At 63.2% G+C, this 45,397-nt stretch carries 46 protein-coding genes, 1 pseudogene and 1 riboswitch; of the genes and pseudogenes, 26 read left to right on the top strand and 21 right to left on the bottom strand.

What is annotated here, in order from left to right:
• The coding region (locus tag YH3_RS18590; RefSeq protein ID WP_238592647.1) for a helicase-associated domain-containing protein at positions 1 to 1,966 on the bottom strand (1,966 nt) is incomplete at its 3' end.
• A gap of 60 nt (positions 1,967 to 2,026) precedes the next feature.
• Between YH3_RS18590 and YH3_RS18595 the strand changes: the two genes are divergently transcribed.
• Complete coding sequence (locus YH3_RS18595; RefSeq protein ID WP_019744939.1) at positions 2,027 to 2,215, top strand: hypothetical protein; 189 nt, start codon at positions 2,027 to 2,029, stop codon at positions 2,213 to 2,215.
• An 83-nt stretch (positions 2,216 to 2,298) separates the two neighbouring features.
• Here YH3_RS18595 and YH3_RS18600 read toward each other — a convergent pair whose 3' ends face one another.
• Positions 2,299 to 2,862: a transglycosylase family protein gene (locus YH3_RS18600; RefSeq protein WP_003939675.1), complete on the bottom strand. Its 564-nt coding sequence runs from the start codon at positions 2,860 to 2,862 to the stop codon at positions 2,299 to 2,301.
• A gap of 8 nt (positions 2,863 to 2,870) precedes the next feature.
• A riboswitch (cyclic di-AMP (ydaO/yuaA leader) is annotated at positions 2,871 to 3,091 on the bottom strand.
• 383 nt (positions 3,092 to 3,474) lie between these two features.
• On the opposite strand from YH3_RS18600, the gene YH3_RS18605 reads away from it, so the two are divergent.
• Positions 3,475 to 4,872 carry a YncE family protein gene (locus YH3_RS18605; RefSeq protein WP_064443843.1) on the top strand — a complete coding sequence of 466 codons (1,398 nt, stop codon included), beginning with the start codon at positions 3,475 to 3,477 and terminating at the stop codon, positions 4,870 to 4,872.
• Between the two features lie 94 nt (positions 4,873 to 4,966).
• Here YH3_RS18605 and YH3_RS18610 read toward each other — a convergent pair whose 3' ends face one another.
• Together YH3_RS18610 and YH3_RS18615 are read right to left on the bottom strand one after the other, a co-directional pair.
• Complete coding sequence (locus YH3_RS18610; protein ID WP_003939919.1) at positions 4,967 to 5,356, bottom strand: YccF domain-containing protein; 390 nt, start codon at positions 5,354 to 5,356, stop codon at positions 4,967 to 4,969.
• Positions 5,357 to 5,389: 33 nt separating this feature from the next.
• The gene (locus YH3_RS18615; RefSeq protein ID WP_003940194.1) at positions 5,390 to 5,617 is read right to left on the bottom strand and encodes a hypothetical protein; all 228 of its coding nucleotides are present in this window, start codon (positions 5,615 to 5,617) and stop codon (positions 5,390 to 5,392) included.
• Between the two features lie 215 nt (positions 5,618 to 5,832).
• On the opposite strand from YH3_RS18615, the gene YH3_RS18620 reads away from it, so the two are divergent.
• Positions 5,833 to 6,246 carry a cold-shock protein gene (locus tag YH3_RS18620; protein ID WP_007733502.1) on the top strand — a complete coding sequence of 138 codons (414 nt, stop codon included), beginning with the start codon at positions 5,833 to 5,835 and terminating at the stop codon, positions 6,244 to 6,246.
• 88 nt (positions 6,247 to 6,334) lie between these two features.
• On the opposite strand, the gene YH3_RS18625 is transcribed toward YH3_RS18620, so the two are convergent.
• The 3 genes from YH3_RS18625 to YH3_RS18635 form a co-directional block, all read right to left on the bottom strand.
• Positions 6,335 to 6,829: a DUF2771 domain-containing protein gene (locus tag YH3_RS18625; RefSeq protein ID WP_207624414.1), complete on the bottom strand. Its 495-nt coding sequence runs from the start codon at positions 6,827 to 6,829 to the stop codon at positions 6,335 to 6,337.
• On the bottom strand, positions 6,829 to 8,523 hold the full coding sequence (locus tag YH3_RS18630; protein ID WP_223304424.1) for an MFS transporter: 1,695 nt from the start codon (positions 8,521 to 8,523) through the stop codon (positions 6,829 to 6,831). Before YH3_RS18630 ends, YH3_RS18625 begins: the two co-directional genes overlap by 1 nt.
• A 69-nt stretch (positions 8,524 to 8,592) precedes the next feature.
• The gene (locus YH3_RS18635; protein WP_073512664.1) at positions 8,593 to 9,423 is read right to left on the bottom strand and encodes a glutaminyl-peptide cyclotransferase; all 831 of its coding nucleotides are present in this window, start codon (positions 9,421 to 9,423) and stop codon (positions 8,593 to 8,595) included.
• Positions 9,424 to 9,461: 38 nt separating this feature from the next.
• Here YH3_RS18635 and YH3_RS18640 point away from each other — a divergent pair, with 38 nt between their 5' ends.
• The 3 genes from YH3_RS18640 (at position 9,462) to YH3_RS18650 (ending at position 13,582) form a co-directional block, all read left to right on the top strand.
• The gene (locus tag YH3_RS18640; RefSeq protein WP_030535360.1) at positions 9,462 to 10,283 is read left to right on the top strand and encodes a DUF3027 domain-containing protein; all 822 of its coding nucleotides are present in this window, start codon (positions 9,462 to 9,464) and stop codon (positions 10,281 to 10,283) included.
• Positions 10,284 to 10,351: 68 nt separating this feature from the next.
• Positions 10,352 to 13,024, top strand: a complete 2,673-nt coding sequence (locus YH3_RS18645) for a sacsin N-terminal ATP-binding-like domain-containing protein (RefSeq protein WP_064443844.1) — start codon at positions 10,352 to 10,354, stop codon at positions 13,022 to 13,024.
• 6 nt (positions 13,025 to 13,030) lie between these two features.
• Positions 13,031 to 13,582: a phosphatase PAP2 family protein gene (locus YH3_RS18650; RefSeq protein ID WP_064443845.1), complete on the top strand. Its 552-nt coding sequence runs from the start codon at positions 13,031 to 13,033 to the stop codon at positions 13,580 to 13,582.
• Here the strand turns inward: YH3_RS18650 and YH3_RS18655 are convergent.
• Both YH3_RS18655 and YH3_RS18660 read right to left on the bottom strand, forming a co-directional pair.
• The gene (locus tag YH3_RS18655) at positions 13,572 to 14,612 is read right to left on the bottom strand and encodes an iron-siderophore ABC transporter substrate-binding protein (RefSeq protein ID WP_082920608.1); all 1,041 of its coding nucleotides are present in this window, start codon (positions 14,610 to 14,612) and stop codon (positions 13,572 to 13,574) included. The two genes, YH3_RS18650 and YH3_RS18655, sit on opposite strands and share 11 nt — an antisense overlap.
• 90 nt (positions 14,613 to 14,702) lie before the next feature.
• Entirely contained in the window at positions 14,703 to 14,960 is a 258-nt protein-coding gene (locus tag YH3_RS18660; protein WP_007733492.1) for a DUF2530 domain-containing protein, read from the bottom strand.
• Positions 14,961 to 15,062: 102 nt separating this feature from the next.
• Between YH3_RS18660 and YH3_RS18665 the strand changes: the two genes are divergently transcribed.
• The 3 genes from YH3_RS18665 to YH3_RS18675 all read left to right on the top strand — a co-directional run bounded on the left by YH3_RS18665 (position 15,063) and on the right by YH3_RS18675 (position 18,426).
• On the top strand, positions 15,063 to 16,517 hold the full coding sequence (locus tag YH3_RS18665; protein WP_003940242.1) for an NCS2 family permease: 1,455 nt from the start codon (positions 15,063 to 15,065) through the stop codon (positions 16,515 to 16,517).
• 65 nt (positions 16,518 to 16,582) lie between these two features.
• Positions 16,583 to 17,014: a MarR family winged helix-turn-helix transcriptional regulator gene (locus tag YH3_RS18670; protein WP_003939901.1), complete on the top strand. Its 432-nt coding sequence runs from the start codon at positions 16,583 to 16,585 to the stop codon at positions 17,012 to 17,014.
• Positions 17,015 to 17,118: 104 nt separating this feature from the next.
• Entirely contained in the window at positions 17,119 to 18,426 is a 1,308-nt protein-coding gene (locus tag YH3_RS18675; RefSeq protein WP_007733487.1) for an MFS transporter, read from the top strand.
• Here the strand turns inward: YH3_RS18675 and YH3_RS18680 are convergent.
• Entirely contained in the window at positions 18,410 to 18,958 is a 549-nt protein-coding gene (locus tag YH3_RS18680; protein ID WP_003940103.1) for a hypothetical protein, read from the bottom strand. The genes YH3_RS18675 and YH3_RS18680 overlap by 17 nt on opposite strands.
• A 70-nt stretch (positions 18,959 to 19,028) precedes the next feature.
• On the opposite strand from YH3_RS18680, the gene YH3_RS18685 reads away from it, so the two are divergent.
• The 3 genes from YH3_RS18685 to YH3_RS18695 are packed head-to-tail and all read left to right on the top strand — an operon-like array spanning position 19,029 to position 20,731.
• Positions 19,029 to 19,619 (top strand): TetR/AcrR family transcriptional regulator, encoded by a 591-nt coding sequence (locus YH3_RS18685; RefSeq protein ID WP_037128521.1) that lies wholly within the window; start codon positions 19,029 to 19,031, stop codon positions 19,617 to 19,619.
• A gap of 48 nt (positions 19,620 to 19,667) precedes the next feature.
• Entirely contained in the window at positions 19,668 to 20,474 is an 807-nt protein-coding gene (locus tag YH3_RS18690) for an RNA methyltransferase (RefSeq protein WP_003939731.1), read from the top strand.
• Entirely contained in the window at positions 20,471 to 20,731 is a 261-nt protein-coding gene (locus YH3_RS18695; protein ID WP_030535366.1) for a DUF2537 domain-containing protein, read from the top strand. Before YH3_RS18690 ends, YH3_RS18695 begins: the two co-directional genes overlap by 4 nt.
• 20 nt (positions 20,732 to 20,751) lie before the next feature.
• On the opposite strand, the gene YH3_RS18700 is transcribed toward YH3_RS18695, so the two are convergent.
• The 4 genes and pseudogenes from YH3_RS18700 to YH3_RS18715 form a co-directional block, all read right to left on the bottom strand.
• On the bottom strand, positions 20,752 to 21,537 hold the full coding sequence (locus YH3_RS18700; RefSeq protein ID WP_042921685.1) for a hypothetical protein: 786 nt from the start codon (positions 21,535 to 21,537) through the stop codon (positions 20,752 to 20,754).
• Between the two features lie 52 nt (positions 21,538 to 21,589).
• Complete coding sequence (gene sepH, locus YH3_RS18705) at positions 21,590 to 22,531, bottom strand: septation protein SepH (RefSeq protein ID WP_030535368.1); 942 nt, start codon at positions 22,529 to 22,531, stop codon at positions 21,590 to 21,592.
• 200 nt (positions 22,532 to 22,731) lie between these two features.
• On the bottom strand, positions 22,732 to 23,853 hold the full coding sequence (gene serC / locus YH3_RS18710; RefSeq protein WP_007733484.1) for a phosphoserine transaminase: 1,122 nt from the start codon (positions 23,851 to 23,853) through the stop codon (positions 22,732 to 22,734).
• 63 nt (positions 23,854 to 23,916) lie between these two features.
• Positions 23,917 to 24,884, bottom strand: a pseudogene (locus tag YH3_RS18715) (citrate synthase 2).
• A gap of 244 nt (positions 24,885 to 25,128) precedes the next feature.
• Here YH3_RS18715 and pdxH point away from each other — a divergent pair.
• The 5 genes from pdxH to YH3_RS18740 all read left to right on the top strand — a co-directional run bounded on the left by pdxH (position 25,129) and on the right by YH3_RS18740 (position 30,183).
• Positions 25,129 to 25,842 (top strand): pyridoxamine 5'-phosphate oxidase, encoded by a 714-nt coding sequence (gene pdxH, locus YH3_RS18720; RefSeq protein ID WP_007733483.1) that lies wholly within the window; start codon positions 25,129 to 25,131, stop codon positions 25,840 to 25,842.
• Positions 25,839 to 27,104: an MFS transporter gene (locus tag YH3_RS18725; RefSeq protein WP_021332219.1), complete on the top strand. Its 1,266-nt coding sequence runs from the start codon at positions 25,839 to 25,841 to the stop codon at positions 27,102 to 27,104. The genes pdxH and YH3_RS18725 overlap by 4 nt, the downstream gene beginning before the upstream one ends.
• Before the next feature lie 41 nt (positions 27,105 to 27,145).
• Positions 27,146 to 28,093 carry an aldose 1-epimerase family protein gene (locus YH3_RS18730; RefSeq protein ID WP_042921680.1) on the top strand — a complete coding sequence of 316 codons (948 nt, stop codon included), beginning with the start codon at positions 27,146 to 27,148 and terminating at the stop codon, positions 28,091 to 28,093.
• 358 nt (positions 28,094 to 28,451) lie between these two features.
• Entirely contained in the window at positions 28,452 to 29,750 is a 1,299-nt protein-coding gene (locus YH3_RS18735) for a citrate synthase (protein ID WP_003940509.1), read from the top strand.
• A 70-nt stretch (positions 29,751 to 29,820) separates the two neighbouring features.
• Positions 29,821 to 30,183 (top strand): FKBP-type peptidyl-prolyl cis-trans isomerase, encoded by a 363-nt coding sequence (locus tag YH3_RS18740; RefSeq protein ID WP_003940440.1) that lies wholly within the window; start codon positions 29,821 to 29,823, stop codon positions 30,181 to 30,183.
• Positions 30,184 to 30,275: 92 nt separating this feature from the next.
• Here the strand turns inward: YH3_RS18740 and YH3_RS18745 are convergent, their stop codons facing one another.
• Positions 30,276 to 31,037, bottom strand: a complete 762-nt coding sequence (locus YH3_RS18745) for an ABC transporter permease (protein ID WP_047270941.1) — start codon at positions 31,035 to 31,037, stop codon at positions 30,276 to 30,278.
• On the bottom strand, positions 31,034 to 31,987 hold the full coding sequence (locus YH3_RS18750; protein WP_047270939.1) for an ATP-binding cassette domain-containing protein: 954 nt from the start codon (positions 31,985 to 31,987) through the stop codon (positions 31,034 to 31,036). The genes YH3_RS18745 and YH3_RS18750 overlap by 4 nt, the downstream gene beginning before the upstream one ends.
• Positions 31,988 to 32,080: 93 nt before the next feature.
• Here YH3_RS18750 and YH3_RS18755 point away from each other — a divergent pair, with 93 nt between their 5' ends.
• Positions 32,081 to 32,884 carry a TetR/AcrR family transcriptional regulator gene (locus YH3_RS18755; protein WP_007733476.1) on the top strand — a complete coding sequence of 268 codons (804 nt, stop codon included), beginning with the start codon at positions 32,081 to 32,083 and terminating at the stop codon, positions 32,882 to 32,884.
• Here the strand turns inward: YH3_RS18755 and YH3_RS18760 are convergent.
• Positions 32,819 to 33,802: a sugar-binding transcriptional regulator gene (locus YH3_RS18760; RefSeq protein ID WP_007733475.1), complete on the bottom strand. Its 984-nt coding sequence runs from the start codon at positions 33,800 to 33,802 to the stop codon at positions 32,819 to 32,821. The two genes, YH3_RS18755 and YH3_RS18760, sit on opposite strands and share 66 nt — an antisense overlap.
• A gap of 239 nt (positions 33,803 to 34,041) precedes the next feature.
• Here YH3_RS18760 and YH3_RS18765 point away from each other — a divergent pair, with 239 nt between their 5' ends.
• From YH3_RS18765 to YH3_RS18775, 3 genes are all read left to right on the top strand, one after another.
• Positions 34,042 to 34,869, top strand: coding sequence for an MIP/aquaporin family protein (locus tag YH3_RS18765; RefSeq protein WP_003940085.1), 828 nt, complete (start codon positions 34,042 to 34,044; stop codon positions 34,867 to 34,869).
• A 64-nt stretch (positions 34,870 to 34,933) separates the two neighbouring features.
• A complete protein-coding gene (gene glpK / locus YH3_RS18770) occupies positions 34,934 to 36,442 on the top strand; it encodes a glycerol kinase GlpK (protein ID WP_047270937.1) in 1,509 nt (502 codons plus the stop codon).
• A 48-nt stretch (positions 36,443 to 36,490) separates the two neighbouring features.
• Positions 36,491 to 38,206 (top strand): glycerol-3-phosphate dehydrogenase/oxidase, encoded by a 1,716-nt coding sequence (locus YH3_RS18775; protein WP_047270936.1) that lies wholly within the window; start codon positions 36,491 to 36,493, stop codon positions 38,204 to 38,206.
• Between the two features lie 67 nt (positions 38,207 to 38,273).
• Here the strand turns inward: YH3_RS18775 and YH3_RS18780 are convergent, their stop codons facing one another.
• Genes YH3_RS18780 through YH3_RS18795 form a run of 4 tightly spaced genes read right to left on the bottom strand, consistent with a single transcriptional unit; the run spans position 38,274 to position 41,450 of the window.
• The gene (locus YH3_RS18780; RefSeq protein WP_047270934.1) at positions 38,274 to 39,551 is read right to left on the bottom strand and encodes a HAMP domain-containing sensor histidine kinase; all 1,278 of its coding nucleotides are present in this window, start codon (positions 39,549 to 39,551) and stop codon (positions 38,274 to 38,276) included.
• A complete protein-coding gene (locus YH3_RS18785; protein ID WP_047270932.1) occupies positions 39,548 to 40,225 on the bottom strand; it encodes a response regulator transcription factor in 678 nt (225 codons plus the stop codon). The genes YH3_RS18780 and YH3_RS18785 overlap by 4 nt, the downstream gene beginning before the upstream one ends.
• A 12-nt stretch (positions 40,226 to 40,237) precedes the next feature.
• Complete coding sequence (locus YH3_RS18790; protein ID WP_064443846.1) at positions 40,238 to 40,801, bottom strand: hypothetical protein; 564 nt, start codon at positions 40,799 to 40,801, stop codon at positions 40,238 to 40,240.
• Positions 40,794 to 41,450, bottom strand: coding sequence for a hypothetical protein (locus tag YH3_RS18795; protein WP_003939689.1), 657 nt, complete (start codon positions 41,448 to 41,450; stop codon positions 40,794 to 40,796). Before YH3_RS18795 ends, YH3_RS18790 begins: the two co-directional genes overlap by 8 nt.
• Before the next feature lie 253 nt (positions 41,451 to 41,703).
• Between YH3_RS18795 and YH3_RS18800 the strand changes: the two genes are divergently transcribed.
• From YH3_RS18800 to YH3_RS36740, 5 genes are all read left to right on the top strand, one after another.
• Positions 41,704 to 42,270 carry a hypothetical protein gene (locus tag YH3_RS18800; protein ID WP_007733469.1) on the top strand — a complete coding sequence of 189 codons (567 nt, stop codon included), beginning with the start codon at positions 41,704 to 41,706 and terminating at the stop codon, positions 42,268 to 42,270.
• A 63-nt stretch (positions 42,271 to 42,333) separates the two neighbouring features.
• Positions 42,334 to 42,795, top strand: a complete 462-nt coding sequence (locus YH3_RS18805) for an RNA polymerase sigma factor SigD (RefSeq protein WP_047270930.1) — start codon at positions 42,334 to 42,336, stop codon at positions 42,793 to 42,795.
• Positions 42,796 to 43,031: 236 nt separating this feature from the next.
• Positions 43,032 to 43,955 (top strand): thiamine pyrophosphate-dependent dehydrogenase E1 component subunit alpha, encoded by a 924-nt coding sequence (locus tag YH3_RS18810; RefSeq protein ID WP_051649553.1) that lies wholly within the window; start codon positions 43,032 to 43,034, stop codon positions 43,953 to 43,955.
• A 10-nt stretch (positions 43,956 to 43,965) separates the two neighbouring features.
• Positions 43,966 to 45,015, top strand: a complete 1,050-nt coding sequence (locus tag YH3_RS18815) for an alpha-ketoacid dehydrogenase subunit beta (protein ID WP_007733466.1) — start codon at positions 43,966 to 43,968, stop codon at positions 45,013 to 45,015.
• Between the two features lie 2 nt (positions 45,016 to 45,017).
• Positions 45,018 to 45,397, top strand: a 380-nt coding sequence (locus YH3_RS36740) for a biotin/lipoyl-containing protein (RefSeq protein ID WP_305793867.1), incomplete at its 3' end; no start/stop codon positions are given.

Below are 45,397 nucleotides of genomic sequence, written 5' to 3' on the forward strand. Positions count from 1 at the left end.
GACGGTTGGGTACACGTGCCCCGCGTGGGCGGAGATCGACCAACGTGCCCGAGGAGTCCTCACCTGCCGGCGCGAATCCGGCGGCTCGCAGCTCGGTCAGGACTTCGCGGAGAGGGGCCTGCGAAATCGCGACGGTGGGAGCCAAGGCGCGCAGTGCCAACGGCTCGGCCACTGCGGATGCGAGGACCTCCGCCAGCAGTGACGCGTCCTCACATCGAATGAACGACGCCGCCACTCCGGCACGCAGTCGTCCGTGTCGACGGGCGACATCGTCGATCAGATACGAAAGTGATTGGGGGACAAGAGTCTTCGATTTCGAAGCGAACATCGCATGCAGTTCGGTGGCCGTCAGACCGGCGTCGAGCGCACGACGCACGCTGTCCTCGCTGATGCGGTACATGGACGCCGATCCGGCCGACTCGATGTCTGCGACCAGGCTCACCTGCTCGAGCAGGTCCGGTACCAGCGGGCCGGGCGCAACCAGAGTCAGATCCGCCTGGACCAGGATGTAGTCGATGGGCTCGGGTAGCGCGGACTGCATTTCGGCTTCGGCGTCCCCGCCGTGCAGCAAGGCTCGTCCAGGTGACGACAACGCGCCGCGGGCCACCAGCCCGAGAGCAGCGGCCTCGTCCAGAGTCCGCTCGATCGCGAACGTCCGCAGGCGCCCGCTCCATCGCGGGCGTCGCCACGCCAGCAGCCGACTTACCTCGACGGCCGACGCGGTCTGGCCGCTGTCGAGTTCGGAGAGCAGCCCCAGAATGGCCTGACGATCTCGCGGAGCCGCCGGAGCGCGGCCCTCCTCGGACAACGCCGCGATCGGCTTGTCGGTGGAATCGCGCAGCCCGATCATCCACGGAACTCGAGGTACGTCGACCCAGGCGGACGCCAGGACCTCCCACCGTCGCGCTGTGGACGCGTTCAGCCAGCCGTCGACCGCGAGCGTGGGCGTCCAGTATTCGTCCGCGTTGTCCGAGACCGGCGCCGGATCTGGTGTTCCACTGGCGATGAGTCCGGCTGCCGAGAGCAACTCGACAAGTAGGCTCACGCGCGCTTCGTCGAGATCGGCCGTCTTGGCCACGCGTCGTAGTTCTCGAACACCGAGCCCACCGGCTCGCAGTGCGGGGGCCGGCGCTGCGCCCAGAACAGCGATCACGTTCTCGCATTGGCGTACCAACTCGAGCGCCTCGCCGGCTGCTGCGGCGTTCACGTCCGCCGGCTTGAGTTTGTCGCCCCCGATGACAGGTGCGGTCAGCGTCGTCGGATCGAAAACCGGCTCGCCGCGGATGACCTGACGAACCGTCGCCGGAAGCTCGACGGTCTGCTCGTCGAGCCACCGCAGCAGGCCGGCCGCCAGCAGTCGTTGAACCGGGCGCTCAGGCGGCGTTCCGGGGGCAGCGTCGCGGGTGCGACCGATCGGGCTGGAGTTGGCGAGTGTCTCGAGGAGATCCCGCTCGCGGGTGTCCAGAGCGTTGAGCGCAGCCGAGATCTCGGTCTCGGTCATCGCCTCGGCAGGTTCGAGGGCGCGCCCCACACGCCACGGAATCATCCCGATGACTGCCGGGACGACGCTGATGGGATCGACACCCCAGATGAGGGCGGACGCGCGCATCTTCGACAGAGACTTGTCGACGGCCTTCTTGGTGACCTTGCCCTTGCCGGTCAGCGCTCGTTCGGCGATCGCACTGTTGAGCTCCGCCCGCGTCATCGGAGTTTCCTCGGCGCCGCCCAGCGCCAACAATTCGAGAAGACCGAAATCGAGGGTGTCGAGTTCGTCTGCGGCTCGGCTGACCGACGCGCGTTGCTGTGCCCGACCGCTGAGAACCACCATCGTGCTCGGCGGCGGTACGGCCAGATCGGGGCGCAGACGCAGCAACTCCGTCAACTCGGCGTCACTGCGCGCCGAGAGCCAATCGGTCAGACTTTCGGCTGCGGAACTGCCCGCCGGGGTGCCACGTGTTTCGGTCATCAGGTATCAGATTAGAGACCTGGTCTGTACGGCGTAACGGCGTCCTGTCAAAATGACTTCGTGGCCAACAATTCGAAGCAACACTATGTAGATCCAGGATGGCCGGAAACTGCAGACGGAGATCACGCAGTGACCGAATTGTCATCGACCCGCGCAGGTGGACTTTCACCCTTCGGCGAGGACACCACCTTTCCGGTTCCGGTGGAGTCACTTCCTTACGTACACCCGCACACCGTCATCAACCGATAACAACTCGACACGAAGAAGGCCCGCACCGAATCGGTGCGGGCCTTCTTGATGTTCGAGCGTCCGAGCGGACAGTCTTGCCGGTGTTACTTGAGGAACGACTTCGCGGTGTCGGCGACTGCGAGGATCTGCGGGTCGACCGGGATGCCGTTGGCCTCGGCGAATGCGATTGCCTGATCGATGGCGTCGGCGACCGGGTGTGCAACGGTCTGTGCGACCTGCTGCGCCGGAGCCGGAGCTGCCTGAGGAGCCGTCGTGGCCGGAGCGGAACGCTCGGTGGCGCCGCTGCTCAGCCCGAGGCTGGAGGAGCAGGACGGCCATGCGCCCCAACCCTGGTTTGCGAGAACACGCTCGGCAACAACGATCTGCTGCTCGCGAGTGGCCTGGTTTGCGGTGGCTGCGTACTGTCCGCCGCCGTGTGCGTTCCACGTGCTGGGGGAGAACTGCAGTCCGCCCTGGTAACCGTTGCCTGTGTTGATGGCCCAGTTTCCGCCGGCCTCACACTGGGCGAGACGATCCCAGTCGGAGTCGGGGGCAGCGTTTGCGGTTCCGGTGGCTGCAATTCCTGCTACGCCCATGATGGCGCCGGTGACGGCGACCTTGGCGACAGTGCGGCCGGTGGTGGTGGGCTTGCGATGGCGTCCGCTCATGATGGTCGAAATCCTCTCCACACGCGCCTGCGAGGTCAGCTGTCGGGTTCGGGCTGAGAGGTCGCCCGGCCTCGCCTTTCCTGGCTGGAAAGGGTCTGGCTTCACCCCAAGATTCGGTCTTGCGATCGAACCGGTGTCCACTGGAGAACTTTTCTGTTCTCACAGAGGACTTTGGGTCCCCCGTCCTCGTCCCTGGAATGCTCTGTCGGAAGTCCGGTACCCGCGGGACAAGGCTTGGCGCGGCGGGCCGGAGGTGGCCGAGTTTCCCGGCCGAAAACGACGGTAACGGCTCGAGTCGCTCGTGTCACCATTTGATAACGCGGCGTGGCGAAAGCCGTACAACGCGTCACACAAAGCGCAGGAGACTCTTCCCAGGTAGGTGGGGGTGCCCCAGTGAATGTCCGGTTGTGTCCGTTCCGTTATCCATCCGTAATGTGAGCAAGGTCACACGTTATGCGGAAATACAATTTCGGGCGATTGAGAGGTGTGTCGATCCGGGCCCAAGGTGTGGCCCGTGTCTCAACATCGAGATCGAAACTTAGGTTAGGTTTGCCTGACTTGCCTCGATTGGGCAGGTTTCGCAGAGTCTTCCAAAGAAGTAGGGCACCCCTCATGAAACTGCAATACCGTCGGCGTGCGGTCACCGCATCACTCGCCGTCGCCGCTGCTGCTGTCGGCCTGGCCGTCACTGCTCCCGCTGCACACGCCTCACCCGAGGATCCGACACACGGTGTTGTCGGAAGCTATTCCGCTACCCAGCCCGGCGACATCGTCGTCGACTCGGCAACCCACCGCGGATACATCACGCAGTACGGCGGACCGACCAGCTCGTTGTCCGTCGTCGACACGAACACCGGCAAGTCCGTCGGCACCATCGACGGCGTCGTCGGTTACCCGTCGGCACTTGCCGTCGACTCAGGCCTCGGACGCGCATACGTGTCCTCCTCCTACGGCGGCGCGATCTCGATTGTCGACACGAAGACCGGGAAGGTCGAAAAGACGGTCACGCTGAGCGAGAAGAACCCCGACGGCTCGCGTCCGCAGATCAACGATGTCGTCGTCGATCCCACAACACACCGCGCGTACTTCTCGGACTACAAGTCCGGCAACATCCGAGTCGTCGACCCCAACGCCGCCGACGCCGTGTCGAGCATTCTGGTCCACAAGTCGGCAACGCCGACCAAGCTCGCCTTCGACAGTGTCCGCGGCTTCCTCTACATCGCGGACACCAACTTCTTCGACGAGAATTACGGCCGCACGCTGTGGCAGGCGGACGTACGCAAGGGCGGAGCACTCAAGTCGATCGTGCGTGCCGACAACCTCTACCCGGTCGACGTCGATGTCGACACGAACACCGGCAACATCTACATGACCGACACCCGGGCAACCAACCTGTGGGCAATCACCCCGGCCGGCGCGGTTCTGTCGAAGACCACGCTGTCTCCGACTGCGATTCCCAACGGCGTGGTCGTCGACGCTGCGGCAGGCATTGCATATGTCGCGGACGTCATGAACGGACACCTGTGGTCGGTCGATCTGACGACCCGCGCCACCACCGCTCTGACCGATACCAAGGTTCCGGCACTGGAGAAGGTCAAAAACCTCGCGCTCGACACCTCGACCGGCGCCATCGCGTCGACGACCAACGGGGGCAAGGTGACAGTCGTTGCTGCGTACCCGCTACCCGCCACCGTCGAATTGCCTGCCGCTCAGGTAGGTAAGGCGTATTCGCAGAAGCTCACTGCCGCCGATGCGCGCGCAACGTTTGCACTCACCAGTGGCACTCTGCCCGGCGGACTGTCCCTCGCACAGGACGGCACCATCTCGGGTACCCCCACCGCTGTCGGCAGCGTCACCGTCGAGATCACTGCGAAGAGCGTGCTTTCGCGTGCTTCGAGCGTGACCATCGTGGTCTCCGAGGGGCCGGTCGGCCCCGTCGATCCGGGCAACCCGGGAACGGGAACCGGTTCGCTCGGTAACCTCCCCGGACTCGGTAGCCTCGGCCGCTGATACGACCTGATACCAGAGAACCCGACCACAGCAACTGCTGTGGTCGGGTTCTTCGGTCCGCGGGCCCGCTATGCGTAATCGACGCGGTCCACGACTATGCGTAATTCACCCGGTCCACGTCGACGATCTCCTTGCCGAGCGGCATCAGCGAGATCGGAATCATCTTCAGGTTCGCGACCGCGAGCGGAATTCCGATGATCGTGATCGCCATCGCGACGGCGGTGACGATGTGTCCGATCGCCAACCAGATACCGGCGATGATCACCCAGATGACATTGCCGATCATCGAACCGACACCAGCGGTCGGCTTGTCGACGACGGTCTTACCGAACGGCCACAGTGCGTAGATGCCGATGCGGAATGCCGCGATTCCGAAGGGAATCGTGATGATGAGGATGCAGCAGATGATGCCTGCGGCGAAGTAACCCAACGCCAGCCAGAAGCCGCCGAAGACCAGCCAGATCACGTTCAGGAGGATTCTCATGGTCAGTGACCTTTCGGTTGGAGGCGGGAGTGATCAGCGCACGCGTCGACCGGATCTGAGCGTGTAGACGATGGCCAGGAGGAAGCCGATCGGGCACGCGAGTGCTACCAGGTACAACGCCAGGCCGGGTGGGGTGTCGCTGAAGATATGGACTGCGAAGATGGCCACGATCGCCAGGAATCCGACGATGAACAGTGCCATCGCCGTACGGAACAGACCGTTTCCGGTGCCGGAAGTGCGCGGGTTCGGTTGAGGGTCCACACCTACGAGGATAGTGCCTGTAAACCTGGGTGCCGACCCGGGTTCGTCACAGGTAGACTGTTAACAGACTGCGCGCCCCGCTGAAGCAAGTGTGGGGCGCGTTCTTTTGCATTCTTCCACCGGAAGCGATGCGAGCAAGGCCATGAGGCTCTTCCGAGAGCCTCCCGAGCACATTGGGGCAGACGCCCCAGTCGAGTGATGAGCAGGTGAACGCGGTGCCGACCGGCAAGGTGAAGTGGTACGACGTCGAAAAGGGTTTCGGCTTTCTGTCGCAGGAAGAGGGCGAGGACGTCTACGTCCGTGCTTCCGCTCTCCCCGAGGGCGTCGAAGGCTTGAAGGCCGGCCAGCGCGTCGAGTTCGGAATGGCTGCGGGCCGCCGCGGTCCGCAGGCACTGAGCCTGAAGGTACTCGAGCCGGCGCCGTCGTTGCGCGGCGCGACGGCGACGCGTCGTGAGCCCGTCGAGCGTAAGCACACCCCTGATCAGTTGCACGGCATGGTCGAGGACATGATCACGTTGCTCGAGGCGAAGGTCCAGCCGGATCTGCGCAACGGCAAGTACCCGGACCGCAAGACCGCTCAGCGGATCTCCGAGGTCGTCCGGGCCGTCGCTCGCGAGCTCGACACCTGATCGCTCGATACGAGCTGCCGTACACGGCTTCGAAACAAAATGCCCTGCACACCAATCGGTGTGCAGGGCATTTTCGACGTTCCGGGGATCAAGCGGTCTTGATCGACCAGATCAGCAGTCCCTGTTCGCTTCCCTCACCGACGGCGAGGTGGATTTCGACGCCGACCAGTTGCTTGACGGGATCGCTCGAAGACTCGACCGTCACTGCCAGGGCCTCGCCGGGCTCGAAGACTCGGGGCTCACCGGTCTGGTTGCCGTCGGCATCCTCGTAGACGGCGAGCAGTGCCCACTGCGCATCCGAGACGTCCGTCGACAACGACAGCTGCAGCGGGTAGCCCGCTGGAACGTCGAGTGCGTAGATGTCGCCCACCTGGGCGCACTGGGACAGGTCGATGGTGCAGAAACCGGCAGGGTTCGTTTCGATCGTCTTGCCGTGTGCGTATGCAGTGATGACCGGCAGCTTGTCGGGGTCGTCGTTGATGTTCTTGATGATCACGAAAAGAACGGAGACGTAAGCAACCAGTGCCACCACCATCAGGACACTGATCGCTGCCACGATCTTCTTTGTTCTCGAGCGCATCATCACTGCGGAGTACTTCCTTGTCCTCGGTTGGATTTACCGGTGTAAATCACTTCGGTCACTTCTTGTTCGGCCAGATCGGGTCGCTTCCCGCCGAGGCCGGGCAGGAGGCTGCTTCCTCGGTAGCTCAGGAAGGTCTGCAGAAGCCCGATCGTCAGGAACACCGATACAACAGTGAACCCGATCCAGTATTCGGTCGGAAGCAGAACCCCCAATGCGCCGCCGAGTACCCAGCTCAGCTGCAGAACCGTCTCGGATCTACCGAATCCGGACGCGATCGATTCCTCGGGCAGGTCGTGCTGGAGTGACGCGTCGAGTGAGACCTTGGCGAGCGCGCTGGCGGCCGATGCGATGAGCGTGGCAAGCGCGGCCGTCATGAGGTTGTCCGTCAGAGCTGCGATCACCGCGATGATCCACACCGACGCAGTACACCGGAGCACGATCAAGGCAGGCCGGCCGAGCTTGAGGCGCGCACCCGTGGCATTTCCGGCGAAGTTACCCAGACCGGCTGCTGCGCCGACCAGGCCGAGCATCATGGCCTGCTGGAGCGGCTCGTGATCGGTGCGTGATTTGGCGACGAACGCGATGTAGAGCGTCAGGAAGCCGGTGAGCACGCGAATGGTGCCGTTGCCCCAGAGTCCGATGATCACGGCGCGTCCGAGAGGCTGACGGACCTTGGCAGGTTTGGCGTCCGGCTGCGGTGGGGCGCTGCCGGCGTGATGCGCTTCGTCCGGGTGGTAGGTGATGGTCGCGGGAACCTCACCCTCGGTGACCTCGACCCACGACGGGATTCGCATGCTCAGATATGCGCCGAACACGGTGACGGCGACCGCGAACCACAAGGCGCCGGTGGAACCGAAAGCGAGCGCGAGCGCACCTGCGACAGCTCCGGCCCCGATCGTTCCACCGATCAGCCCGAAGACCGTCAGACGCGAATTCACGCGCACCAGGTCTATTTCCGGTGGTAGGACGCGTGGTGTCACTGCGCTCTTGAGCACCGAGAACGATTTACTGAGCACCATCATGCCGAGCGCGGCCGGATAGAGGATCCAACTGTCGAAGTTGAAGACCAGGATCACCGCGAGGAGCGTCCGGATTCCGAACGACGACGCGAGTGCGATGCGGCGTCCGCGCTGCAACCGGTCGAGCATGGGGCCGATGAGCGGTGCGATGACCGCGAACGGTGCGATCGTGATCAGGAGATAGAGCGCGACCTTGGTCTTGTCCTCGCCCGTCGCCGCCGAGAAGAACAGCGTGTTGGCCAGAGCGACGGAGATCGCCGCGTCGGTCGCGTTGTTCGTCATCACCGCGTAGGTGAGAGCGGTCAGACCGGACTTGTCCGCGCCGTCGGCCTTCGCCGCGCGCTGGAAGGTCGCGATGCCCTTGTTCGTCAGTTCGCGGCTGCGCATCGCTGCGACGCGAGTGACGGTGAGCTTGCGAGGCATCGGTGGAGCCTTGGGAGCGTCCGCCCCCGGCGTCTTCGAACCGGCCGCGGATTCGGAGTCTCCCCGCGATTCGGGAATCGGATGCAGCGGTGGCAAAGGCGTGCGACGGGCAGCGGGACGGGCCGAAGGTGGGTAATTGTCCGGGCGGGCCGCGGGTGGGTAATTGTCGTAACCGGGGTGCACCTGTTGCCCCTCCGGCTCGTCGTGGATTCGCCGAGTTTCGGGGTCGTAGGGTTCGCGCGGTCCGGTCACCACTCAATTCTGTCCTAGTGTCGGCGCGGCTACCACGCACACCCCTGCGAGTCCTGTGTCATGTCGGACTCAGTTAACAAAACGGACTTCGAACATCTGCGGCCAATACTTGCCGGTGAGCAGGAATCGATCGGTACCGGGAATCTGCGCGATGCCGTTGAGAACGTCGACGGTGCTGGTCGATCCGTCCGCGACGAGTTCTTCGCGTAGCGGCGAAGCGTCGTACACGTTCGTGACGCTGCCGTCCGATGGGTCGATTCGGACGACGGTGTCCGTGGTCCAGACATTGGCGTAGACGGAGCCGTCTTCGGCGCATTCCAATTCGTTCAGCTTGCCGACGGACTCCGAAGATCTGGTGACGTCGACGGTCGAGATCGGCGCAAAGGTTTCGGGATCGCGAAAGGTCAACGTGGCCGAACCGTCGCTCGAGACAATCCGATCCCCGAGCGAACAGATTCCCCATCCCTCGGTGTCGAGTGGGAACCGCCCCCGTTCGGTCAAGGTGTCCTTGTCACGGGCGATGGCAACGCCGTCTTTCCAGGTGAGTTGCCACAGTGTGTCTCCGGCGACCGTGATGCCCTCACCGAACAACGGCGGGTCGAGATCGGCACGCGCAACTTCCGGTCCCGAAGCGGGGGACTGCTCGTCGGAGATCTCGCTCGAGCGCACCCAGGACTGCCCGACGCGTCCGGTGCTTTCGTACAACCGGTTTCCGTCGATCTCGAGGCCCTGCGTGAACGCGTCGGGATCGTGCGCGGACACTCGAACGATCTCGACGGAGCCGGTTTCGGACGTGAGGTTGTCGGGAGCGCCGGGGGAATCGGAGCACCCCGCCAAGGCCGAGGCGATCACGGCGACCACTGCAAAAGTGCGCACGGAATTGGCGTGTGACCTACTCATCTGCCCAGCATGGCAGCCCAGTGCGTTGCGGACTTGCGGTGGTGCGGCAAACTGGAGGAGTGAGTGTTGCTACTTCTCCAGAGCGTGCAGTGCCGCGCCCAGTACTGGCCGATGCGGTCGAGCTTGCCCGAAAGGCAGTCGTCGACCTGCATGAAGGCGGTGTGGGGGCATACCTCGGCGTGACGTCGGAGGACGAATTTGCCGCCACCCATCGATTTGCAGCAGACATTCCGGGATACCGCGGTTGGCAGTGGGCGGTTGTCGTCGCTGCCGGACCGGAGGACACCCACGCCACGATCAGTGAGTTGGCGCTGTTGCCGGGTCCCGACGCGTTGGTTGCGCCGGAATGGCTGCCATGGGATCAGCGGATTCGTCCCGGCGATCTGTCCGTCGGTGACCTACTCGCCCCGCCGGCCGAGGATCCTCGCCTCGTTCCCGGCTACGTCGCCACCGGTGACCCGGAAGTCGACGAGGTAGCTCTCGAAATCGGGCTCGGCCGCAAACAGGTCATGAGCCGCGAGGGCCGACTCGATGCCGCGCAGCGTTGGTTCGACGGTGACTTCGGCCCGGAGTCGGAGATGGCGAAGGCCGCGCCGTCGACGTGTGGACTGTGTGGATTCTTCCTTCCACTCGCCGGTTCGCTGCACGCAGCGTTCGGTGTGTGCGGAAACGAACTCTCCGCAGACGGCCGTGTGGTCAGCGTGTCTTACGGTTGTGGCGCGCACTCGGACACCAGCTTGCCGCTCGGTGCGGGCTCGCCGCAGTTCGACGCATTCGACGACGGGGCCGTCGAGCTGATTGCGGTGCCCGCTCGCCCGTCGAGCGCTGTTGCAGTTGAGGATTCGGTATCCACCGAGTAGAAGATCCGTTCGGTACGGACGCACTCCGCGAGGCGACGCTGCGCGCGTGGTCGGAATCTCCGACGCGATTGCGTGAAGACGCGGCTGCGGAATCCGACCTCGCGAAGGCCGGGTACCGCGACCGTCTGCTCACCGAACTGGCGCAGAACGCTGCCGATGCAGCTGCACGCGAGGGCGTCGAGGGCTCTTTGTGGGTGGACGTGGACGGTCGGACGATGACGGTGGCGAACACGGGCCGTCCACTGGACGAATCCGGTGTACATGCGCTCACCGCGCTGCGCGCGTCGAACAAGGTCGACGCCGACGAAGGTGTGACGGGACGGTTCGGCGTCGGATTCTCGGCAGTTCTCTCGGTCAGTGACGAGGTGGAACTGCGCTCGTCGACGGGATCGATTCGATTCTCTGCCTCGCACACTCTGCGCGAGATCGAGTCTCGCGAACTCCCGGTGCCGGAAACCGGTGTCCCCGTACTTCGTTTGGTGTGGCCGTCTGGCGAATTGCCGAGCGATGGTGCTGATTCGGAAGTGGTGCTGACGCTTCGGCCGGACGTCGATGCCGCGGCGCTGCTTTCGCAGATGACACGTGAGGCAGTCGACCTGCTGCTCGAACTCCCGGCTCTCGGATCAATTCGTCTGGGTGAGAAGACTTTTCGGCGATCGGAACGGGTGCTGGATTCCGGCCTCGTCGAGATCGCGATCGGTGATCGCACGTGGTGGCAGTACACCGCGCCGAACGCGCGATGGTTGGTGCCGGTCCGCGACGGGGTCGTCGAGCCGGTCGCAGACGACGTCCTGCGGGCGCCGACGCGATCCGACGAGGAACTGTCGATCCCCGCGATCATCATTGCCGACATTGCAATGCAACCCGATCGGCGACGCCTCATGCCCGCTGCACCGATCGCTCCGCTTGCCGAGGGGTACGCGAAGTTCCTTGCTGCACTACCTCCTCGGCAGCGAACGGCACTCGTTCCGATCCCTGCCTTTGCCCGCAGTGAAACGGATTCGCTTCTGCGTGAAGCGCTTCTGAAGGAGCTGCAGGAAAACGAGTGGCTTCCGGTGGTCGGTGAGCCCGACCGCGCGCCGCAGCGAGCGTCCGTGGTGCCCGGGCTCAGTGATGACCTTGCCGAGTTGCTCACCGACATCATCGGTGGCCTGGTTGTCCCCGAGCTCTCCGGCCCCAAGCACGAGCGAGCGCTCGCGGCGGTGTCGACACACCGCATCGGGCTCGCGCGCATCGCCGAACTGCTCAGCGGTTCGGAACGTGAACCCAAGTGGTGGAATCGCCTCTATTCGGCTCTCGAGCCTCTGGTGATCGACACTCTTGCGGTGGAAGAGCTTGGAACACTGCCGGTTCCGCTCTCCGATGGACGGACGGTGACCGGGCCGCGGACCGTCGTCGTCGGCGTCGAACTGGGCGAAGACGCGCCGTCGGTGGAGTGGACGAGGTTGGTTCATCCCGTCGCGGTTCACCCGTTGCTGTCTCGATTGGGAGCGCAGACCGCGAGTGCCACCGACCTGCTGTCCGATCCGGCGCTGCGCGCATTGATCGAAGATGCTGCGGACCAAGATGATTCGGTAGCGACGGAGTTGGCGCAAGTGGTGCTCGGATTGGCGGCCCACGTGGCGCCAGGGGCGCTGCCGTCGTGGATCGGTGAAGTGCTGCTTCCTGATTCGGAAGGCGAATTGCGGTCCGCCGACCAACTTCTGCTTCCGGGAGCTCCCCTTGCAAGCGTCCTGTTCGAGGATTCTCCCTTCGGCATCGTCGACGCTGATTTTGTTCAGCGGGTGGGGGAGCAGGCGCTACGGGTAGTCGGTGTCGGGTGGGGTTTCACGGTGGTCCGTGAGGAATTGCCGTCCGGCCCCGATCACGATCTCGACGCCGAAGACGCATGGTGGGACACCCTCGACGAGGACCCCGAATACATCGAAGCCGTGCGCGATCTCGATCTCGTGGACGAAGACCGCTGGCCGCAGGCGCTGTCGCTGCTGGTCGAGTCGCCGGCGACGCGGGCGCTGCTCACCGACCGTCGTGGATACACGGCGTGGTGGTTGCGTTCGAATGCCGAACTCGGCGGTGAGGTGCTGGGCTTGCTGCGCGCTCCGGGCGATCGCACCTTCGAGGGATTGCTCGATGCTGCCGAACACCCCGACGCCGGATTCTTCTCCGGATTGCTGGCATCGGATACCGTCGACGATCCGGAACTGGCTCAGCTGCTGCTCGATCGGCTTGCCGACCCACTACGGATGCCGGCCTCCGCCGTCGTCGCGCGGACGCACCGACTACTGGGGGAGGCAGCGCAGCGACGGGTTCTCGACCTGGAGGAACTGCACCTGCCGCCGTTCGTGCGAGGCCTTTCCGGCGATCTGGTCGATCCCGGCGACGCCCTTGTTCTCGACCGACCGTGGCTGGGAGCGGCACTGCCTGCACAACGAGTGGTGCTCGGCAGCTTCGAGACGGCCGACGCACTGGCAGATCTGCTCGACGTCGCGACGGCGTCTGCATCCGTTCACGGACGAGTGAGCAGCACCGGCGTCGTGACGACGTGGGCGAACGAACCGCAGGCAGTTCTCGGCTTCGCAGCCCTCGGCCGTGAGGTTCCCGGCGGCGAGGTAGTGATCCATCACGAACTGTCGGTGGAACTGACGGGGGCGGTCGAGACGACGGTGATCGTGCCGTGGTGGGTGGACTCGGACGGCGTTCATCACGTGATGCGTACGTGGACTCTGCCGCAAGGAATGTGAGGGCAGATGTCTTTTGATCAGTGGGTACTCGACAGCGCAGTGAGTCAGCGGACGGCGTGGCTCGTGGACGTCGTCGACGTCATCACCGACAGCGGCGGAACCCTCGCGTCGTGGCTGATCGCGACGCTGCTCACGATCGTGCTTCTGGTTCGGGGACTACGCACCGAAGCTCTGCTGATCGCCGGATCGATGTTGACCGGTCTGCTCGTGATGAGCGGATTGAAGCGCATCTTCACGCGAACCCGTCCACCCGTGCCGGAGCGGTTGATCGAAATCGATTCGTATTCGTTCCCGTCGGGCCACGCGATGATGAGCGCGATCCTCGCGACTTCGGTTGCCGCCGTGATCCTTCTTCTTGCCTTGCCGAGGCTCGCGAAGATGGCAATGCTCGCGAGCCTCGGCCTGTACACGATCGCCGTCGGATTCTCCCGCGTCTACCTGGCTGCCCATTGGATGACCGATGTACTGGCAGGTTGGGCGTTCGGGATGATGTGGGCCGGGGTGTGGATCTGGGGAACCGCGCAGATCAGAAAGCGCCGGGCGCTGGTTACTTCGTGAGCTCGGCGAGTAGTTGGCTCGTGGCCCACGGCAAGCTCAGTGCCGAGCTTGCGGTCAAGGCCGCACCGACCTGCGGAGCCTGATCGTCGTTGACGTAGATGACGCGATTGTCCTTGACCACGTCGAGTTGCTGGAAGCCAGGGTTGTTTCGGACCGCCTGTGCGGCATCGGGATTGCCGATGACAACGAGACGGTCCACGTCGAGAAGATCCAGTCGTTCGGTGGAGATCGGCGCGTAGAACTCACCGTTCATCAAGGCCTCGACCGCGGGAGCAGGTTTGAATCCGAGACTGCCGAGAACCCGTCCGCGGGCGTCCTCGGAGGAGAAGGCGTAGAACTCCGGGGTCGCGTCGACGCTGATGATCACCGCGGTCTGGTCTGCAAATTCCGGGTGAGCGCTTCTGGCGTCGGCGAACTGCTTGTCGATATCGGCGACCAACTTCTCGCCGTCGGCTTCGCGACCCACTGCCTTCGCTGCGGTCTTCGTCGTGATCTGCCACGGAGTTGCGTAGTCGCCGTAGGCCGGATCCTTCGCGACGGTCGGGGCGATCGCGGAAAGTGTGCTGTACAGGTCTTTGTCGATGCTCGAGTAGAGCGCGAGGATCAGGTCGGGCTCGAGCGCAGCGATCTTTTCGACGCTGATCGTGGTTTCGGGATTGCTGCCGACGACGGTCGGTTCGGTTCCGCCCCAAGGGCCGGTGACCCATGGCCACGTGCGGTTGACGTCCGGTTCGCCCGGGTACTGGTTGACCATTCCGACGGGCTTGATGCCCAGAGCCAACAGAGCCTGCTCGTCGTTGTAACCGACGGTGACGATCCGTTGTGGTTCGGAATCGATCGTGGTGCTGCCGAAAGCGTGATCGATCGTGACGGGGAAGGCGCCACCACCGGAACTCGACGGACTACTTGCTGCGTCGTCGTTCGAACTGCAGGAGACGAGTGCTGTGCCGACCAGGGCGACCACAGCAACGGATGTCAGTCTCGTCCAACGTCCTCGGCTTTTCCAACGATTTCGGTGGGAGATCTTCACGGCTACGTGGTTCCTTTCAGCATTGACAAGCTAAGACCGACACTGGAGTGCAGGGTAGGCTTACCATACTGAAAGGGTGAATCGACCTGCTCAGTCGACCAGACCGGCGCCCTGTTGTGCGCCCTTGTCACCGCGCACAGCTGCGCGTCGTTGAATGGAGAACAGAGCGAAGCCGAGGAAGCCGACTCCGATACCCGCGTAACAGATCGGGAGTGCATCCGACCAACGGTCGCCGCTCACCGCGACCACGATCGTGGCGATCACCCACAACGCGGTGCCGATGATCAGTGCCGGCGCGGGTGCGGACAATTTGCCGATCAGGCCTGTTGTGTTGCGAGTCTCCGTCACAAAATTAACGCTACCCGTACCCCGGTGGCCTACTCTCCCTAGTGCGACCGGCTTCATGTGCGCCGGCACACGGCGACCTACAGCGATGGGGAAAGAACAAACATGGCGGCACCCGGCAAGATCCTCGACACCTATTTCAAGATCAGCGAACGAGGGTCGACGATCTCGACCGAGATTCGCGGCGGTGTCGTCACCTTCGTGGCGATGGCCTACATCGTGGTCCTCAACCCCCTGATCCTCGGCAGTTTCTCGGCTGACGACGCTGCAGCGAAGACCGACGTTCTCGGCAACATCCTTCCGGTCAACCAGGTGGCTGCGGTCACCGCTCTGGTTGCGGGCCTGATGAGCATAGTCTTCGGTGTCGTTGCCAACTATCCGTTTGCCATCGCCGCGGGTCTCGGCATCAACAGCCTGCTCGCCGTCACAATCGCACCTCAGGTCACCTGGCCCGAGGCGATGGGCCTGGTGGTCATCGACGGTGTGATCATCGTTCTGTTGGCACTCACCGGTTTCCGAACTGCGGTGTTCAATGCGATTCCCTCGGCATTGAAGTCCGCGATCGCGGCCGGTATCGGCATGTTCATCGCCTTCATCGGACTGGTCGACGCCGGATTCGTCCGCCGTATCCCCGATGCCGCCGGTACGACGGTTCCCGTCGGACTCGGAATCAACGGCTCGATCGCTTCGTGGCCGACCGTGGTGTTCATCTTCGGTGTGCTGCTCATGGGTGTTCTGGTAGTGCGCAAGGTTCGTGGTGGACTGCTGATCGGCATAGTCGTCACGACGATCCTCGCCGCGATCATCGAGGCAGTTGCCGACGTCGGACCCTCGCTCGGAACCAACCCCAAGGGCTGGAACCTCAGCATCCCCGCGATCCCGGAGATGCTCGGTGGTATGCCTGATCTGAGCCTGGTCGGCGACGTCAGCATCTTCGGCGCATTCACCCGCATCGGTGTTCTGGCCGCCAGCCTGCTTGTCTTCACCCTCGTGCTCGCGAATTTCTTCGACGCCATGGGCACGATGACGGGTCTCGGTAAGGAAGCCGGCCTGACCGACAAGGACGGAAACCTCCCCAACGTCGGTCGCGCGCTTGTCGTCGAAGGCGCGGGCGCGATCGTGGGCGGTGGCGCTTCGGCGTCGTCGAACACCGTGTTCGTGGAATCGGCGTCGGGTATTGCCGAAGGCGCCCGCACGGGCCTGGCAAACGTCGTGACCGGACTGCTCTTCCTCGTCGCGATGTTCCTGACGCCGCTCTACTCCGTCGTGCCGATCGAGGCAGCTGCGCCTGCCCTCGTCGTCGTCGGTGCGCTGATGATCGGGCAGGTCCGAGACATCGATTTCACCAAGTTCTCGGTTGCTCTCCCGGCGTTCCTGACCATGATCGTCATGCCGTTCACCTACTCGATCGCCAACGGCATCGGCGTCGGCTTCATTTCATGGGTGGTCCTGCACGCTGCCAGCGGTGGTATCAAGAAGATCCACCCGTTGCTCTGGATCGTGGCGGCACTTTTTGTGGCCTACTTCACTGTCGGACCCATTACCGACGCCCTTACGTGAAATCAGGGTTGACCGGTATTCGATTACGTGAGCTACCGGCCAGCTCTTGACGTATTGTCTGACGCGTGACCACCGAAACTCGTGCGCTGGCCAGCGATCTTTCCCTGGCTGTAGTGCGTCTCACCAGGCATCTGCGCGGCCGCAGAGTCGACGCTCAGGTATCGCTGACGCAACTGTCCGCCTTGGCGAGCCTGGATCAGTACGGCCCGATGACTCCTGGCGTACTCGCAGCACGTGAGAAAGTGCAGCCGCCGTCGATGACGCGCGTTGTTGCTTCTCTCGCCGAGCTCGGTCTGGTCGAGCGCTCGCCGCATCCCACGGACGGTCGTCAGATCATCGTGAATCTGTCCGACGCCGGGCAGGCGTTGCTCGCGGACGAAACCCATGCGCGTGAGGCGTGGATGAACGAGCAGCTGGCCGGGCTGGGTGGCGAAGAACTCGCGACGCTGCGCGGTGCCGTCGAGATCATCACCGAGATGGTCAACAAGACGGAGTAGCTCCGTGAGTTAGAGGTCGCGTAGCTCCGCTACCTAGAGGTCGTTGCCCAAACGAATTACTCGAGGGGCAAGATAGTGGGGTGCCCCGAGACCCCGATTCCGGCATGTTTGCCGCGCTCCACAACCGCAACTACCGCCTTTGGGCTTCCGGACAGATCGTTTCTCTGGTCGGCACGTGGATGCAACGCATCGCCCAGGACTGGCTGGTACTGACGCTCTCGGACGGCAATGCGCTGGCGGTGGGCATCGTCATGGCCTTGCAGTTCGGCCCGACGCTGTTCTTGTCGGTGTGGGGTGGGGTGCTTGCCGATCGGTACGACAAGCGTCGGATCCTGATCTTCACGCAGTGGGCGAGTGCGGTATGCGCGCTGGTGTTGGGTCTGCTGGACGTCGGTGGGCTCGTCGCGTTGTGGCATGTCTTCCTGATTGCCTTTGCCCTCGGCTGTGTCTCGGCGCTCGACGCACCCGTGCGTCAATCGTTCACCATCGAAATGGTGGGCAAGGAACACCTGTCCAACGCCATCGCGCTCAACTCCATGACGTTCAACACGGCCCGCATCGTCGGTCCGGCCATCTCGGGTGTGCTGATCAACCTGATCGGAACAGGGTGGGTGTTCCTGCTCAACGTCGCGACATTCGGTGGGGTGCTCATCGCGCTCTACCTGATGAACAAGAAGGAGTTGATCCCGTCGGAACCGGCCCCGCGCACCAAGGGGCAGGTGCGCGACGGGTTCCGATATGTATGGGGCCGCAAGGACCTTCGCGTGATAATGGTGTCGGTCTTCATGGTCTCGACCTTCGGCCTGAACTTCGCGATCAGCCTGGCGGTGATGGCGCGCAACACGTTCGGCCTCGAGGCCGACGGTTACGGATTGCTGTCCACGACGCTCGCCGTGGGCACCCTTGCCGGCGCTGCGTACGCCGCAAGACGGAAGGAAGCGCCGCGGTTGCGGACGTTCCTCGGTGCCGCCGTGGCTTTCGGTGTGTTCGAGGTCGCGGTGGGATTGATGCCCACCTACGCGTTGGTGGCGCTGATGTTGATCCCCACGGGCGCACTGACGTTGACGTTCACGACGTCCGCGATGAACATCCTGCAGATGTCGGTGCCTTCCGAGATGCGCGGGCGGGTGATGGGTATCTACATGCTCAGTTTCCTCGGTGGCACACCGCTGGGAAGCCCGTTGCTGGGTTGGCTCGCCGACTCCGTGGACCCACGTGCGCCCTTGATCGTGGGCGGAGTGATCTCGCTCGTCTCGGGCACTGTGGCCGGGGTGTACCTGCTACGCAGCGAAGGGCTGAAACTTCGTCTTGCGCGACCCGAAGACGGTGGCAGGCTGCCGGTTTTCGTCCTGCGTCCGGTGATCGTATGCGACGCGACCGAACAGGCAGTCGAGGCTAGCCGCGCGCCGTGACCTTCTCACGCTTGGGAAACACCGTGTAGCTCAGGGCGATTGCTCCCCAGATTGCGAGTACCACTGTCAGCTTGCTGATCCATCCGTCGAGGGCTCCAGTGCGGGTGGGGTCGTCGACGAGGAAGATGGCCGCGCCGAGAAGTCCGCACGCGACGGCCCAGGCGATCGCGGCTTTGCCGAACTCGCGCCATTCGCGCAGTGCTCGCGCACTCCCGTACTTGGGTGGTGCGACGGGAGCCGGGCCGCCGGCGAATCGGTAGGCGAACCTGGCGTCGGCCCAGGAGATGAGGCTGTGTCCGAACGCGACGGAGAATCCGATGTAGGCCGCGGCAAGCCCATGGGTGAAGTTCGCCTCGCCACCGCCACGAAGATCGAGGGCTGTGGCGACGAGCAGTACGACATCCACCAGGGGCGCGCAGATGAGCAGTGCGGCGCCCAGCGTTTTGCGGCGCAGTAGATAGCGGGCCGCGAGACCTGCGGCGATGAACACCCAGAACATGATTTCGCACGCGATGATCAAGTGGACGATCATGACATCAGCTCATTTCTAGTACGACTGTGTTAGTGATTGAAAACTAGCACAGCTGTGTTAGTTTTGTGAAGTGGTGAAACGTAGCAGTCCGGATGAGCGGCGTGAAGAGATCGCCGAGGCCGTGTGGCGTGTGATCCGTCGAGACGGTGTGGCGAGCGCCAGCGTCCGGGCGGTCGCGGACGAGGCGAAGATGTCGACGGGGTCGCTACGGCACTTCTTCGCGACGCAGTCCGAACTCTTGCTGTTCGCGATGACGCTCGTGACCGTCCGGGTGGAGGAAAGGATTGCCGGCATCGACTTCGATCCCGACATCCGCCGCGCGATCCGTCAGTTCACCGATCAGTTCGTTCCCCTCGACCAAGATCGGCGTGAAGAAATGCAGGTTTGGGAGGCCTTTGCTGCTGCCGCCCAGACCGATTCGGCGTTGACGGCGGTGCGTGACGAGACAGACCGGACCTTGTTCGAGCACTTTCGTTCGTTCGTGGAAGCGGCGCATCGAGCGGGTTTTCTACGGCCGGGTGCCTCGGTCGACATCGAGGCGATGAGATTGCATGCGCTCGCCGACGGGCTCGCGTCGCACGGCGTCGACAATCCCGAGCGAACCAATCCAGAGGTGATCAGCCAGGTGCTCGACGCGCATTTTGTCACGCTGTTGCGTTAGGTCGGGAGTAGTGGTGGGGGCTCGCGGTGCGTACGGCACGATAGACCCGTGGTTCACGTCATCGACATCTCAGATCCCGCCGACCCCCGGCTGGATGACTTTCGCGATCTCAACTCTTCGGATCGGCGCCCCGACCTCCCGGAGGGCAAGGGACTGGTCATCGCCGAGGGAGTGTTCGTCACTCAGCGACTGCTGACTTCGCGGTTCGAGCCGATCAGTCTCCTCGGCGTCGAACGACGGCTCCTGGAGCTCGCTGACGATCTCGACGGTGTGGACGTGCCGTTCTACCGTACGAGCGCCGAAGTGATGGCCGAGGTCGTCGGATTTCACCTCAACCGCGGCGTCCTCGCTGCAGCAGCACGCCCGGCACCGCTCGCGGTCTCGGACGTGTTGAAGGACGCGAAGACCGTCGTGGTCCTCGAAGGCGTCAACGATCACGAGAATCTCGGCTCGATGTTCCGCAACGCGGCGGGGCTCGGTGTCGATGCAGTTCTGTTCGGGAAGGGTTGTGCCGACCCGCTGTACCGGCGGTCGGTCCGTGTGTCGATGGGGCACGTGCTGCGAGTGCCCTTCGCGCATGTGGCAAAGTGGCCACACGACTTGGATGAGCTGCGTGGCAACGGTTTTCAGCTCATTTCCTTGACTCCGAATCCGGAAGCGGTCACTTTGGCCGAAGCGATGACCGGGGAGAAGGTAGCGCTACTGCTGGGCGCCGAGGGGCCAGGTTTGACCGAACATGCGATGCGGGCCACCGATATTCGTGCCAAGATACCCATGGCGCCCGGCACCGACTCGCTCAACGTCGCGACCGCAGCGGCGATGGCCTTCTACGAACGTGTCAGGACCGGCCGGTGACTCAGGACCGCACGCCCTGGTTCACCGGAATCGCGGTGTCGGTGTTCGCAGCCATGCTCTCGACCAGTGCCGTCGCGGCGTTCTGTGTCGCGCTGGGCAACGTGAACGTGCTCCTGGCGGTTGTCGTCAATGTCATTGCGGTAGGCGGACTTGCGCCGACCGTCTGGCGCTGGCGAGCCGTCCCCGTCTGGCGATGGGTGGTCTACGGCGCGGTAGCCGGCGTACCGCTCGGGTGGATCGCAGCGATAGCCGCGTGAACCTGTGAGGCTGCTCGGCGCTACTTGAAGCCGAAGTACCGAGCGAGGCGGCCGCGCGGCTTGGCCACCGGTGCGTCGTGGATCGGCGGCATGTTTTCGGGCATGGGTACCTCTGTCGGCGCCTGCTCGGGCATCGGCGCGGGGGCTGGGGGTGCAGGTTTGGGTGCCTCGCCGGGTCGGTGAATCTTGAAGCCCCACAGGAGAATCTGCGTTGTGTCGAGTTCGTGTTCTCGCGGCGCGCCGGTGTATCGAAATCCCAGCCACTCGAGGTTGGCGGACTCCGCGAACTGTTGCGGGTGGAACGGAAGTGACTGCGGATCAGGCAGGATCCCGGGCGGGTAACGCAGGGGATGGTTGCCGGCCCAGAATTCCAGTTCCCAGGTCTGTGGGATCCCCAGATTTTCGACGATGTCGATCGGGATGGCACTGAACGAGCGTCGTAGCTCGCCGTCCTCCCACAGTGCAAACGAACCCTGCGCGGTTTCGGGGACGGAGCTGATCAACAGCGTCGAGCCACCCTCTGCCGAAAGGTTCCAGGAATCAGGCAGTTTCGAGGGGACGAAGGTGCTGAGTTCGGAGCTGCAGACGACACTCACTCGACCGTACGCGCCGACGAAGACGTAGCCGGGGCTCACCGTCGCGGCCATCGACAGCGGCTGAGGCCCGAGCGACTCGAACTCCTTGTCCGGGTACAGCGACATGGCGATTTTCAGGGCCTCGGTCTGATCCGGCTGTGGGTACCTGCTCAATTCGGTGCGAGCGTCTGCGCCGCCCAGAAACCAGATCGTCGATACCCGTGCAGCCACCGGCAGCCCTCTCTCCTCAGCCTCGCTCGAAAGAAGAATACTTTCCTTCGGGTCAGCGACCGCTGCTGCGGACCCCGAGGAGTACGTCGTCCCACGAGGGAAGAGCAGGCCGTCCGCGCTTGTCCTTGGTCTGCGTCTGCTGCGGAGCGGTTTTCGGGGTCACATCCGGTGCGGGTTCGGGAACCTCTTCGGTGACGACGGTTTCCGGCTCGACAGCAATCGGTTCGGGCGCCACGATCCGTTCCGCCACCACCGTCCGCTCGGGGACTACTGTGCGCTCGGAAACTGCTGTCCGCTCGGAAACTGCTGCGGGCTCGGGCTCGATCTCCGCCACCGGTTCGACGTCGAATCGGGACAGTTCGAGCTGCTGCGGCTCGTTCGAGACCACCGGTACCAGGCCGCGGAGCGGGCGACCGAAGTCGGGATCGATCAAGTCGAATGCCGCGTCGTCGAGTGCGACGATCGTTCCGCCGTGCGCGTCGGGCTGGTAGCGCCAGTGCGCGGCGTTGGTGGTGCGGCCGGCCTGCCACTGCAACTGCGCGACCCACTGATTGTCCTCGTCGCGCCAGGCATCCCAGGTGGCCTCGTCGATACTGTGGCCGCGGGCGCGGAATGCGTGGGTCACGATTTCGGAGAGGGTGGGAACTGTCGGACCGTTGTCGCGCACCGGGTGTCCGCCCTGCGCCATTTCCGCGGCGCGGGAGCGCTCGAGCAGAACGGGGTACGCAAAGCGCTCGACCTTGCTGATGGGGATCTTCGCTTCTTCGGCGACCTGCTCTACGGAAGCACCGGAACGAATGCGCGCCTGAATTTCGCGGGGACGGAGTTGGCTTTCCATTTCGATCTCAATCTGGCCGAGTCGAGCCACGTCTCCGCGGGAAGCTGCACGAAGTTTGTCATCGGCGGGAAGCCGGAATTTCTGGCCGGTTTCAGCATCTGCGCACACCACATGCGATCCATCGGGTTCAAGTCCGATCACTCGAAGCTCTCGCACATTGACCTCCTTATCGCGCCGGCTCGCGACTTTGCGCCGCGCTCAACTGTAATTCATTCGTGACCATGGACTCGGCAGGACACGCAGGGCGAGATGACCTCGGATCCGCCCACCGGTGTGGTAGCTCACAAGGCCTGGCGCAAACGACGCTCGGCCCCCGACGTCATGCCGGGGGCCGAGCGGTGAAGCAAATGTGAAAATCAGCCGAGCTGAGAAACGACCCAGTCGATGCTCTTGGTGAGAGCGGTGACGTCATCGGGGTCGATGGCCGGGAACATGCCGACGCGCAGCTGGTTGCGGCCGAGCTTGCGGTACGGCTCGGTATCGACGATTCCGTTGGCGCGCAGGATCTTTGCCACCTCGGCAGCGTCGACGTCGTCGTTGAAGTCGATGGTGCCGACAACCTGCGAGCGGTGTGCCGGATCAGCGACGAACGGCGTTGCGAACTCACTGGCCTCGGCCCAGTTGTACAGGCGCGAGGACGAATCCGCGGTGCGAGCGGTAGTCCAGTCGAGGCCGCCGTTGCTGTTCATCCACTCGATCTGGTTGGCGAAGAGCAAGAGGGTGGCCAGGGCCGGGGTGTTGTACGTCTGATCCTTGGAGCTGTTGTCCACGGCGATGGGCAGCGAGAGGAAGTCAGGCGTCCAGCGTCCCGAATCCTTGATCTCCGCGACGCGTTCGAGGGCGGCCGGGCTCATCAGCGCGATCCACAGTCCGCCGTCTGCAGCGAAGCACTTCTGCGGAGCGAAGTAGTAGACGTCGGAATCGGCGACATTGACCGGAAGTCCGCCGGCGCCCGAGGTGGCGTCGATGGCGATCAGTGCGTTCTCCGAACCCGCGGGACGCGAGACGGGGATCGACACACCGGTGGAGGTCTCGTTGTGCGCCCAGCCGATGAGATCGACGGACGGGTCGGAGACCGGCACCGGTGCGCTGCCCGGATCGGCGGAAACGACGATCGGGTCACCGATGAACGGGTTGGCCTTGGCGACCGAAGCGAACTTGGAGCTGAATTCGCCGTTGGTCAGGTGCAGCGACTTCTCGCGGATGAGGCCGAATGCGGCCGCATCCCAGAACGCAGTGGTTCCGCCGTTGCCGAGGACGACCTCGTAGCCCTCGGGCAGTGAGAACAGATCGGCGAGGCCGGAACGAATGCTGGCCACAACGTTCTTGACCGGCTTCTGGCGATGGCTGGTGCCGAACACCGAAGCGCCCACCTCGACCAGGGACTGCAGCTGCTCGGGGCGAACCTTGGAAGGACCGCAGCCGAAGCGTCCGTCGGCGGGCTTGAGGTCGGCGGGGATGATCGGTGTGGAGGTCATCGCTTCTTTCTGTTCCTTCACTTGTGTTCTGTACTACCGTGATTGGCGAATTCGAGCGGGGTACTACGCGTGGCTGATCTGGTCCCAGCCCTCGACCGACTCCGGAGTACGGGGCGCCGGGCCGGTGTAGATGGCGGCCGGGCGTACCAGTTTACCGAGACGCTTCTGCTCGAGGATGTGTGCACACCAGCCGGCGGTGCGGCCACAGGTGAACATGGCAGGCATCATGTGCGCGGGAACCTCGGCGAAGTCGAGGATGACGGCGGCCCAGAACTCGACGTTGGTCTCGATCGCGCGATCGGGACGACGCTCACGCAGTTCTGCCAGTGCAGCCTGCTCGAGAGCTGCGGCAGCCTCGTAGCGGGGAGCGTTGAGGCGCTTGGCCGTGGCGCGGAGCACGCGTGCACGGGGATCTTCGGCGCGGTAGACGCGGTGTCCGAAGCCCATGAGCTTTTCCTTGCGGTCGAGGATTCCCTTGACCAGTGCGCGGGCGTCGCCGGTCTTCTCGGTCTCTTCGATCATCGGAAGAACTCGGGCCGGTGCGCCGCCGTGCAGCGGGCCGGACATCGCGCCGATGGCGCCGGAAAGCGAAGCCGCGACGTCATGCGGCTCTGCGGGACTGCCGGCTGGTAGATGCCGCGAGCGGACTGCGCGACGTACGACAGCGCCATGACGGATGCGCGGGCGAGCTGGTCGCGGGCGGTCTCGTCATCGATGTCGAGGAGCGGCTGGTAGCCCCAGATGGGAGCCAGCATCGCCAGTCCGGCCTGAACGTCGACACGGACGTCGCCGGTGTGAATGGGGAGGGGGAACGGCTCGGCCGGCGGGGGGCCGGGGCCGAAGCGGCCGTCGACGAGAAGGGCCCATACGTTGCCGAAGGTGACCCTCTGGCCGACCAGGTCTTCGATGTCGACTCCGCGGTAGCGCAGTGCGCCGCCGTCCTTGTCGGGTTCTGCGATATCGCTGGTGAAGGCGACGACGCCTTCGAGTCCGCTCACAAAATCGTCCGGTATTGCTGCGCTCGCTGCCATTCTCGTGGACTCTCCTCGTTCGAGTGCGCCAGGTCTACAGTCGCACTGCCTCAGCTTCAGTGACTGCGCCTCGGTGCTCGCAGGGATGAGCACGCACCGTGTTTTGTACTGCGCAATCGTCTCGTCCCGATTCGGCGCTGTCGCTGGTGCGGCTCGCGGTCCGGGTCGGGTCTAGCCACGGCAAACTTTAGCGCGTGCCGCGTAGCCGTTGGCCAGTGAGTACCCGGGAGTAGCGTTCTCGGCTGTGTCGAATGAACGTCAGGACCCGCAGGCGGTGGACAACGAACTCGCGGCCATGCGTGTGGGCTATCCGCAAGCAGGCAGCGAATCGGAGTCCGTCGAGGACCGCATGAGTGCGGAATTGGATACTTCGGTTGTCGAAACCGGTTGGCTGCCCCTCATGCGCCAATGGCTCGTGGACGCCGTCGAAGCTGACGCGCCGGAGCCCAACGCCATGACTCTGTCGACGGTGGACGACGGTGGCCGTCCGGCGTCGCGCACCGTGCTCTGCAAAGGGCTCAGCGAGGACGGCGTCCTCTTCTTCACCAACTACGGATCCGACAAGGCTCGTCACCTCGACGCCCACCCGTACGCGTCGGCGAACTTCACGTGGCTGACTCTTGCCAGGCAGGTGATCGTCCGCGGCACCACCGAGCGGGTGAGTGCTCAACTGACGCAGGAGTATTGGCGAACCAGGCCTCGAGGTTCACAGCTCGGCGCGTGGGCGTCGTCGCAGTCTCGTCCGATCGACTCGCGTGCCGATCTCGACGAGCAACTGCGTGAGGTCGCTGCTCGATTCGGCGTGGACGGTGAGATTCCGGTGCCACCGAACTGGGGCGGGATTCTGATTCGGCCCGAGTCTGTCGAGTTCTGGCAAGGACGCGCGAACCGCATGCACAATCGAGTTCGCACGAGCCTCGTCGACGGACAGTGGTCCGCCGTCCGTCTCCAGCCGTGAGCCGGCTACTCGCGGACACGACTCCGCTCGAGAATCGCGACTATCGACGGCTGTGGACGGCCGGCATCGTCACCGTCATCGGCGCTCAGCTCAGCGTGGTCGCCGTACCGCAACAGGTGTACGAGATCACCCGAAGCTCGGCCTACGTCGGTCTGACGGGAATCTTCGGTCTGGTCCCGCTGGTCGTTTTCGGTCTGTGGGGCGGCGCACTGGCCGACGTCATGGATAGACGACGGCTGTTGATGATCACCTCGATCGGACTCGGCGTCACGTCGGTGCTGTTCTGGATCCAGGCTGCCCTGAACGTGAACAACGTGTGGTTGGTGCTCGGATTGTTCTCGGTTCAACAGGCGTTCTTCGCGGTGAACCAGCCGACGCGAGCGGCGATCATCCCTCGGTTGATTCCGGGCAGGCAGTTACCGGCCGCGAACTCGCTGAACATGACTGTCGTGCAGTTCGGTGCGATAGCCGGCCCGCTACTGGCGGGTGTCCTCATACCGTCGGCCGGTCTGCAACTGCTGTACCTGCTCGACTCGATCTTTCTTCTCGCCACTCTGTGGGCGGTATGGAAGCTCCCGGCGATTCCGCCGACCGGAACGTCTCGGCGAGCCGGATTGAGCGAGGTCCTCGGCGGTTTCACGTATCTCGCGACGCAGAAGGTTCTGCTCGCGTCGTTCGTGGTGGACATCATCGCGATGGTGTTCGGGATGTCGCGAGCACTGTTCCCGGAGATCGCTCACGAATCCTTCGGTGACCCCGCCAGCGGCGGTTTTGCGCTGGGACTGCTGTTCGCGGCGATGTCGGTGGGAGCCGTTCTGGGCGGAGTCTTCTCGGGTTGGTTGCCACGGGTTCAGTACCAGGGGCGAGCCGTTCTGGTCTGCATCGCGCTGTGGGGGCTGTCCATGGTCGGCTTCGGCGTTGCCGTGTACTTCGCGAGTCCCGGTTCCAGTGTGATTCTGCTCTGGGTGGCGGTCGCATTCCTGGCATTCGGCGGAGCCGTCGACATGGTCTCGGCGGCTTTCCGCAGCACGATGCTCCAGCAAGTGGCAACCGACGACATGCGCGGACGACTGCAGGGCGTGTTCATCGTGGTCGTGGCGGGTGGTCCGCGTATCGGTGACGTGCTGCACGGCGGTGCAGCCTTCCTGTTCGGGACCGGTGTCGCGGCAGCGGGCGGCGGCTTCCTGGTGATTGTCGGTGTTGTCCTTTCTGCCCTCGCATTTCCGGCATTCGTTCGCTACAAGGTGGGACGCGCCGTCTGACGTCCTGGTTAACCGGTCGCTCGTGGTGGAAACTGGTACGTATGACTGCGCCGCACAGCACGGGTAGGGGAGGGTTCGAGATCCGTGGTGGAGGCTATCGAGCCGAGATCGCCGCGGCCGGTGCCGGGTTGCGGCTACTCGATCACGAAGGACCGAACGGTCAGCGCGCGCTGACCGAGACCTGGGCACTCGGATCGAAGCCACCGCTGTCGGCCGGATTGGTTCTCGCGCCGTGGCCCAACCGAATTCGCGACGGGCACTTCATGTTCGACGGGATCGAGCATCAACTCGAGATCACCGAACCTGCGCTGGGGAACGCGAGCCACGGGTTCGTCCGGCGTCGCAATTGGAGCCTCGTGGACCACACGTACGAGCGCGTCGAACTGTCGGTCGACGTGGGACTTCACAAGGGTTGGCCCTATCCGTTGCAGCTGACGGTTGCCTACGAGGTCGGTGCCGACGGACTGACCGTCACGCACACGGCCACGAACAAGGGTGCGACCTCGTCGCCGTTCGGGCTCGGAATGCACACCTTCATTCGCGCCGGCGACTTTCCGCTCGACGAATGTGCTCTGCATCTGGCAGCAGGCACGCGGTTGCCGATCGATCCGGCAAGGATGCTGCCGAACGCGTATTCGCAGGCAGTCGCCGGTACGGACTACGACTTCCGGACACCGAGACTGCTTGCCGGGGTGCAGTTGGACACTCCGTACAGCGCATTGGACGTCGTCGACGGCAGTGGTCGCACGCAACACGAGCTGCTGGCTCCGGATGGAACGGGCACTGCCCTGTGGACCAACCGCGAGTTCCCGTGGATTCAGGCATTCGTCGCAGATCCCGCCAACGACAAGGGGTATCCCGATCGCGGCCGCGCATTGGCTTTGGAGCCGATGACCTGCCCGCCTGACGCCTTCAACTCGGGCATCGATCTCCTGGTGCTTCATCCGGGTCAGACGTGGACGGGTAGCTGGGGCATCAAGGCGCTGTGATCCGGCTCTCATACCGTGGGATCGTGTAACACCAAGTAGGCATCAGCCGATAACAATCGGTTTTCGGTACCCCGTGTCAGTGGTCCGGAAGGTCCGACGTTGCTCCCATTTGCGAATTGCAGCCGAGATTTGCAGATCAGTGTGGGTAAATGCGCGATTCCGTAGACTGGAGTACCGGTCACGCGAGTGGGAAAGCCCAGACTGGAACATGTTTCAGTTTCGGTGGGTATGTCGGGTTCGTGAGTACCCGAAAAATAGCCGTGGAGCGACCCTCCTTCGGCACGATCTCTCCCGTGCGACTAGTTTCTAGTTGATCGCATGTAGTTACTCGTTGGTTCGAGCTTGAGAGGGATCCTTCGTGCCCGCTGACAATGACACAAAGCCCACGCTTACTTACCCCGGTGGTGAGTACACGATGTCCATTGCCAGGGCAACAGAGGGCAATGACGGCATCGAGCTGGGAAAGCTGCTGGCCACAACGGGGTACACCACCCTTGACCCCGGTTTTGTGAACACTGCATCCACCAGTTCTGCAATCACCTACATCGACGGTGAGAAGGGAATCCTGCGTTACCGCGGATATCCCATCGAGCAGTTGGCAGGTAAGTCGACGTTCATCGAGGTCAGCTACCTGCTGATCTACGGCGAACTGCCGACCGACGCCCAGCTCGAGTCCTTCACGGACCGCATCCGTCGACACACCCTGCTTCACGAGGACCTCAAGCGGTTCTTCGACGGATTCCCGCGCAACGCTCACCCGATGCCGGTTCTCTCGTCCGCAGTGAACGCATTGTCGGCGTACTACCAGGATTCGCTCGATCCCGAGGATCCGGAGCAGGTGGAACTGTCCACCATCCGTCTTCTCGCGAAGCTGCCGACCATCGCTGCGTACGCATACAAGAAGTCCGTCGGACAGCCGTTCCTGTACCCGGACAACTCGTTGAACCTGGTCGAGAACTTCATGCGTATGACGTTCGGCTTCCCCGCCGAGCCGTACCAGGGTGATCCCGAGGTCGCCAAGGCACTCGACATGCTGCTGATCCTGCACGCCGACCACGAGCAGAACTGCTCCACGTCGACCGTGCGTATGGTCGGCTCGTCGGACGCCAACCTGTTCACCTCCGTCTCGGCCGGCATCAACGCACTGTGGGGCCCGCTGCACGGCGGCGCCAACCAGGCAGTGCTCGAGATGCTCGACGAGATCAAGGCCAGCGGCAGCACCGCAGCCGAGTTCGTCCGCAAGGTCAAGAACAAGGAAGACGGCGTGAAGCTCATGGGCTTCGGGCACCGCGTCTACCGCAACTACGATCCGCGCGCTGCGCTGGTCCGCGAAACCGCGCACACCATCCTCGCCAAGCTCGGCGGCGACGACGAACTGCTCAACATCGCAATGCAACTCGAAGAGGCCGCCCTCACGGACGACTACTTCATCGAGCGCAAGCTCTACCCGAACGTCGACTTCTACACCGGCCTCATCTACCGCGCGATGGGCTTCCCGCCGCGCATGTTCACGGTGCTGTTCGCCATGGGCCGTCTGCCCGGCTGGATTGCGCACTGGCGTGAAATGCACGAGGATCCGGCTACGAAGATCGGCCGCCCGCGCCAGATCTACACCGGCTACACCGAGCGTGACTACAGAGACATCACGTCCCGCTGACGCGTGACCTAGCGATATCACCACCCGCTAGTCTTCTGTACCCAACATTTCGCCTCAACGAGGAGGACCCATGAGTAGCAAGCCCGTAATCGAGTTCCAGGAAGGCCCCGCGCCGACCGATCTGGTCATCAAGGATCTGGTTGTCGGAGAAGGCGCCGAAGCCGTTCCCGGTGGCACCGTCGACGTTCACTACGTCGGTGTCGAGTTCGAGTCCGGCGAAGAGTTCGACTCTTCCTGGAGCCGTGGCGAGTCCATTCAGTTCCCGCTTCGTGGCCTGATCAAGGGCTGGCAGGACGGCATCCCGGGCATGAAGGTCGGCGGACGCCGTCAGCTCACCATTCCGCCGGAGCTGGCATACGGCCCCGCCGGTGCAGGGCACCAGCTTTCCGGCAAGACCTTGGTCTTCGTGATCGATCTGCTGGACGCCAAGTAATCCACTGTGCGCCTTTATTAACCCCCCGCGGTTAATAAAGGCGCACAGCACAAGCAGCCCCGCACCGTCAGGTGTGGGGCTTTCTTGTGTGGTCAGCTCGCGGTCTTTCGTCGGTAGAGCCAGTTCGACCACACGAATCCCACGGCGGCGATGCCCAGGCACCACGCGAGGGCGATGGCCGCGCTGTTCCCGATCGGCGTGCCCATCAGGAGTCCGCGCACAGTCTCGATGATCGGAGTCACGGGTTGGTGCCGGGCAAACCCCTGCAGCCAGGACGGCATGGTCTCAGCCGGTACGAAAGCAGTGCTGACGTAGGGCAGGAACATGATGGCGAAGGTGAATCCGCTTGCAGCCTCCGGGTTCTTGGCCAAGAGTCCCAAAGCTGTCGAGAGGTACGACATGGCAAAGACGAAGGCGACGATCACAGCGGCGACGCCGAGCCAGCGCAACGGATCGCTGGTCGGGCGAAATCCCATGATCAGCGCAACGACGACCACGATCGCCGTAGTCAGGACGTTGCGGACGACGCTGGCCAGTACATGACCGGTCAGGACCGACGACGGAGAGATCGCCAAGGTCCGGAAACGGTCGATGATCCCGTCCTTCATGTCGCTCGAGACGCTGACCGCGGTGGTCGAGGCGCCGAAACCGGCGCACAGAAGGATGATTCCTGGCACGACGTAGTCGATGTACTCGCTACCGGTGTTGATGGCGCCGCCGAAGACGTAGACGAACAGCAGCATGAGCATGACCGGAAGGGCTATCGCGGTGATCATCGAATCCGGACTGCGCAGAACGTGTTTGAGATTCCGGCGGAGCATCACCGCGGAATCGATTGCAATGGTGGAGGTCATCGAACGCTCGCAATCTCGGGTTGGCCTGATCCGGTGAGCGCGAAGAACACGTCGTCCAGATCCGGAGTGTGAACGGAGAACTTCTCGACGGTGATCGACGGATCGTCGATCGAGTCGAGGATCGCTTTGATCGACGGAACTGCCCCGTCGGAAGGGATGTGCAGGGTCAAGGTCTCGGCATTCGAATGCGCCTGCGGCAGTGATGCCGCGGCGAGTTCGAGTTGGGCCAGGTTCTCGAATTGCAGTGCGACGTGGCCGCCGGGAACAAGGCGTTTGAGTTCGTCCGGTGTTCCCTCGGCGACGATGCGGCCGCCGCTCAGCACGCCGACCGTATCGGCCAATTCGTCTGCCTCGTCGAGGTATTGGGTGGTGAGGAAGATGGTGACGCCTGACGCTGTGAGTCCTCGAACGATCGACCACATGTCGTGGCGGCTTCGCGGGTCCAGGCCGGTGGTGGGTTCGTCGAGAAAGACGACGTCCGGTCGGGCGACGAGGCTCATTGCGATGTCGAGTCGTCTGAGCATGCCGCCCGAGTAGTCGCCGGTGCGTTTGTCGCCGAAGTCCGTCAAAACGAACTGGTCGAGCAATTCCTCGGCACGGCGACGGGAGTTCTTCCGGCCCAGGTGATTCAGTTCGCCCAGTAGGGTGAGGTTCTCGAATCCGGTCAGCAAGGTGTCGACGGCTGCGTACTGCCCGGTCACGCTGATGCGCCGCCGAACGTTCTGTGGATCTCCGGGCAGTGAATGCCCCGCGACCATGACCTCGCCTCCGTCGAAGGGGATGAGGGTGGTGAGAATTCTTACGGCCGTGGTCTTTCCGGCGCCGTTCGCGCCGAGGAGGGCGTACACCGATCCGGCCGGGACCGCCAGGTCGAGTCCAGCCAGTACCTGTTGATCGCCGTAGTGCTTACGGAGTCCGCGGACCGAGATTGCGGGGATCGTTCCTGACATCGAGACCTCCAAGTAAGAACTGTGTATGTCATAAACTCGTGTTTATAGCGTACACAGTTCTAGGATGATGGCAAGAGTGAAGAGTGGGAGCTTATGGATCGCGGAGCGCTACCGAGAGCAGTTGAACTGGCCTGGGGACTGGACCAGCCGGGAACGCGGGGTCCGAAGAAGGGGCTCAGTCTCGAGCAAATTCTCGACACCGCGATCGAATTGGCCGACGCAGAAGGCGTCACCGCTCTGTCGATGGGCCGCGTGGCCAAAGCGCTCGGGTTCACGACCATGTCGCTCTACCGCTACGTGGCAAGCAAAGACGAACTGATCGAACTGATTTCGGATCGGGTGATCGGGCCGCCGCCGGTGATTCCCGACGGCGTGACCTGGCGCGTCAAGCTCGAGGCGTGGGCGAATCAGGAGTATGCCACGATGCTGAGTCGACCGTGGTGGCTCAAGCTGCCCATCACGGCTCCACCGACCGGGCCCAACAACATGGCGTGGCTCGACGCGGGTCTGAGCGCCCTCGACGGGGTCGCCCTGAGCGCCGCGTCGAAGTTCCAGGTGGTGACCAACGTGTCGTTGTTCGTCATCGGCCGCGCTCGATTCTCGGCTGACCTGGCTTCTCGTTCAGCGCAGTCGGCAGACGACGACGTCGCATACGGCGCTCTCATTGCTCGTGTCATCAATCGGGAGGGATTCCCCTACCTGAGTGCAGCAATCGAGGAAGGCGGCTTCGAGGACGGCAGCCCGGAGGGTGAGGCCGCCGGCGACGATGCCTTCGATTTCAGTTTCTCGCTCGGTTTACTTCTCGACGGAATCGAGAAGCTGGTGCAGCGGTCAGGACACCAGCGCGGTGGCGCTGACGTCGTCGATGATCAGATCGGTGATCAGCCCGCCCCGTAGTGCTCCCTCCAGAGCCGGCAGTTTTGCTGTTCCGGCGACGATGCACACGCGCCTGGCGACCTTCTCGAAAAGGTCCAGTCGCGGGCCGCTCGCGCGCTCGTTGAGTTCGATTCCGCGGTAGCTCCCGTCCGACCGGAAGAAGACGGTTGCGATGTCGCCGACCACTCCGTCGCGTCGAAGTGCTTCTGCTTCATCGGGTTCGAGGTATCCGGCGGTGTAGACGTGACTCGGTACGTTGCCGCCCGGTACGCCGATGCTGAAGACTGCCAGGTCCATTCGCTTCTGCATGTCCAAGACGCGTTTGATGCTTCGTTCGCGCCACAGTTGCTCCCGAGTTTCCGGGTAGTCGAAGAAGGCAGGCACCGGAAATCCTTGTGGCAGAGCACCGTAGGCGTCGGCGATGGTTCTGATGATGTCGCTGGCGTAAGAGATCCCGGTGGTGCGAGTATTCGCGGCGCCGTTGAGTTGCACGACGTACGAGTTGTACGTGCGTTTGGGGGCAAGGTGCTTGCTGACTTCACTGAGAGTGGTTCCCCAGGCGATCCCCATCACCATGTCGCTGTCGAAGAACGACGCCAGCAGGCGTCCGGCAAAGGTTGCGACCTTTTCGAGTCGCTCGAGATCTCCCACCAGTTCCGGCACGGTCACCACGTGGGCGCGCACTCCGTACCGTTCCGAGAACTCGCGTTCGATGCGAGGAGCCTGGCCGTGCGGGGTGCTGATCTTGATCTCGACGAGACCCGAGGTGCGCGCGTAGGTGATCAATCGGGAGACGGTGGATCGGGACACCCCCATGTCGCGGCCGATGGCAGCCATGGTCTGGTCCTGGAAGTAGTAGAGGCGTGCGGCCTGAACTGCGTCGGCGATGCGCGGGTCCGCCGGATCGGAGGTAGCGGAGTCCGAAGTGGGAGTTTCCATGGGTTCGTCCTGTCTGCACGTACGTGCAAGAGCATTGAACCGAATCCTATCCGAGTAGGCCCAGGCCGAGGCGCTCGATCACGCAAAGTCCCAGAAGTGTGTCTGTTACCCGCGTTACGGTGCGCAAATGGGGTATTTGCACATATGTGCACGAGCTATGCGTGAATGTGCAAAGGGCTTTACGCTACGGGTGCAGCAATCCAAACTATGACATGCATCACAACGAAGTGAGGGTGGGGATGGAGAAAGCCAAGCGATTAGGGCTTCCAGGCGAGTTGGCAGCCGAGTTCGCCGGAACGATGATCTTGATCTTGTTCGGCGTCGGAGTTGTGGCGCAGGTTGTGTCCGGCGGGAGCGGTGGGGGTCTCGGCGGACACGACAGTATCGCGTGGGCCTGGGGACTCGGCGTCATGTTCGGCATCTATGTCGCAGGCCGGGTGACGGGTGCTCATCTGAACCCCGCAGTAACCTTCGCCTTTGCGATCTTCCGGGGATTCTCCTGGCGCAAGGTCCTGCCCTACACGCTGGCGCAGACCGCTGGAGCCTTTGTCGCGGCCCTGATCGTCCGGTGGAATTACAACGACATGCTCAATGCCATCGATCCCGGACACACAACGGCGACTCAGACGATCTTCTCGACGATGCCCGGAAACGGAACGCTCCCGGTCAGTCTGGGATCAGCGCTGATAGATCAGATCATCGGCACGGCGATCCTGTTGTTCCTCATCGTTGCGGTGACCGATACTCGGGGAACTCCGCCGCTCGCGAATCTTGCGCCCTTCGTCGTCGGTTTGATCGTGGTGGCAATCGGATTCGCATGGGCGACCAACGCGGGTTACGCCATCAATCCGGCCCGCGACTTCGGTCCGCGGCTGGCGTCGTATCTCACCGGTTACGGCAGCGCCTGGCGAGATCAGTACGGGAGCCTGTATTTCTGGGTGCCCATCGTGGGGCCGCTGATCGGCGCTCCGATCGGGGTGTTCCTCTACGACAAGCTGATTGGTCGATTCCTGCCTGACGAGTCGGTGGAGAAGGCAGCCGAGGAGCCGGCCACGATACCGGCCTGATGGCGAATCATCATCTCTGACAGTAAATCTTTCGCACTTTCTTCGACACCAAAGGGGTAGCACGATGGCGCAGTTCGTAGCCGCGATAGACCAGGGAACCACCTCCACGCGATGCATGATCTTCGATCACAGTGGGCACGTAGTCGCTGTCGAACAGCACGAGCACACACAGATCTTTCCGCAGGCAGGCTGGGTCGAACACGATCCGATCGAAATTTGGGACAACGTCCGCAACGTCACCGCGGGCGCCTTGGCCAACGCAGATCTGACCGCGGCCGACATCGCATCCGTCGGCATCACCAATCAGCGTGAGACGGCAGTGGTCTGGGAACGAGCAACCGGAAAGCCCGTTTACAACGCCATCGTCTGGCAGGACACACGCACCGATCGAATCTGTACTGCACTCGCCGGCGAAGACGGCCCCAGGAAGTACGCCGAAGTCACCGGATTGCCGTTGGCCACGTACTTTTCGGGCCCCAAGGTCAAGTGGATTCTCGACAACGTCGAGGGCGCGCGTGAGAAGGCCGAAGCAGGCGAGTTGTGCTTCGGCACGATGGACACCTGGGTGCTGTGGAACATGACCGGCGGCGTCGACGGCGGAGTGCACGCTACCGACCCCACCAACGCGTCGCGCACTCTGTTGATGGATCTCGACACTCTCGCTTGGGATTCGGCGATCTGCGCCGACATGGGCATCCCCGAATCGATGCTCCCCGAGATTCGCAGCTCGTCCGAAACTTTCGGATTCGTGCGCGAACGCGGAACGTTGTCCGGCGTGCCGATCGCCGGAATCCTCGGCGATCAGCAAGCAGCGACTTTCGGTCAGGCCTGCCTCTCGCCCGGAGAAGCGAAGAACACCTACGGAACCGGCAACTTCGTGCTCCTCAACACCGGCACCGAAAAGGTGATGAGCAAGAACGGCTTGTTGACGACGGTCTGTTACAAGATCGGTGAGCAGCCAACGGTTTACGCACTGGAAGGATCGATCGCCGTGACCGGTTCGCTGGTCCAGTGGCTTCGAGACAACCTCGGCATGATCGACAACGCGGCCGACATCGAGGTGAACGCGCGCTCTGTGGACGACAACGGTGGCGCGTACTTCGTGCCCGCGTTCTCGGGCCTGTTTGCACCGCATTGGCGCGCGGATGCACGCGGTGCGATCGTCGGTCTGACAAGGTTCGTGAACAAGGGGCACCTTGCCCGGGCGGTGCTCGAAGCGACTGCGTACCAGAGTCGTGAGGTGATCGAGGCGATGAACCTCGACTCGGGTGTCGACTTGAAGGTTCTCAAGGTCGACGGCGGAATGGTCGCGAACGAACTCCTCATGCAATTCCAGGCCGATCTGCTCGACGTCGAGGTGATCCGCCCTGTCGTTGCGGAGACCACGGCATTGGGCGCTGCGTACGCCGCTGGTCTCGCGGTCGGGTACTGGGAGAGCGAGGACGACATTCGCAGCAACTGGGCGAAGGACAAGAGCTGGACGCCGTCGATGGATTCGGCCGAGCGTGAGCGCCTGTATGCAGGCTGGCAGAAAGCCGTCACTCGGACACTCGACTGGGTCGACGCAGACTGATCGCGGCGCCCCCATTTCTACCTATTTTCAAGTGAAGGAACAGTTTTCATGAGCACAGCACAAGCATTGAGTCCGTCCTCGCGGGCGGAGTCGCTGAAGAAGTTGGAAGAAACCGAACTCGACGTCCTCGTTATCGGCGGTGGCGTGGTCGGAGCGGGTAGCGCGCTCGACGCCGCAACTCGCGGTCTGAAGGTGGGCTTGGTGGAGGCTCGTGACTTCGCGTCCGGAACCTCGAGCAGGTCGAGCAAGCTGTTCCACGGCGGACTGCGTTACCTCGAGCAGTTCAATTTTGCGCTCGTGTTCGAGGCACTGCGTGAGCGGTCGCTGGTTCTGAATTCGCTGTGCCCGCATCTCGCGAAGCCGGTGCCGTTCATCTACCCACTCGAGAAGTTGATCGACCGGCCGTACGTCGGTCTGGGCATCGGCGTCTACGACGTGATGGGCGCAGGCCGCGGGGTTCCCTCACACCACAAGCATGTGGGCAAGAAGAAGACTCTCGAATCGTTCCCTTCCGGAAAGCGCTCTGCTATCCGGGGTTCGGTCAAGTTCTACGAGGGTCAGGTAGATGACGCCCGCCACACGATGATGCTGGCGCGCACAGCAGCCGAATACGGCGCACTGTGCGTGAACAGCACCCGCGTAATCGGCTTTCTCCGTGAGGAGGACCGCGTAGTCGGGGTGAAGGCCGTGGATCTGGAAACGGGTCGCGCGTTCGAGATCCGTGCTCGTCAGGTCATCAACGCCGCCGGGGTCTGGACCGACGAGATCCAGGAAATGGTCGGTGGGCGAGGGCAATTCCAGGTTCGCGCTTCGAAAGGTGTGCACCTGGTCGTCCCGCGAAACCGCATCAACTCCTCTACCGGAATCATCACGCGGACCGAGAAGAGTCTGCTGTTCGTGATCCCGTGGGGAAGCCACTGGATCATCGGTACGACGGACACCGACTGGAACCTCGACCTCGCCCATCCGGCAGCGAGCCGAAGCGATATCGACTACATCCTCGGACATGTCAACAAGCTCCTTCAGGACGAGTTGACGCACGAGGACGTCGTCGGTGTGTACGCGGGGTTGCGTCCGTTGCTGTTCGGCGAATCGGATTCGACCAGCACTCTCTCGCGTGAGCATGCGGTGTCGAGTCCGGTCCGAGGTTTGACGGTGGTCGCCGGTGGCAAGTACACCACTTACCGCGTGATGGCCAAGGACGCTGTCGATTCCGCGGTGCACGGATTGGAACAGAAGGTGCCGAAGTCCTGCACCGAGCGTATCCAACTTGTGGGTGCCGACGGCTACTTTGCCGCGCACAACAATCGGCATCTCACCGCTGAGCGCACGGGACTGCACGTTTCGACCATCGAGCACCTACTGGGTCGGTACGGCACTCTGGCTGACGAGTTGTTCGAACTCGTCGAGGCGCGACCGGAACTGGGGCAGCCGTTGGACTCCGCCCCCGAGTACCTCAAGGCGGAGATCCACTACGCTGCGAGCCATGAGGGTGCGCAGCATCTCGACGACATCCTCACCCGTCGTACCCGCATCTCCATCGAGGTTACCGATCGCGGCGATGCGGCAGCTGCCGAAGTGGCGGAACTGGTTGCGCCGGTGCTCGGTTGGACTCCCGAGCACATTGCCGAGGAGATCGAGCACTACCGGTTGCGCGTCGCAGCCGAGCGGGAATCTCAGGAGCAGCCCGATGACCTCACAGCTGATGCGGCGCGCCTCGGTGCACCGGACGTTCGCACCGGAGTCACTGTCGGACAGGTTTGAGTCCGGGACACCACCAATGATCGGCCGGGACGCTGTGTCCCGGCCGATCGACCGAACTGCCTCGGTGTCAATCGAACTCGTCTGCCGAACATTCGGGGAGGTCGATCGTCACCACCGCGCCCCCGTTCGGATGGTTCGCGAAGTCGATACGAGCGCCGATGACCGCCGCTTGTCCCACTACGATCGTCAAGCCGAGGCCCAGGCCCGAGTTCGGGCCGCGTTCGACGGAGTTGGTCTGAAATCTCTTCGGCCCCTGGCGAAGCCACTCTTCAGTGAACCCGACGCCCCGATCCCGGACCGTGATGCGGGAGTGGTCGACGTGGACATTGATCGGCGACTTTCCGTGATTGCGAGCATTCAAGATCAGGTTGGCGATGATCCGCTCGAGCCGACGTGCGTCGGTGTGCGACACAGGCGTCCCGTGAACTCTCACTTCGCATTCCACCCCGGTGGTGGAAATCGCGTGACGCACCACCGGTGCCAGTTCCACCGATTGGATGTCAGCCTGCTCGGAGGTGGTGTCGAGGCGTGCCACTTCGATGACGTCCTCGGCGAGCCTCCTGAGTTTATGGACGCCGTCGCGCACCAATTCGGTTGGCCTACCGGGTGGCAGGAGTTCTGCGGCGCCGACCAGTCCGGAGATGGGTGTCCTGAGATCGTGCGCGATGTTGGCTGTCACGCGCTTCTCGGCGTCCAATTGTCCCCGTAGAGCATCGGACATCGCGTCGACCGCATCCGCCAGCTCGGTGATCTCGTCGTCGAAAAGCGACCAGGTGACCGAGCGGACGCGGATGTCCGCTCCGGTAGACACTTTGCGAGCCGCACGGGCGGCCGAGCGCAATCGATACGACATCGCGAGTCCAAGCAGCACACCCAGGACGGCACCCGCTGCGATCACTGCGACGGTGGCGTTGCGAAGTGTCCGATCGACGCTGGCGATCGATTCCCGCTGCGCGGTGTACGGGACGCGAATCGCCACCACCTGAGTGTTGACGTCGGCAGCAGCCCAGACAAATGGCTGGTCCCCGCTGTCGACAAGGTAGGTGGCACGTTTGCCGCCCGCCACGGCCTGACGCAACTCTTCCGGAACGTCGAGACCATCTGTGGTGGCGCGGAACAGCGCACGCATGCTGCCCGTTTCGTCCTGCAGCACCAGTTGGAGATTGCGATCAGCTGCCGCCCGCGCTGCATCCTCTTGGTTGTGTGAAAAGGTTTGATGCATCACGGTACTGAGCGTGATCGAGGCGACGGCAATCACGAACGTGATGGCCGCCGCGATCTTCCACTGAAACGACAACCGCCTCCCGGTGGACGGGAGCTTGGCGGCGAGATCCCGCGATCTCACCGATGGTTGTCCATCGTGTAGCCGAACCCCCGGACGGTCCGGATCTGTTCGGAGCCGATCTTCGTGCGCAATCGCTGAACGTGAACGTCGACGATGCGCGTATCGCCGCCCCAGTCGTAATCCCAGACGTCCGAGAGCAGTTCGGAGCGAGACCAGACTTTGCGCGGCACACTCACCATGACCAGGAGCAGCTTCATTTCGGTGGGTGTGAGAGCCACTTCGGCGCCCGAACGCGTGACGGTCACCAACTCGCGATCGATCTCCAGATCGCCGAGAGTCACGATGTCTTTCTCCGTACCGGAATGGGATTCGACCCGCCGGAGCACACTGCGGATACGGGCCACCAGGACACCGCTGTCGAAGGGCTTGGTGACGTAGTCGTCGGCACCGGCTTCCAATCCGAGAACGATGTCGACCGGGTCGTCGCGCGCGGACAGCATGATGACCGGCACCGACAGTTCCTCACGAATGCGTCGGCACAGGCTGATTCCGTTCAGGTCGGGAAGCATCACGTCGAGGACGGCGATATCCGGCTTGGCGTCGATCGCCATATCCATGCCGGTCAACCCACCCGATGCGGTGATCACCCGAAACCCGTTGCGTTCGAGATTCAATTGCGTTGCTTCGCGTATGACAGCGTCGTCTTCGACCAGCAAAATCAACGGATCGGTCATCGGCCTTCGCTTTCATGGGAACGGAACACTCTCAAACCCTTCACCGGTCCACTTGTATGCAGTCGACGATTGACAGAACTCCGGAATGCCGGGGTCTTTGCACAGGTCGACCATGACCGACAATCCTCCGGTTGAGCCGACGACGTAGCGTCCTGGGTCTTGCACTCCGAAGACTTTGTGAGCGCCCGATTCGTCGATCTGGTAGATGAATCCGGCGACCATGAAGCTGACCGGTGGGGCCGGTCGTCCCCAGATGCCGACAGACTCGCAGGTGAAGACATTGACGACGGCATCTTGCCAAACGGCGCCTGTCACGGGGGAGTACCGGATTTCGAAGGGGAAGTTCGCATCACCGCACAGTCGGAGACTGTCCTTGACCGCATCGGACACTTCCGGGTCTGCTCTGAGGAGGGCAACAGGATCGATGCTCAAGCCCTGTGAGAGATCCGAGGGGTCGAGTGATGCTGCGATATTCGGAGTGGGTTCTGATTCAGGCTCGGTGGAACAGGAGACGAGAGCAAACGCGACCGGCAGGCAAACACCGGCGAGCATCGCGCGGCGACGGCGATCAATCACGGATGAACTCCATTCCATCCCAGTGGAACTCGGTCCGAAGCGGTGGACGGGGGCAACATTCGAACTCCGGTGGCCGCGGATCCGTTTCCAGGACAGACAAACTCGCGGCGCGTTGACCGCTGACGATGAACTTTCCGCGCTCTTCGACGGAGAACAGGCGCTCACCCAGTTCGGGATCGTCTTCACTCGAACCGGCCTTGCCGCTGCGGTAGACGTAGCCGGCAAGGTTGACCGAAATCGACACTCCGGTCCCGGGTTGGTGGGCCGGTTGGCACGGATACACATTCATGACGACGAGTTCGGTCTCCGGCACGATACGCGGTGCGCCTGGATCGAGAAGGATGGACCCGACCGAGATCGGATACCAGTCAGGGCACGACCGAAGTTCTGTCTTCACTCCCTCGGACACCCCAGGATCGTCGAGGAGCGCCCGGCCCAACCTCGAGTTTTCGGCAACCCGTCTGGCCAGGTCTGCAGGTTGTGTGACGGGCAACCCGGTGGAAGCGACATCGCCTTCGATCACAACGCCCTGGGTGGACGCGCAGCCGGTGATCACGGACGCTCCGAGGGTTGCTGCCGCGAGCGCTGTACCGAACAGGCTGCGAGTACGGTCTGATCGACCGCCGCAGATGTCACTCCGATACAACACGTTCCCCTCCCCGGCCGCTGCGAACCCTCTCATCGGCATGTGCGTTTTCATACGATCACAGGTGATCTCGATATCGGAGTTTTGCCACCCACCGTTACGTAATCGTATGAATGTCAGGACCGTCGAGAGTTGGTACGCGACCGACGGAATTCTGTTACGAAACCGATGGAATCAGGCTCCTAGAGTGAGTCACGTCGGTGCTCACCGCTTGGGCGGAACGAGCTGATCCGCGTATCGAGGAGTGTGAGAGCAAATGCCTGAAGTATTGCTGACCAACAAGACTCGGCGTCTGCGAGTGCTGCTCGCCGTACTGACGATCGGGGTGGTGTGCGCGATGACAGGGTGTTCGAGTGATGACAACAGCGCTCCAGGAGACGAACCGACGACTACATCGGTGGTTGCGGCGTCTACGACCCCACCGCCGCTGACCGCAGCGACCACTTCGGAGACAGTCGAAGGCTCGAACTCGGTGGGCGGCGGTACGGACGCATCCACCCCCGGAGTCCCGGCGGGCGGAGCTGCGCCGGCCTGGACACCGGTCTCGACCAGCGCGGCTGCCCCTGCGGCCCCTGGTCCGGCTACCGAGTCGACCAAGTGCACCGATCAGATCAACTATGTGGGTGACCCTCGTTCGAATGCGGAGATCAACAGCATCGGAGAGCGGATGGGTTCGTGCCCGGCGCCCCTCCCGCCCGATGCCGTCGAGCCCCCCGAGAAGTGCACCGACCAGATCAACTACGGCGCTGACCCTCGTTCCAACGCCGAGATCAACATCATCGGGGAACAAACCGGGATCTGCCCCGAGCCGATACGCCCCTAGCGACTTCAAAACCTGAGCATTAGTCGGGAATTCGACCAAGAGCCGAACCAGGGGGAGATCGGAATGACAAGCAGGGCAGGTGGACGTTCGATCGACAGTGTTGCCGACGATGCGTCCCGAGGGGATCGGGACGCGATTGCAGAACTCCTTCAACGCATCGTGCCTCTGGTGACGCGGCGCTGCCGTGCCGAACTGCGACCGCTCGACGCTGATCGTTTTGCCGTCGGTATCTGCCGATCCGTCCTGTCCGACATTCGGCGACGTAGACGTGCCGGAGAAGCGTTCCTCGCGCATCTGTACGACGCGATCAGTCGCGAAATCGATTCGCTACCTGCCTCCAGTCGACTCACTCTGCCCTTCGGTGATCTGTCGGCCGCAGAACGCAACGTCTTGGTAGCTCGCATCGTTGTCGGCTTCGACGTGCGCGAGACGGCGCTGTCACTGAGAACGACAACGAGCGCCGTCGAACTCGCCCAACACCGCGCGCTGGCCAAGATCAGACGCGACAGCCTGAGCGGCGCCTGAATCAACGCTCGAAAGTCAACAGCTGCAACCCTTCGCAACTCCCGGCAACCTCACGCAACTCTTTCCCTTCGCCCGTGACCTACACGACACTGCATGGCGACGAGTGATCGAGAACGAGGAGTGTGACTGTGGTTCAACGGACGGCGCAGAAGCCGACAACCCCAGGATCGAAAAGGACCGGCGCCAAGCCTCATTCAGGGCTGGACCGGGATGCATTGCTGAAGGCGTACGAGAAGATGTCGCGCATCCGTGCGTTCGAGGATCGACTGCACGAAGAGAATGCAACCGGTGACATCCCCGGCTTCATTCACCTCTACTCGGGCCAGGAAGCCATCGCGGTGGGAGTGTGCGAGAACCTGAGCGACGCCGACTACATCGGATCCACTCACCGCGGTCACGGGCACTGCATCGCCAAGGGCTGCGATCTGAACGGCATGATGGCCGAGATCTTCGGCAAGGACGACGGCCTGTGTCGCGGTAAGGGCGGCTCGATGCACATCGCCGACCTGTCCGTGGGAATGCTCGGCGCCAACGCGATTGTCGGCGGAGCCCCGTCGTTGGCGATCGGCGCTGCACTGAGTGGCAAGACGCTTCGAAACGGTGTCATCGCAGCGTCGTTCACGGGAGACGGTGGATCCAACCAGGGAACCGTCTTCGAGGCGATGAACATGGCTGTGGTGCTGGATCTTCCGATCGTCTTCGTGATCGAGAACAACGGATTCGGTGAAGCAACAGGAACCGACTACGCGGTGGGCGCACCCGACATCGCCGCCCGCGCTGCATCCTTCGGAATGCCTGCCGTCAAGGTGGACGGCACCGACTTCTTCGCGGTCTACGACGCGATGGCGGAAGCATCGGAGCGCGCCAGGACCGGCGGCGGCCCCACCACGATCGAGGCGGCGGCATTCCGTTGGCACGGCCACTTCGAGGGTGACGCGCAGCTGTACCGCACGGCGGAACAGGTTGCGCAACTAAGGGAAACCAAGGATCCGCTCAAGAATTTCCGTAGCAGCGTGGATGTGAAGAAGGTCAGCACCGCTGATCTGGACGCGGTGGACGAGCAGTCGCGAGTGCTGGTGGACGAGGCGGTAGCGAAGGCGCGTGCCGCGGCGTATCCACCCGTCGAGAATCTGCTGACCGATGTCTACGTGTCGTACTGAGGAGCCCGAGATGACAAGCGTGGAAGCCGAGAACGTGTCGAAGAAGACCTACCGCGAGGCCGTCAAAGAGGCCATCGCCCAAGAAATGCAACGCGACCCGAGCGTCGTTCTCATCGGTGAGGACGTACGGGGTGGGCATGCCGGTACCAATCCCGATCTGGAGACGAAGAAGATCGAGGCATTTGGCGGTGTCCTGGGTGTCACCAAGGGATTGTGGACGGAGTTCGGATCGGAGCGTGTAATCGATACCCCGATCACCGAATCCGCGATCATCGGAATGGCTGCCGGAGCCGCACTGACCGGACTGAGGCCGGTCGCCGAGCTGATGTTCATGGACTTCTTCGGAGTCTCCTACGACGCGCTCTACAACCAGGCTGCCAAGTTCCGCTACATGTTCGGTGGCAAGGCCAGAACCCCGCTGGTGGTGCGAGGCATGATCGGCGCAGGGTTCTCCGCCGCTGCGCAGCACTCTCAGTCTCCGTACAACGTGTTCGCGGCGGTGCCTGGTCTGAAGGTAGTCGCTCCGTCCAATGCCTACGACGCCAAAGGCCTTCTCATCCAAGCCATCCGGGACGACGATCCCGTCGTCTTCTGTGAGCACAAGGTTCTCTACGACCTCAAGGACGAAGTGCCGGACGAGCCGTACGCGATTCCTTTCGGCGTCGCCAACTACACCAGGCAGGGCGACGACGTCACGATCATCGCGTTGTCCGCAATGGTGAACCGCGCCAACGACGTAGCAGACAAGCTGGCCGCCGAGGGTATTTCGGTCGAGGTTGTCGATCCTCGTACCGTCTCACCATTGGACGAGGACGGCATCCTCGAATCCGTCGCATCGACCGGACGCGTCGTGATCGTCGACGAATCCGCCGCCCGCTGCGGTTTCGGGCACGACGTAGCCGCGCTGATCGCCACCAAGGGATTCAACTACCTGAAAGCGCCGATCGAACTGATCACGCCGCCGCACACGCCGGTTCCGTTCTCCCCGACCCTCGAAACTGCCTGGCTGCCTGACGCGGCGCGCATCGAAGAGTCGGTTCGCAAGCTGGTGAGAGCCTGATCATGGCTGACATCAAAGCTATCGACATCCCCAAATGGGGGCTCTCCATGGAGGAGGGGTTGGTCAACGCCTGGCTCATCGGGGAAGGTGACTCGTTCACCAAGGGCCAGTTGATCTGTGAGATCGAGACCAGCAAGATCACCAACGAGCTCGAGGCGCCGTTCGACGGTGTTCTCCGCAAGATCGTCGGCACGCCTGGGCAGACTCTGCCCGTCGGCGCCGTGATCGGTGTATCCGCCGATGCGTCCGCGCCGGATGCGGAGATCGAGCAGTTCCTCGCCGCCCGCGGCGCAACCGCGCCGGCGGAAGAGCCGGCACCGTCACCAGCTGCTGCGCCGGCGGCTCCCGTGACACCTGCGGCTACACCGGCTGCGAAGGTGGG

This window comes from Rhodococcus sp. YH3-3 (assembly GCF_001653035.1).
Lineage (GTDB): Bacteria > Actinomycetota > Actinomycetes > Mycobacteriales > Mycobacteriaceae > Rhodococcus_F > Rhodococcus_F qingshengii.

Bases quoted from the DNA above. Each gene is read 5' to 3' on its own strand.
- glpK (WP_047270937.1), top strand. From the start codon at position 34,934: ATGGCGCAGTTCGTAGCCGCGATAGACCAGGGAACCACCTCCACGCGA.
- YH3_RS18665 (WP_003940242.1), top strand. From the start codon at position 15,063: ATGGCGGCACCCGGCAAGATCCTCGACACCTATTTCAAGATCAGCGAA.
- serC (WP_007733484.1), bottom strand. From the start codon at position 23,853: ATGACCTCCACACCGATCATCCCCGCCGACCTCAAGCCCGCCGACGGA.
- YH3_RS18600 (WP_003939675.1), bottom strand. From the start codon at position 2,862: ATGAGCGGACGCCATCGCAAGCCCACCACCACCGGCCGCACTGTCGCC.
- YH3_RS18680 (WP_003940103.1), bottom strand. From the start codon at position 18,958: ATGATCGTCCACTTGATCATCGCGTGCGAAATCATGTTCTGGGTGTTC.
- YH3_RS18605 (WP_064443843.1), top strand. From the start codon at position 3,475: ATGAAACTGCAATACCGTCGGCGTGCGGTCACCGCATCACTCGCCGTC.
- YH3_RS18755 (WP_007733476.1), top strand. From the start codon at position 32,081: ATGGATCGCGGAGCGCTACCGAGAGCAGTTGAACTGGCCTGGGGACTG.
- YH3_RS18815 (WP_007733466.1), top strand. From the start codon at position 43,966: ATGACAAGCGTGGAAGCCGAGAACGTGTCGAAGAAGACCTACCGCGAG.
- YH3_RS18760 (WP_007733475.1), bottom strand. From the start codon at position 33,802: ATGGAAACTCCCACTTCGGACTCCGCTACCTCCGATCCGGCGGACCCG.
- YH3_RS18625 (WP_207624414.1), bottom strand. From the start codon at position 6,829: ATGATGCGCTCGAGAACAAAGAAGATCGTGGCAGCGATCAGTGTCCTG.
- YH3_RS18775 (WP_047270936.1), top strand. From the start codon at position 36,491: ATGAGCACAGCACAAGCATTGAGTCCGTCCTCGCGGGCGGAGTCGCTG.
- YH3_RS18675 (WP_007733487.1), top strand. From the start codon at position 17,119: ATGTTTGCCGCGCTCCACAACCGCAACTACCGCCTTTGGGCTTCCGGA.
- YH3_RS18650 (WP_064443845.1), top strand. From the start codon at position 13,031: ATGTCTTTTGATCAGTGGGTACTCGACAGCGCAGTGAGTCAGCGGACG.
- YH3_RS18745 (WP_047270941.1), bottom strand. From the start codon at position 31,037: ATGACCTCCACCATTGCAATCGATTCCGCGGTGATGCTCCGCCGGAAT.
- YH3_RS18765 (WP_003940085.1), top strand. From the start codon at position 34,042: ATGGAGAAAGCCAAGCGATTAGGGCTTCCAGGCGAGTTGGCAGCCGAG.
- YH3_RS18750 (WP_047270939.1), bottom strand. From the start codon at position 31,987: ATGTCAGGAACGATCCCCGCAATCTCGGTCCGCGGACTCCGTAAGCAC.
- YH3_RS18805 (WP_047270930.1), top strand. From the start codon at position 42,334: ATGACAAGCAGGGCAGGTGGACGTTCGATCGACAGTGTTGCCGACGAT.
- YH3_RS18810 (WP_051649553.1), top strand. From the start codon at position 43,032: ATGTCGCGCATCCGTGCGTTCGAGGATCGACTGCACGAAGAGAATGCA.
- YH3_RS18730 (WP_042921680.1), top strand. From the start codon at position 27,146: ATGACTGCGCCGCACAGCACGGGTAGGGGAGGGTTCGAGATCCGTGGT.
- YH3_RS18740 (WP_003940440.1), top strand. From the start codon at position 29,821: ATGAGTAGCAAGCCCGTAATCGAGTTCCAGGAAGGCCCCGCGCCGACC.
- YH3_RS18610 (WP_003939919.1), bottom strand. From the start codon at position 5,356: ATGAGAATCCTCCTGAACGTGATCTGGCTGGTCTTCGGCGGCTTCTGG.
- YH3_RS18635 (WP_073512664.1), bottom strand. From the start codon at position 9,423: ATGAGTAGGTCACACGCCAATTCCGTGCGCACTTTTGCAGTGGTCGCC.
- YH3_RS18800 (WP_007733469.1), top strand. From the start codon at position 41,704: ATGCCTGAAGTATTGCTGACCAACAAGACTCGGCGTCTGCGAGTGCTG.
- YH3_RS18785 (WP_047270932.1), bottom strand. From the start codon at position 40,225: ATGACCGATCCGTTGATTTTGCTGGTCGAAGACGACGCTGTCATACGC.